Origin of the sequence: Pantoea sp. MT58, from assembly GCF_014495885.1 — a bacterium.
Lineage (GTDB): Bacteria > Pseudomonadota > Gammaproteobacteria > Enterobacterales > Enterobacteriaceae > Pantoea > Pantoea eucalypti.
The window spans coordinates 976921-1033352 of sequence record NZ_CP061083.1 but is presented as its reverse complement, the minus strand read 5'-3'; the positions used below and the strand labels follow the sequence as shown (position 1 = coordinate 1033352).

The 56432-nt window shown below is 51.2% G+C and carries 57 protein-coding genes, 1 other RNA gene and 2 pseudogenes (2 of these 60 only partly in view); 32 read left to right on the top strand and 28 right to left on the bottom strand.

What is annotated here, in order from left to right:
• A protein-coding gene (gene purL, locus IAI47_RS04930) for a phosphoribosylformylglycinamidine synthase (RefSeq protein WP_033743456.1) crosses the window boundary here: on the bottom strand, positions 1-1472 show its 5' end (the start). It extends 2416 nt beyond the left edge of the window; 1472 of the gene's 3888 nt are visible here — the first part of the coding sequence; it begins with the start codon at positions 1470-1472; its stop codon lies beyond the left edge, outside the window.
• 266 nt (positions 1473-1738) lie between these two features.
• Between purL and mltF the strand changes: the two genes are divergently transcribed.
• Entirely contained in the window at positions 1739-3196 is a 1458-nt protein-coding gene (mltF, locus tag IAI47_RS04925; RefSeq protein ID WP_008926714.1) for a membrane-bound lytic murein transglycosylase MltF, read from the top strand.
• On the opposite strand, the gene tadA is transcribed toward mltF, so the two are convergent.
• Both tadA and yfhb read right to left on the bottom strand, forming a co-directional pair.
• Positions 3193-3660 carry a tRNA adenosine(34) deaminase TadA gene (tadA, locus tag IAI47_RS04920; RefSeq protein WP_003848621.1) on the bottom strand — a complete coding sequence of 156 codons (468 nt, stop codon included), beginning with the start codon at positions 3658-3660 and terminating at the stop codon, positions 3193-3195. The two genes, mltF and tadA, sit on opposite strands and share 4 nt — an antisense overlap.
• 87 nt (positions 3661-3747) lie before the next feature.
• Positions 3748-4386: a phosphatidylglycerophosphatase C gene (yfhb, locus tag IAI47_RS04915; protein WP_008926715.1), complete on the bottom strand. Its 639-nt coding sequence runs from the start codon at positions 4384-4386 to the stop codon at positions 3748-3750.
• A 155-nt stretch (positions 4387-4541) separates the two neighbouring features.
• On the opposite strand from yfhb, the gene IAI47_RS04910 reads away from it, so the two are divergent.
• Both IAI47_RS04910 and IAI47_RS04905 read left to right on the top strand, forming a co-directional pair.
• Positions 4542-5381: a MurR/RpiR family transcriptional regulator gene (locus tag IAI47_RS04910; RefSeq protein WP_003848617.1), complete on the top strand. Its 840-nt coding sequence runs from the start codon at positions 4542-4544 to the stop codon at positions 5379-5381.
• Between the two features lie 55 nt (positions 5382-5436).
• Positions 5437-5685, top strand: coding sequence for a YfhL family 4Fe-4S dicluster ferredoxin (locus tag IAI47_RS04905; protein WP_003848615.1), 249 nt, complete (start codon positions 5437-5439; stop codon positions 5683-5685).
• On the opposite strand, the gene acpS is transcribed toward IAI47_RS04905, so the two are convergent.
• The 11 genes from acpS to rpoE all read right to left on the bottom strand — a co-directional run bounded on the left by acpS (position 5682) and on the right by rpoE (position 15140).
• Entirely contained in the window at positions 5682-6062 is a 381-nt protein-coding gene (gene acpS / locus IAI47_RS04900; protein WP_008926716.1) for a holo-ACP synthase, read from the bottom strand. The two genes, IAI47_RS04905 and acpS, sit on opposite strands and share 4 nt — an antisense overlap.
• On the bottom strand, positions 6062-6793 hold the full coding sequence (pdxJ, locus tag IAI47_RS04895; protein ID WP_003848612.1) for a pyridoxine 5'-phosphate synthase: 732 nt from the start codon (positions 6791-6793) through the stop codon (positions 6062-6064). The genes acpS and pdxJ overlap by 1 nt, the downstream gene beginning before the upstream one ends.
• A gap of 72 nt (positions 6794-6865) precedes the next feature.
• Positions 6866-7594 carry a DNA repair protein RecO gene (gene recO, locus IAI47_RS04890; RefSeq protein WP_003848609.1) on the bottom strand — a complete coding sequence of 243 codons (729 nt, stop codon included), beginning with the start codon at positions 7592-7594 and terminating at the stop codon, positions 6866-6868.
• A 4-nt stretch (positions 7595-7598) separates the two neighbouring features.
• A complete protein-coding gene (era, locus tag IAI47_RS04885; protein WP_003848607.1) occupies positions 7599-8504 on the bottom strand; it encodes a GTPase Era in 906 nt (301 codons plus the stop codon).
• A 145-nt stretch (positions 8505-8649) separates the two neighbouring features.
• A complete protein-coding gene (gene rnc / locus IAI47_RS04880; protein WP_003848606.1) occupies positions 8650-9330 on the bottom strand; it encodes a ribonuclease III in 681 nt (226 codons plus the stop codon).
• Positions 9331-9461: 131 nt separating this feature from the next.
• A complete protein-coding gene (lepB, locus tag IAI47_RS04875; RefSeq protein WP_003848604.1) occupies positions 9462-10436 on the bottom strand; it encodes a signal peptidase I in 975 nt (324 codons plus the stop codon).
• 9 nt (positions 10437-10445) lie between these two features.
• On the bottom strand, positions 10446-12245 hold the full coding sequence (gene lepA, locus IAI47_RS04870) for a translation elongation factor 4 (protein ID WP_003848603.1): 1800 nt from the start codon (positions 12243-12245) through the stop codon (positions 10446-10448).
• Between the two features lie 218 nt (positions 12246-12463).
• A complete protein-coding gene (rseC, locus tag IAI47_RS04865; protein WP_008926717.1) occupies positions 12464-12928 on the bottom strand; it encodes a SoxR-reducing system protein RseC in 465 nt (154 codons plus the stop codon).
• Entirely contained in the window at positions 12925-13881 is a 957-nt protein-coding gene (rseB, locus tag IAI47_RS04860; RefSeq protein ID WP_003848599.1) for a sigma-E factor regulatory protein RseB, read from the bottom strand. Before rseB ends, rseC begins: the two co-directional genes overlap by 4 nt.
• Positions 13881-14534 carry an anti-sigma-E factor RseA gene (gene rseA / locus IAI47_RS04855; protein ID WP_003848597.1) on the bottom strand — a complete coding sequence of 218 codons (654 nt, stop codon included), beginning with the start codon at positions 14532-14534 and terminating at the stop codon, positions 13881-13883. The genes rseB and rseA overlap by 1 nt, the downstream gene beginning before the upstream one ends.
• Before the next feature lie 30 nt (positions 14535-14564).
• A complete protein-coding gene (rpoE, locus tag IAI47_RS04850) occupies positions 14565-15140 on the bottom strand; it encodes an RNA polymerase sigma factor RpoE (protein WP_003848595.1) in 576 nt (191 codons plus the stop codon).
• Between the two features lie 412 nt (positions 15141-15552).
• Here rpoE and nadB point away from each other — a divergent pair, with 412 nt between their 5' ends.
• A complete protein-coding gene (nadB, locus tag IAI47_RS04845; RefSeq protein ID WP_033743477.1) occupies positions 15553-17172 on the top strand; it encodes an L-aspartate oxidase in 1620 nt (539 codons plus the stop codon).
• On the opposite strand, the gene IAI47_RS04840 is transcribed toward nadB, so the two are convergent.
• Positions 17157-17906: a tRNA1(Val) (adenine(37)-N6)-methyltransferase gene (locus IAI47_RS04840; protein ID WP_008926719.1), complete on the bottom strand. Its 750-nt coding sequence runs from the start codon at positions 17904-17906 to the stop codon at positions 17157-17159. The genes nadB and IAI47_RS04840 overlap by 16 nt on opposite strands.
• A 164-nt stretch (positions 17907-18070) precedes the next feature.
• On the opposite strand from IAI47_RS04840, the gene srmB reads away from it, so the two are divergent.
• On the top strand, positions 18071-19399 hold the full coding sequence (gene srmB / locus IAI47_RS04835) for an ATP-dependent RNA helicase SrmB (protein ID WP_003848590.1): 1329 nt from the start codon (positions 18071-18073) through the stop codon (positions 19397-19399).
• Positions 19400-19615: 216 nt separating this feature from the next.
• Here the strand turns inward: srmB and grcA are convergent, their stop codons facing one another.
• Positions 19616-19999 carry an autonomous glycyl radical cofactor GrcA gene (gene grcA / locus IAI47_RS04830; protein WP_008926720.1) on the bottom strand — a complete coding sequence of 128 codons (384 nt, stop codon included), beginning with the start codon at positions 19997-19999 and terminating at the stop codon, positions 19616-19618.
• 242 nt (positions 20000-20241) lie between these two features.
• Here grcA and ung point away from each other — a divergent pair, with 242 nt between their 5' ends.
• Positions 20242-20922, top strand: coding sequence for a uracil-DNA glycosylase (ung, locus tag IAI47_RS04825; RefSeq protein ID WP_003848587.1), 681 nt, complete (start codon positions 20242-20244; stop codon positions 20920-20922).
• 59 nt (positions 20923-20981) lie between these two features.
• On the opposite strand, the gene grpE is transcribed toward ung, so the two are convergent.
• A complete protein-coding gene (grpE, locus tag IAI47_RS04820) occupies positions 20982-21563 on the bottom strand; it encodes a nucleotide exchange factor GrpE (RefSeq protein ID WP_003848585.1) in 582 nt (193 codons plus the stop codon).
• A gap of 122 nt (positions 21564-21685) precedes the next feature.
• Between grpE and nadK the strand changes: the two genes are divergently transcribed.
• From nadK to bamE, 3 genes are all read left to right on the top strand, one after another.
• Positions 21686-22564, top strand: a complete 879-nt coding sequence (gene nadK / locus IAI47_RS04815) for an NAD(+) kinase (RefSeq protein ID WP_008926721.1) — start codon at positions 21686-21688, stop codon at positions 22562-22564.
• A gap of 84 nt (positions 22565-22648) precedes the next feature.
• Positions 22649-24310 (top strand): DNA repair protein RecN, encoded by a 1662-nt coding sequence (recN, locus tag IAI47_RS04810; RefSeq protein ID WP_008926722.1) that lies wholly within the window; start codon positions 22649-22651, stop codon positions 24308-24310.
• Between the two features lie 186 nt (positions 24311-24496).
• The gene (gene bamE / locus IAI47_RS04805; protein WP_003848578.1) at positions 24497-24844 is read left to right on the top strand and encodes an outer membrane protein assembly factor BamE; all 348 of its coding nucleotides are present in this window, start codon (positions 24497-24499) and stop codon (positions 24842-24844) included.
• Between the two features lie 95 nt (positions 24845-24939).
• Here the strand turns inward: bamE and IAI47_RS04800 are convergent, their stop codons facing one another.
• Positions 24940-25233, bottom strand: coding sequence for an RnfH family protein (locus IAI47_RS04800; protein WP_008926723.1), 294 nt, complete (start codon positions 25231-25233; stop codon positions 24940-24942).
• A complete protein-coding gene (locus tag IAI47_RS04795) occupies positions 25226-25660 on the bottom strand; it encodes a type II toxin-antitoxin system RatA family toxin (protein WP_008926724.1) in 435 nt (144 codons plus the stop codon). Before IAI47_RS04795 ends, IAI47_RS04800 begins: the two co-directional genes overlap by 8 nt.
• A 158-nt stretch (positions 25661-25818) precedes the next feature.
• Here IAI47_RS04795 and smpB point away from each other — a divergent pair, with 158 nt between their 5' ends.
• The 5 genes from smpB to IAI47_RS04770 all read left to right on the top strand — a co-directional run bounded on the left by smpB (position 25819) and on the right by IAI47_RS04770 (position 30982).
• On the top strand, positions 25819-26301 hold the full coding sequence (gene smpB / locus IAI47_RS04790) for an SsrA-binding protein SmpB (protein ID WP_003848573.1): 483 nt from the start codon (positions 25819-25821) through the stop codon (positions 26299-26301).
• Between the two features lie 43 nt (positions 26302-26344).
• Positions 26345-26706: a transfer-messenger RNA gene (gene ssrA / locus IAI47_RS04785) on the top strand.
• A 192-nt stretch (positions 26707-26898) separates the two neighbouring features.
• The gene (locus tag IAI47_RS04780; protein ID WP_008926725.1) at positions 26899-28101 is read left to right on the top strand and encodes an integrase domain-containing protein; all 1203 of its coding nucleotides are present in this window, start codon (positions 26899-26901) and stop codon (positions 28099-28101) included.
• A complete protein-coding gene (locus IAI47_RS04775) occupies positions 28101-29222 on the top strand; it encodes an SIR2 family protein (protein ID WP_008926726.1) in 1122 nt (373 codons plus the stop codon). The genes IAI47_RS04780 and IAI47_RS04775 overlap by 1 nt, the downstream gene beginning before the upstream one ends.
• Positions 29210-30982, top strand: a complete 1773-nt coding sequence (locus IAI47_RS04770; protein WP_008926727.1) for an ATP-binding protein — start codon at positions 29210-29212, stop codon at positions 30980-30982. The genes IAI47_RS04775 and IAI47_RS04770 overlap by 13 nt, the downstream gene beginning before the upstream one ends.
• A gap of 246 nt (positions 30983-31228) precedes the next feature.
• Here IAI47_RS04770 and IAI47_RS04765 read toward each other — a convergent pair whose 3' ends face one another.
• A complete protein-coding gene (locus IAI47_RS04765; protein WP_008926728.1) occupies positions 31229-31480 on the bottom strand; it encodes an ogr/Delta-like zinc finger family protein in 252 nt (83 codons plus the stop codon).
• A complete protein-coding gene (locus IAI47_RS04760) occupies positions 31477-32193 on the bottom strand; it encodes a hypothetical protein (protein ID WP_008926729.1) in 717 nt (238 codons plus the stop codon). Before IAI47_RS04760 ends, IAI47_RS04765 begins: the two co-directional genes overlap by 4 nt.
• Before the next feature lie 521 nt (positions 32194-32714).
• Between IAI47_RS04760 and IAI47_RS04755 the strand changes: the two genes are divergently transcribed.
• From IAI47_RS04755 to IAI47_RS04730, 6 genes are read left to right on the top strand one after another with little or no spacing between them, the layout of a single operon-like run.
• Entirely contained in the window at positions 32715-32972 is a 258-nt protein-coding gene (locus IAI47_RS04755) for an AlpA family transcriptional regulator (RefSeq protein ID WP_008926730.1), read from the top strand.
• On the top strand, positions 32969-33211 hold the full coding sequence (locus IAI47_RS04750) for a hypothetical protein (protein ID WP_008926731.1): 243 nt from the start codon (positions 32969-32971) through the stop codon (positions 33209-33211). The genes IAI47_RS04755 and IAI47_RS04750 overlap by 4 nt, the downstream gene beginning before the upstream one ends.
• 13 nt (positions 33212-33224) lie before the next feature.
• Positions 33225-33773: a host cell division inhibitor Icd-like protein gene (locus IAI47_RS04745; RefSeq protein WP_187961176.1), complete on the top strand. Its 549-nt coding sequence runs from the start codon at positions 33225-33227 to the stop codon at positions 33771-33773.
• Positions 33749-34015, top strand: a complete 267-nt coding sequence (locus tag IAI47_RS04740; RefSeq protein WP_008926733.1) for a hypothetical protein — start codon at positions 33749-33751, stop codon at positions 34013-34015. Before IAI47_RS04745 ends, IAI47_RS04740 begins: the two co-directional genes overlap by 25 nt.
• Complete coding sequence (locus IAI47_RS04735) at positions 34002-34343, top strand: DUF5375 family protein (protein WP_008926734.1); 342 nt, start codon at positions 34002-34004, stop codon at positions 34341-34343. The genes IAI47_RS04740 and IAI47_RS04735 overlap by 14 nt, the downstream gene beginning before the upstream one ends.
• A 14-nt stretch (positions 34344-34357) precedes the next feature.
• The gene (locus IAI47_RS04730) at positions 34358-36673 is read left to right on the top strand and encodes a primase-helicase zinc-binding domain-containing protein (RefSeq protein WP_008926735.1); all 2316 of its coding nucleotides are present in this window, start codon (positions 34358-34360) and stop codon (positions 36671-36673) included.
• 200 nt (positions 36674-36873) lie between these two features.
• Here the strand turns inward: IAI47_RS04730 and IAI47_RS04725 are convergent, their stop codons facing one another.
• Both IAI47_RS04725 and IAI47_RS04720 read right to left on the bottom strand, forming a co-directional pair.
• On the bottom strand, positions 36874-37338 hold the full coding sequence (locus IAI47_RS04725; RefSeq protein WP_008926736.1) for a hypothetical protein: 465 nt from the start codon (positions 37336-37338) through the stop codon (positions 36874-36876).
• A complete protein-coding gene (locus tag IAI47_RS04720; RefSeq protein WP_187961175.1) occupies positions 37325-38245 on the bottom strand; it encodes an endonuclease/exonuclease/phosphatase family protein in 921 nt (306 codons plus the stop codon). The genes IAI47_RS04725 and IAI47_RS04720 overlap by 14 nt, the downstream gene beginning before the upstream one ends.
• A gap of 780 nt (positions 38246-39025) precedes the next feature.
• Between IAI47_RS04720 and IAI47_RS04715 the strand changes: the two are divergent.
• Positions 39026-39709, top strand: a pseudogene (locus IAI47_RS04715) (integrase arm-type DNA-binding domain-containing protein); the annotation flags it as partial.
• A 168-nt stretch (positions 39710-39877) separates the two neighbouring features.
• Positions 39878-40204, top strand: coding sequence for a hypothetical protein (locus IAI47_RS04710; protein ID WP_008926739.1), 327 nt, complete (start codon positions 39878-39880; stop codon positions 40202-40204).
• Between the two features lie 22 nt (positions 40205-40226).
• Here IAI47_RS04710 and IAI47_RS04705 read toward each other — a convergent pair whose 3' ends face one another.
• Positions 40227-40499 carry a hypothetical protein gene (locus IAI47_RS04705; RefSeq protein ID WP_008926740.1) on the bottom strand — a complete coding sequence of 91 codons (273 nt, stop codon included), beginning with the start codon at positions 40497-40499 and terminating at the stop codon, positions 40227-40229.
• A 381-nt stretch (positions 40500-40880) separates the two neighbouring features.
• Positions 40881-41438, bottom strand: coding sequence for a hypothetical protein (locus tag IAI47_RS21970; RefSeq protein WP_255527145.1), 558 nt, complete (start codon positions 41436-41438; stop codon positions 40881-40883).
• A gap of 327 nt (positions 41439-41765) precedes the next feature.
• On the opposite strand from IAI47_RS21970, the pseudogene IAI47_RS21965 reads away from it, so the two are divergent.
• Together IAI47_RS21965 and IAI47_RS04695 are read left to right on the top strand one after the other, a co-directional pair.
• Positions 41766-42195, top strand: a pseudogene (locus tag IAI47_RS21965) (hypothetical protein); the annotation flags it as partial.
• A 412-nt stretch (positions 42196-42607) separates the two neighbouring features.
• The gene (locus IAI47_RS04695; protein WP_008926743.1) at positions 42608-43072 is read left to right on the top strand and encodes a hypothetical protein; all 465 of its coding nucleotides are present in this window, start codon (positions 42608-42610) and stop codon (positions 43070-43072) included.
• A 715-nt stretch (positions 43073-43787) separates the two neighbouring features.
• On the opposite strand, the gene IAI47_RS04690 is transcribed toward IAI47_RS04695, so the two are convergent.
• Complete coding sequence (locus IAI47_RS04690; protein ID WP_008926745.1) at positions 43788-44282, bottom strand: hypothetical protein; 495 nt, start codon at positions 44280-44282, stop codon at positions 43788-43790.
• A 478-nt stretch (positions 44283-44760) separates the two neighbouring features.
• Here IAI47_RS04690 and IAI47_RS04685 point away from each other — a divergent pair, with 478 nt between their 5' ends.
• From IAI47_RS04685 to oxlT, 3 genes are all read left to right on the top strand, one after another.
• Entirely contained in the window at positions 44761-44913 is a 153-nt protein-coding gene (locus tag IAI47_RS04685; protein WP_187961282.1) for a hypothetical protein, read from the top strand.
• Entirely contained in the window at positions 44855-45409 is a 555-nt protein-coding gene (locus IAI47_RS04680; RefSeq protein WP_187961174.1) for a contact-dependent growth inhibition system immunity protein, read from the top strand. The genes IAI47_RS04685 and IAI47_RS04680 overlap by 59 nt, the downstream gene beginning before the upstream one ends.
• A gap of 504 nt (positions 45410-45913) precedes the next feature.
• On the top strand, positions 45914-47188 hold the full coding sequence (oxlT, locus tag IAI47_RS04675; RefSeq protein WP_003850320.1) for an oxalate/formate MFS antiporter: 1275 nt from the start codon (positions 45914-45916) through the stop codon (positions 47186-47188).
• Between the two features lie 174 nt (positions 47189-47362).
• Here the strand turns inward: oxlT and cirA are convergent, their stop codons facing one another.
• Together cirA and IAI47_RS04665 are read right to left on the bottom strand one after the other, a co-directional pair.
• Entirely contained in the window at positions 47363-49336 is a 1974-nt protein-coding gene (cirA, locus tag IAI47_RS04670) for a catecholate siderophore receptor CirA (protein ID WP_008926747.1), read from the bottom strand.
• A gap of 50 nt (positions 49337-49386) precedes the next feature.
• On the bottom strand, positions 49387-50538 hold the full coding sequence (locus tag IAI47_RS04665) for an ABC transporter substrate-binding protein (RefSeq protein WP_008926748.1): 1152 nt from the start codon (positions 50536-50538) through the stop codon (positions 49387-49389).
• A gap of 623 nt (positions 50539-51161) precedes the next feature.
• Between IAI47_RS04665 and IAI47_RS04660 the strand changes: the two genes are divergently transcribed.
• The 5 genes in view from IAI47_RS04660 to IAI47_RS04640 are tightly spaced (at most 15 nt apart) and all read left to right on the top strand, a layout consistent with a single transcriptional unit that may run on beyond the window.
• Positions 51162-51992 (top strand): DeoR/GlpR family DNA-binding transcription regulator, encoded by an 831-nt coding sequence (locus tag IAI47_RS04660; RefSeq protein WP_008926749.1) that lies wholly within the window; start codon positions 51162-51164, stop codon positions 51990-51992.
• A gap of 12 nt (positions 51993-52004) precedes the next feature.
• A complete protein-coding gene (locus tag IAI47_RS04655) occupies positions 52005-52988 on the top strand; it encodes a substrate-binding domain-containing protein (RefSeq protein ID WP_008926750.1) in 984 nt (327 codons plus the stop codon).
• A gap of 1 nt (position 52989) precedes the next feature.
• Complete coding sequence (locus tag IAI47_RS04650; RefSeq protein WP_003850329.1) at positions 52990-54495, top strand: sugar ABC transporter ATP-binding protein; 1506 nt, start codon at positions 52990-52992, stop codon at positions 54493-54495.
• Positions 54488-55477: an ABC transporter permease gene (locus tag IAI47_RS04645; protein ID WP_008926751.1), complete on the top strand. Its 990-nt coding sequence runs from the start codon at positions 54488-54490 to the stop codon at positions 55475-55477. Before IAI47_RS04650 ends, IAI47_RS04645 begins: the two co-directional genes overlap by 8 nt.
• Positions 55478-55492: 15 nt before the next feature.
• Positions 55493-56432, top strand: partial view of an ABC transporter permease gene (locus IAI47_RS04640; protein WP_033743482.1) — the 5' portion only. Its footprint extends 110 nt past the window's final position; the window shows 940 of its 1050 coding nt (coding positions 1-940); it begins with the start codon at positions 55493-55495; its stop codon lies off the right edge, out of view.

Here is a 56432-nt window from a genome sequence, read left to right as displayed (position 1 = left end):
CCCAGCTGCCAGCAGCGGTCGATCACCTCCTGACAACGGCGCTCCATCTCCGGGTTATCACGCTGTACAGAGGCGAAGTCGAGATCGGCATCAGACTGACCCGAGGCCATGGATGAGGCCGCGCCGCCGCCCAGGCCGATGTTCATGGCCGGACCGCCCAGCACCACCAGCTTCGCGCCTACGGTGATTTCGCCTTTCTGCACGTGATCGGCACGGATGTTACCGATGCCGCCCGCCAGCATAATCGGCTTATGATAGCCGCGCAGCTCAGTGCCGTTGTGGCTGGTGACCTGCTCTTCATAAGTACGGAAGTAGCCATTCAGAGCCGGACGACCAAATTCATTGTTGAAGGCAGCGCCGCCCAGAGGTCCGTCGGTCATGATCTCCAGTGCGCTGACAATGCGGGCTGGTTTACCGAAGTCCTCTTCCCACGGCTGTTCAAAGCCAGGAATACGCAGGTTAGAGACCGAGAATCCGACCAGGCCCGCTTTTGGCTTGGAGCCGCGACCGGTTGCGCCTTCATCACGGATTTCACCACCAGAACCGGTGGCCGCGCCTGGCCACGGCGAAATCGCCGTTGGGTGGTTGTGCGTTTCCACCTTCATCAGAATGTGCGCAGCTTCCTGATGCCAGCGGTACTCGCTCTCTCCGGCGTCAGCAAAGAAGCGGCCAACCTCTGATCCTTCCATCACGGCGGCGTTATCTTTATAGGCAGAGAGCACGAAGTCCGGCGTCTTCTCCATCGTATTTTTGATCATTTTAAACAGCGACTTTGGCTGTTTCTCGCCGTCGATAATCCAGTCAGCGTTGAAAATCTTGTGACGACAGTGCTCAGAGTTCGCCTGCGCAAACATATAGAGTTCAATGTCGTTGGGGTTACGACCCAGTGAGGTAAACGCCGCCACCAGGTAGTCAATTTCATCGTCTGCCAGCGCCAGACCCAGGGAGATATTGGCCTGCACCAGCGCCTGACGGCCCTCACCCAGCAGATCGACACTTTTCACCGGCTGCGGCGTGTGGTGCGCGAACAACTGCTCAGCCTGCGCCAGGTCACTGAAGACCGTTTCCATCATCCGATCGTGCAGCAGTGTGCCCAGCGTTTGCCACTGCGCTTCGGTCATCTGGGGAGCCTGTACATAGAAAGCCAGACCACGTTCCAGACGACGGACCTGTGGCAGGCCGCAGTTGTGGGCGATATCGGTTGCTTTGGATGACCAGGGCGAAATGGTACCAGGACGCGGTGTCACCAGCAGCAGACGACCCTGTGGAGCATGTTCAGCAAGAGAGGGACCATATTTCAGCAGACGTTGCAGACGGCTCTGTTCGTCAGCGCTTAAGGGCGTACTGACATCAGCAAAATGGATGTACTCAGCGTAAATATCACTCACCGGCAGATGAGCGTCCTGAAAGCGGGTCAGCAGTTTGTTTACACGAAATGCCGACAGGGCGGGCGAACCACGCAGAATTTCCATTAATAAGTCTCTCGTCAGGGCGCCGGGCGACGCAAATTGGGCGCAACAGGGAAAACGGGGCGTATTATAGAGAAAGCGACCTCGCGACGAAACCGTTTGCGCACAATTTTTGGCGACCCGGATTTGCCTGAAATTTGCGCAAAAGCTGCTATAAAAGTTGCTCAGCGTGATTTTGTTGCGCAAAATGCCCCTCGCTCTGGGAGTTCAAAGAAGATAAATACTGCCTTTAAAAGACAGAGGCCTTAGAGCCAGCGAGAGATAACTATTTGAAACGCCTAAAATTTAATTATCTGTTTATCGGTCTGGTTGCCGTGCTGTTAGCGTTAGCGCTATGGCCATCCATTCCCTGGTATGGGGGTGGGCAGGACCAGATTTCACAGATTAAATCGCGGGGAGTGCTGCGTGTCAGTACCATCAACTCCCCATTGACTTACTACACAGTTAACCAATTACCGGCCGGTATGGACTATGAGCTGGCAAAACGTTTCGCCGATTATCTGGGCGTCAAACTTAAGGTGACGGTTCGTCCTAACCTGAGCGATCTGTTTGATGACCTTGACGATGGCAAAGCCGATGTGCTGGGCGCCGGGCTGAACTATAACAATGAACGCCTGACGCGTTATCAGACCGGGCCAGGTTACTACAATGTTTCGCAGCAGCTGGTCTATCGCGTGGATAAGCCGCGCCCTAAAAACCTCGGTGACTTAAAGGGGCGGCTAACGGTTGCGGCGGGATCGGCTTACCTGTCAACGCTGAAGAGCGCGCGTTCTAATCAGTTTCCCGATCTGGACTGGGCGATCTCCACCGATCAGAGCCCTAAAGCCCTGCTGGAAGCGGTAGCTGATGGCAAGCTCGACTACACGATTGGCGACTCCGTCACCATCGCCCTGTTACAGCGCATTTATCCGCAGCTGGCGGTCGCGTTCGACGTCACCGATGAAGAGCCGGTGACCTGGTATGTGCGGCACAGTGATGATGACAGCCTGAATGCGGCGATGCTCGACTTCTTTAACGGGATGGGAGAAGAAGGCGCGATGGCGCGGCTGGAGGAGAAATATCTCGGCCACGTTGGCACCTTTGATTATGTCGATACCCGCACTTTCCTGCGGGCCATCGACAATACGCTGCCCGACATCAAGCCGCTGTTTGAGAAGTACGCCACCAGCATTGACTGGCGACTGCTGGCAGCGATCTCCTATCAGGAGTCGCACTGGAATCCGCAGGCCACCTCCCCTACCGGCGTACGCGGCATGATGATGCTGACGCGTAACACCGCGGAGAGTCTGGATGTGGGTGATCGTACCGATCCCGAACAGAGCATTCGCGGCGGCAGTCAGTATCTGCAGGATATGATGGCGAAGGTGCCACAGAGCATCCCGGAAGATGAACGTATCTGGTTTGCGCTAGCGGCTTACAACATGGGCTATGCCCATATGCTCGACGTCCGCAAGCTGACGGCACGCCAGGGTGGCGATCCGGACAGCTGGGCGGATGTAAAGCTGCGTCTGCCGATGCTGAGTCAGAAGCGTTACTACACACAGACGACGTATGGCTACGCCCGTGGGCATGAAGCTTATAACTACGTGGAGAATATCCGCAAGTATCAGCTAAGTCTGGTGGGTTATCTGCAGGAGCAGGAGAAGCGTCTGAAGCAGCAGGCGGAAGCCCAGGCCGAACTGGCGAAGGGCTATCCGGCGGTTGAACCAAAGATCGCGATGAACTAACCCTGGCGCTGCGCCTGACGCAGCGCTTTTTTCTGCTCGCGACGCATACGGAAAAAATCGCTCAGCATGGCGGCGCACTCTTCAGCCAGCACGCCACTGTGCAATTCAATCTGATGATTCATGCCAGGGTGGCCCAGCACATCCAGCAGCGATCCCGCCGCGCCACTTTTAACATCGTGCGCACCATAAACCAGACGCGTTATGCGGCTGTGAACCATAGCACCGGCACACATGACGCACGGCTCCAGCGTCACGTAAAGCGTGGTATCCAGCAGACGATAATTTTCCAGCACTTTACCGCCCTGGCGCAGAGCCATTATTTCGGCGTGCGCCGTCGGGTCGTGCTGACCAATGGGCCGGTTCCAGCCTTCGCCAATCACCTGGTCGTTCTGAACCAGCACCGCGCCCACCGGCACTTCGCTCTGCTCCCACGCCCGTCGCGCCAGACCAAGCGCATGGCGCATCCAGTACTCATCTTGTTGTTTCACGCTGACCACCCCGGGCGACTAAAAAGCGGCGCATTATAGCGGTCTCATCGATCCTTTAAAAACTTATTCCAGCTGTTGCAGTTCACCCGCCGGGGTCACGCGCCAGCGATGCTGACAGAAAAACAGCAGCGGGTTGTCCTGTTTGCTGTCGCTGTAGCCGCTGTAAAGCTGCAGCGGCGTACCGATTTTCTCTTCCAGCTGCGCCACTTTCTCATGGCCAAGACAGCGCATCGCCAGCACCCGCCCACCCCAGCCGCGCTGCATCTGGCTCGCAATCATCTTCACGCGTGGCAGAAACGCGGAGTCGTAATAGACCTGCTCCACCAGCGACTGTGGCGATCCGGTAATCAGCCAGACGTCAGCATCATCACTGCTGAGATAATCCGTCAGACGCTGCTGCACCACCGGGAACGCTTTCACGCGCAGCCGGAACCACTGCGCAAACTCCGCTTCGAGGCGCAGTAATGTCTGCTCAGAGCGTCCAAAAGTAATTGACCAGAGCAGCAGGCTCATGGGCCAGCGAGCCGCGCGGCCTTTAAACAGCAGGCCGATACCGACCACCGGCAATACCGGCACCACCAGCAGCAGATTAAGCGGGCGGCGACGCAGCAGATAGCGCATAAACGTGCCGAACATGTCCTGCTGGTGCAAAGTGCCATCCAGGTCAAAAAATACGATGCGACGTTGTGTTCCCCTGGTCAAACAACTCTCCTTTATGGCTGGTTCTGGAATGATAAAGAGTAGTGTAGCCATCATCAGGCGGTACGGCGATGACTGTCATTTTTAATTCCGATGACTACAATGCCCGATGAATAGTTTATTCTTCATTGATTATCCCTGAATGACGAGGATTGGGCATGAGTTCTTTGCTGCGCATTCGCCAGCTTTATCCACGACTGGCGTTGAACGAACGTCGGCTCGCGGATTTTTTACTGTCGCAACCCGATCGGGCGCGTCACCTGAGTTCACAAAAACTGGCGGAAGAGTCCGGCGTCAGTCAGTCGAGCGTAGTGAAGTTTGCTCAGAAGCTGGGCTATAAAGGTTTTCCGGCGCTTAAGCTGGCCCTGAGTGAGTCACTGGCGGACAAGGATGCCATTACCGTGCATAACCATATTCTGAGCGACGACCCGCTTAAAATGGTGGGTGAAAAGCTGCTGACAGAAAAGCTTTCAGCGATCCGCGCCACCCTGGATATTAATAGCGAAGAGAAGCTCAACGACGTGTTACAGCTGCTGAAAAATGCCCGCCGTATTTTACTGGTGGGCATCGGCGCCTCGGGCCTGGTGGCGAAAGATTTCTCCTGGAAGCTGATGAAGATCGGCATTAATGCGGTGGCGGAACAGGATATGCACGCCCTGCTGGCCAGCGTGCAGGCGATGGGGCCAGGCGATGTGCTGCTCGCCATCTCTTACACCGGTGAACGGCGAGAGATCAATCTGGCCGCGCAGGAAGCGGTTCAGGTGGGCGCAGATGTGGTGGCGTTCACGGGTTTTACGCCGAATACCCTGCAGCAGAGTGCCGGTTACTGTCTTTATACGGTGGCGGAAGAGCAGAGTACCCGCAGCGCGGCGATCTCCTCAACCACGGCACAGCTTGCTCTGACCGATCTGCTCTTTATGGCGCTGGTGCAAAACGATCCAGAGCGCGCGTCCAGCCATATTCGTCACAGTGAAGCGCTGGTGAAAAAGCTGGTCTGATCAGCGTCAGCACGTATAATACCCGCGCTTTTTCTGTTGGTATCAGGTGGGTAAAATGGCGCTGTTGATTACGTCCAGATGCATTAACTGCGATATGTGTGAACCGGAGTGCCCGAATCAGGCGATTTCACTGGGCGATGCGATCTATGAGATTGATGTCAGCCGCTGCACGGAATGTGTCGGGCACTATGAGCGGCCAACCTGTCAGCAGGTCTGCCCCATCGACAACACGATTATCATAGACCCACAGCACACCGAATCTCGCGATGCGCTGTGGGAGAAGTTCGTGCTGCTGCACGGCTAGCTTTCAATGATTACCGTGGCGCAGGCGTAGTGACGCTCATCGGCCAGCGTCACGTGAACGTGCTTAACGCCCAGCCTCTCTGCCACGTCAGCGGCATGCTGAAAGAAGCGTAACCCCGGTTTTCCCAGCGCATCGTTGTAAACTTCAAACTGATTAAACGCCAGACCACCGCGAATGCCGGTGCCAAAGGCTTTTGCTGCCGCCTCTTTAACCGCAAAACGTTTGGAGAGAAAGCGCACCGGCTGCTTGTGCGCCTGATACTGGTGCCATTCGGCTTCACTCAGCACCCGACGCGCCAGCCGATCGCCGGAGCGCGCTATCACCCCGGCGATGCGTTCAATCTCAACGATGTCCGTACCTAATCCGAGAATAGCCATTAGCGACGGGCTTCACGCAGCAGTTGCTTCATCTCTTTAACTGCATCCGGCAGGCCACTCATTACTGCACGCCCGATAATCGCATGGCCGATGTTCAGCTCATGCATTTCCGGCAGCGCGGCAATCGGCAGCACATTGTGGTAGGTCAGACCATGACCGGCGTTAACTTTGAGCCCCAGGCTGGCAGCAAAGGTCGCGGCATGGCGAATGCGAGCCAGCTCAGCGTCACGCGCCAGTCCCTCTGGTGCCTCGGCGTAAGCGCCAGTATGGATTTCGATGTAAGGCGCACCCGTGGCAACGGCGGCTTCGATCTGGCGGTGATCGGCATCAATAAACAGCGAAACCAGAATGCCAGCATCCTTCAGCAGTCGCACGGCCGCGTTCATCTTCTCCTGCTGTCCCGCCACATCCAGTCCGCCTTCCGTTGTCACTTCCTGACGCTTTTCCGGCACCAGGCAGCAGAAATGGGGCTGAATGTCACAGGCGATGCCGATCATCTCATCGGTGACCGCCATCTCCAGATTCATGCGCGTCTGAATCGTGTCACGCAGAATTCGCACGTCGCGATCGGTGATGTGACGGCGATCTTCACGCAGGTGCACGGTAATGCCGTCTGCGCCTGCCTGCTCGGCGATAAACGCCGCCTGTACCGGATCGGGATAGTTTGTCCCACGCGCGTTACGCACCGTGGCAATGTGATCGATATTGACGCCTAACAGCAACTCAGCCATGACCATCCTCACTTCTTTTCCATCGTGATGTTGAGTGTACCGCGCAAATATAAACAGGCGGTACGACCAGCGCTATTCTTCTGCCTGTTCGGGCTTTTTCTTCGGGATAAACTGGCGGAACAGCTCCTGACTTTTCAGCGGCTTGCCACCAAGATAAGGCTTCAGGGCGATGCGCGTAAAGCGCTTCGCGGCACGCAGGGTGTCGGCATCCGGAAACTCTCGCTCGCACAGGGCGTGCAGCTCCCGTCCGGTAAAGCTGCGATTGTTCACCACCAGGCTGGCGATAAAACCCCGCTCTTCGCGATAGCTGTAGGTCATATCGTCGCTGACCGGCTCGCCGCTGCCGGCGCAGTGCAGGAAGTCGACGCCGTAACCCAGGTGACCGAGCAGCGCCAGTTCAAATCGTCGCAGTGCCGGTTCGGGCTTACCGTGTGTTGAGGCTAACGCCTGAAGACAGTTGAGATAGTCGAAGAAGAGTTCCGGGAAGGGAGATTCCTGCTGCAATACGCGTGAGACCAGCTCATTGACGTAGAGACCGCAGTAAAGCGTGATGCCGCTGAGCGGTAAAGCCAGCGACACCGCTTCGGCATTGCGCAGGGTTTTAACTTCCCCGCGCCCGCTCCAGCGAACCAGCAGCGGGGTAAAAGGCTGTAACGCGCCTTTCAGGTTGGAACGCCGGGAACGCGCGCCCTTGGCCAGTACCCGAACCCGTCCTTCACTTTCGCTGAACAGGTCGAGCAGCAGGCTGGTTTCGCTGAAGGGACGACTATGCAGCACAAAGGCGCGTTGCCAGCCTTCCATTGAATCAGAGATCGTCTGTATAACCCAGGCTGCGCAGTGCACGTTCGTCATCTGCCCAGCCGGATTTCACTTTCACCCACAGTTCGAGATGCACTTTCGCTTCGAACATCTCTTCCATGTCCCTGCGCGCTTCGGTTCCGATGACTTTGATTTTGGCGCCTTTGTTGCCAATCACCATCTTCTTCTGCCCTTCACGCTCAACCAGGATCAGACCATGGATATCGTAACCGCCGCGTTCGTTGGTAACGAAGCGCTCAATCTCAACCGTGACAGAGTAAGGCAGTTCAGCGCCCAGAAAGCGCATCAGTTTTTCACGGATCATCTCTGACGCCATGAAGCGCTGTGAACGGTCAGTGATGTAATCTTCCGGGAAGTGATGATCGGCCTGTGGCAGATGCTTGCGGGTAATCGCCGCAATGGTATCGACGTTTTTGCCACTCTCAGCAGAGATAGGCACGATATCGAGGAAGTTCATCTGCTGGCTCAGGAACTGCAGATGCGGCAGCAGAATGCTTTTATCCTGGATATTATCGACCTTGTTGATCGCCAGCACGACCGGCACTTTGTTGTCGCGCAGTTTGTTTAAGACCATCTCGTCATCTGGCGTCCAGCGGGTGCCTTCAACCACGAAGATCACCAGCTCTACGTCACCAATCGAACTGCTGGCTGCGCGGTTCATCAGACGGTTAATGGCACGCTTCTCTTCCATGTGCAGACCCGGAGTATCGACGTAGATCGCCTGATATTCGCCCTCGGTGTGAATGCCCATGATGCGGTGGCGCGTGGTTTGCGGCTTACGCGAGGTGATCGACACCTTCTGCCCCAGTAACTGGTTCAGTAAGGTGGATTTACCGACGTTTGGTCGGCCAACAATCGCGACAAAGCCGCAATAAGTAACGTTTTCGCTCATTCGAATCCTGAGTTGTTCAGCGCCTGATACGGCGCTGAAAAAGTGCTATTTGAATCGTGTGTCATTCAGCGTCTTCTGACGCCGGGACAGAACTGCCAAAGGGTGATTCACTGTGTGCCGCTCCGGCACGGTCACCCCGACAGACCTATTCGAGACCTAATTTTATCAGCGCCTGTTCAGCTGCTGCCTGCTCAGCTTTACGACGGCTGGAGCCGACGCCGACGACCGGCTCGGCCATGCCACTCACCTGACAGTGAATGGTGAATTCCTGATCATGGGCTTCGCCACGCACCTGCACGACCAGATAACTTGGCAGTGGCAGATGACGTCCCTGCAGATACTCCTGCAGACGCGTTTTCGGATCTTTTTGTTTGTCGCCAGGACTGATTTCGTCCAGACGGCTCTGATACCAGTCAAGGATCAGCTGTTCTACCCGCTCAATACCGCTGTCGAGGAAAATGCCGCCAATCAGCGCCTCGACCGTATCTGCAAGAATAGATTCACGACGGAAGCCGCCGCTTTTCAGCTCACCCGGTCCCAGACGCAGGCACTCGCCAAGATCAAATTCGCGGGCCATTTCAGCCAGCGTGTTGCCACGCACCAGTGTGGCGCGCATGCGGCTCATGTCACCTTCATCAACCCGCGGGAAGCGGTGATAAAGGGCATTAGCGATCACATAGCTAAGAATTGAATCGCCAAGAAATTCCAGGCGTTCGTTATGCTTACTGCTGGCGCTGCGGTGAGTCAGGGCCTGCTGTAACAGTTCCGAATGAGTAAAAGTGTAGCCCAGTTTGCGCTGAAGCTTGTTAATCAGGATGGGGTTCATGCGATTCCAGTTCTTTGTTGCGTCTGTGACTCTGCATACCAAACGGGGCTGGCAATCCAACACGTTCCGTTTGGTGTGCAGTGGCCTCCCTGAGGAGGCCACCCGAATTGCCTGTTAATCAGACAATGTTGTTAGTGGATACCGCCGATGCGACTGAATCGCACGCCGGTAGGCCACTGGCCTTCTTGTTTCTCAAAGCTCATCCAGATAGCGACCGCTTTACCGACCAGATTACGCTCCGGGACAAAGCCCCAGTAACGGCTGTCGGCGCTGTTATCACGGTTGTCGCCCATCATGAAGTATTGTCCTTTCGGCACGACCCAGCTCGACTGCGGCTGACCCGGCTGCTGATAATACATGCCTGCCTGACTCTGCGCTTCGTTTACCAGCAGAATGTCATGCGTCACGTTACCAATCGTCTCTTTGCGGGTGGCCAGGCGCAGACCTCCGCGCATAGTATCGCCCTGCGGCACCTGATAAAAACCGTTGCCGGTTTCGTTGCCATCAAAACCGCTAAAGGTCTGAATAAAGTTGCTTGGCTCAATATCGGTGTACGTTACCGCCAGCGCTGTGTCACAGGCTTTGTCGTCGCTGCAGGTCGGTTTTACCGTCAGGGTTTTGCTGTAAGGATCATAGATGACTTTGTCGCCCGGCAGGCCGATAACGCGCTTAATATAATCCAGGCTCGGATCTTTCGGGTATTTAAATACCGCGATATCGCCGCGCTTCGGCTGACCGGTTGGGATCAGCGTCGTCTGGGTAATCGGATCTTTAATACCGTAAGCGAATTTCTCCACCAGGATAAAGTCACCAATCAGCAGCGTTGGCATCATCGAGCCAGAGGGAATCTGGAACGGTTCGTAGATAAACGAACGCACGATGAACACCACCGCCAGCACCGGGAACACAGACGCGGTGGTCTCAACCCAGCCTGGCTTGGCAGCAACCTTCGCCAGCGTTTTGCTGTCGAGCGCGTTGCCGGTCTGGGCCTGAACCTCAGCCTGTTTAGCGCGACGCGCAGGTGCCCATTTAAAACGATCTATTACCCATACGATGCCAGTAATCAGCGTCGCTATCGCCAGAATCAGGGCGAACATATTAGCCATTGGAAATCCTTATTTGCTGTCCTTACCGACATGCAGAATGGCGAGGAACGCTTCCTGTGGCAGCTCAACGTTACCAACCTGCTTCATACGCTTCTTACCGTCTTTCTGTTTCTGCAGCAGTTTCTTCTTACGGCTCACGTCACCGCCATAACACTTGGCGAGTACGTTTTTACGCAGCTGTTTAACCGTTGAACGCGCGATAATGTGGTTGCCGATGGCAGCCTGAATCGCAATATCAAACTGCTGACGCGGGATGAGATCTTTCATTTTCTCAACCAGATCGCGTCCGCGATAAGGTGCGTTGTCGCGGTGAGTGATCAGCGCCAGCGCATCCACACGTTCAGAGTTAATCAGTACGTCAACGCGCACCATGTCTGAAGGCTGGAAACGTTTAAAGTTGTAATCCAGCGAGGCATAACCGCGCGAGGTTGATTTCAGACGGTCAAAGAAGTCGAGTACCACCTCTGCCATCGGAATTTCGTACGTCAGTGCCACCTGATTGCCGTGGTAAACCATGTTGGTCTGCACGCCACGCTTCTCAATACACAGCGTGATGACGTTGCCCAGATACTCCTGTGGCAGCAGCATGTGACATTCCGCAATCGGTTCACGCAGCTCTTCGATATTGTTCAGCGCAGGCAGCTTAGATGGGCTGTCAACATGAACGATCTCGCCACTGGTAGTCACGACTTCATACACCACCGTCGGCGCGGTGGTGATCAGATCGAGATCGTATTCGCGCTCCAGGCGCTCCTGGATGATCTCCATGTGCAGCAGGCCAAGGAAGCCGCAGCGGAAACCAAATCCCAGGGCAGTTGAGCTTTCTGGCTCATAGAACAGCGAGGCATCGTTCAGGCTCAGTTTGCCGAGCGCATCACGGAACGCTTCATAGTCGTCAGAGCTGATTGGGAACAGACCGGCATAAACCTGCGGCTTCACTTTTTTGAAGCCTGGCAGCGCTTTGTCTGCCGGGTTACGCGCGGTAGTCAGGGTATCGCCCACCGGCGCGCCAAGGATATCTTTGATGGCGCAGACCAGCCAGCCGACTTCACCGCAGTTCAGTTCATTACGATCGACACGCTTAGGGGTGAAAATTCCCAGACGGTCAGCGTTATAAACCTGGCCGGTGCTGAGCACTTTAATCTTGTCGCCTTTACGCATGGTGCCATTTTTCACACGCACCAGAGAAACAACGCCCAGATAGTTATCAAACCAGGAGTCGATAATCAGTGCCTGCAGCGGACCTTCCGGATCGCCTTCCGGCGGCGGAATGTCACGCACTAAGCGCTCCAGCACTTCGGGTACGCCGACGCCGGTTTTGGCTGAGCAGCGCACGGCATCCGTTGCATCGATGCCGACGATATCTTCAATTTCCTGCGCGGCACGATCGGGATCGGCAGCAGGCAGGTCAATTTTGTTCAGAACCGGCACCACTTCCAGATCCATCTCCATCGCGGTATAGCAGTTCGCCAGTGTCTGCGCTTCAACACCCTGACCGGCATCCACCACCAGCAGCGCGCCTTCACAGGCGGCCAGTGAGCGGGAAACTTCATAAGAGAAGTCTACGTGGCCTGGGGTATCGATGAAATTGAGCTGGTAAGTTTGGCCGTCCTTCGCGTGGTAATCGAGTGTCACGCTCTGGGCTTTGATGGTGATCCCACGCTCACGCTCCAGATCCATAGAGTCGAGAACCTGCGCAGCCATTTCACGAGCGGTGAGTCCGCCACAGATCTGAATCAGACGGTCAGAGAGCGTAGATTTACCATGGTCGATATGAGCGATGATGGAGAAATTTCTTATGTGCTTCATTTATTGGGATATCTTCGCTTAAAATTCAGTTGAAAACCTGAGCACAGACACATTCAGGAAGATCGCTCTTTACCCACAATCCTGTCAGCCTCATTAATGACGACGCATATTACACTGTTAACGCCGCGCATAAAAGAATGGAACGTGGTGGAAGCGAAACAGATATCTGCGCAAAGCAGAATGGACAAAGGCCGCGAGATGCGCGGCCTGGACGTACGTTACGCTTCGCTTTCAACACGCAGCGCATCAGGAGGCAAGGCAATGCTCAGAATGACCGGCTGAAAAGCTTCACGGTCGCCAAATTTCATTGAAACACCTTTAGCAACAATAAAACCGCCGATGCCACCCAGCAGCGCACCGCAGGCCGCAGCCAGATCGCTGTTAAACAGCGCCTGAAACAGCCCGGCCACCAGGAAAAGACCAGACAGCGGTGTCATATAGACCAGCAGTGCTGAACCAAGCAGGCTGCTCTCTTTGATGCCGAGCTCGATGCGTTGTCCAGGTTGCAGCGGCTTACTGCTGGCGATTTGCATCACATGGGCGTTTTTTGGACCGAGTTTATTCAGCATATGACTGCCACAGCCTTTACGCGCCTGGCAACTGTTGCAGGACGTTTTTGCTTCGGTATGCAGTGTGGCGATGCCATCCTGCCATGCCACTACGGTGGCCCATTCTCTCATCATTTTTGTGACCCCAGGTCAATACTGTCCGCAATACGTTTTGCGGTGGAGGGCGGCAATTCGCCAATCACTGCAATTTCGTTATTATTGCGCACAACGGTCTGGACCGTACGACGTCCCGTGCGCAATGTCTGCGTCAGACTGGTTTTATCGGCTGGCGTCACGTTGATTGCGAAACTAAACAGCCCATCGCTGTAGAGCTTCGACTCCATATTTTTGTTCAGCCCCGGCAGTGTACGGCGATTCTGCGACACCAGGGACATGCCGGCAGGTATCCAGCCAGGTTGCCAGGTAAGCGTAACCGCATCCCCTTTCGGCACGGATAGCGACGGAGGCAGATTCGCTTTCTCGAGTCCCTGCATCAGATTACGCACCCCTTCATCCACCGCAAAGCTGATCACGCGGAACTGCTCCAGCGTTTCGCCATCACGATCAAGCAGGTCGATTCGCAACGGCAGTTTGGTGTCCACATCCAGCCAGACCACATAGCTGTAACGGGTGCCATCACGGGAAACGATACGCAGCACATCACACATTTGATCGGCAATGCGGGAGCGCCCTACGGTAATAAAATCGTAGGCTGAGGCAAGTTTGGTGAAGTCAGCAAAAATTACCGAGGGCAAGGCATCGATAATATGATTACCGGGAAGCGAAAAGGGATCGAGGCCGGGTTCGAAGTAGCTGATATCGTTGCCACGCTGGATAACTTCCCGGCGAGGCCCGTCCATCTGTAACAACTGCGCGAATATCCGGTTATCGATCACAGCGTGACGATAACGCAGCGATTCAATGCCGATGCGCGAGACGTTGATATAGGCGAATTCGTAGTTGAGATTCTGACTTGCCTGCTCCATCTGCTGCAATAACGCCCCGGACGCGGTAGTTTGCGCCGGGGCGGCAGATGACCATAACAGACTGCCTGTCAGCAGGCTAACAGCATACCAAAGCGGCTTCATTACTGCTGCTGCTGTCCTAATGATTGGTTTCCGGGAACATCAACCTGCGCCTGTTTTGGCGCATTGGTTTCAATCTGCAGCTGGTCAGCATGCAGACGACGTTGCAGTTCATAGTCCTGCAGCATCGCATTTACGCGACGACGCTGGTCCTGAACCTGCTGGTTTGAGCTGTTTGTATCAAACGCATCTGACGGCACACCCAGGCTCACCGGCGACGCTTTCCCCATCATCGGCATGGTATTGAATACCGGAGAGTCAGAGGTTTGCGTGGCACTGCCTGCCGGCTGATTGTAGTGCTGAACACCCACGATCACGGCCAGTGAAACGCAGGCAGCCACACCCACCTGAGTCAGTTGCGCAGCCCATGGACGCGCTTTTTTCCAGAACGGCATTTTTTCCCAGCGGGAAGGCTCTGGCTGAGCTTCAGGGATCAGCGTAGTGACCGAACGTTTAGGTTCTTTTTCGATGGCAGCAGCGACGCGCGCAGAGATATCGAAATGCAGGACATCGCCTGTATCACCGCGCATTGTATCGCGGATGAGATGATAGCTCGCCCAGCTTTTCTGTAATTCTGCGTCCTTAGACAAGGCGGAAAACAGCTCGTTATCTAAGGTCTCACCATCCATTAAAGCGGAAAGTTTTTCTTTCTGCATGCCTATGTACCCTTCCAGTAGCCGTTATCACTAACGTTGGATAAGCGGTTGAACTTTGTTATCAATGGCCTCTCGCGCACGAAAGATACGTGATCGAACAGTGCCTACCGGGCAATCCATAATGACGGCGATCTCTTCATAACTCAGACCGTCCAGTTCCCTGAGGGTGATTGCCATACGCAAGTCCTCAGGTAGCGCCTCGATGGTACGAAAGACAATTTGTTTCAATTCGTCAGACAACATTAAGTTCTCAGGGTTCGAAATTTCTTTTAATGCACCCGCACTTTCGAAATTTTCTGCGTCAATCGCATCCACATCGCTGGATGGCGGACGTCGCCCCTGAGCAACCAGGTAATTTTTCGCTGTGTTAACCGCAATGCGGTACAGCCAGGTATAAAACGCGCTATCGCCCCGGAACGAGTCCAGTGCGCGATACGCTTTAATAAACGATTCCTGTACTACATCAGGGACGTCGCCCGAGGGAACATAGCGTGAAACCAGACTCGCCACTTTATGCTGGTAACGAATTACCAGTAAGTTGAACGATTTTTGATCTCCCTTCTGTACCCGCTCGACAAGGACCTGATCCGTTAACTGCTCGCTCATCCGAGGTAATGTCTCCCCAAATTTTTCATATGCAAAAGTAACTGCCAGCACATCTCATGTTCTGAGCAAGCATGCGCTTAGAGTTGTGATGTGGTGCGAAGTTCACTTCTCGCCCTGATATTTAACACGCCAATAGCCATTACACAGGTTGTTCGTTTTCGTTCAGTGTCAGGCGCGTAAATCGCAGGCAGAGTAACCTATGACAAGAGCTTTTTCATCATTAAATCCTTTAGGTTTAATAAGTTTGCTATAAAAAACCACCTCGTTAGCAGCCCGATTTTAACTTACTGATTATAGGTAACTTTGAGAAATTCACTGCCGAATAGCGTGAGCTGATGTTTAAAATACTTCACAGAAACCCCTATTGCGCTTATGCTCAGACGTATTCTTGTTTAGTAAATTAAACATTATGATGAATGTGACCCCGGATTATGAGTGCGATGTATTAATTGTTGGCAGCGGTGCCGCCGGTCTGTCGCTGGCGTTACGGCTGGCGAAGCATTGTCAGGTGACCGTACTCAGTAAAGCGCAGGTGAATGAGGGTTCAACGCTCTATGCCCAGGGCGGTATTGCTGCGGTGTTTGATGAGACGGATAGCATTGAGTCGCACATCGAAGATACGCTGATTGCCGGCGCAGGTTTATGCGACCGTGATGCTGTCTCGTTTATTGCCAGTAATGCGCGGCATTGCGTACAGTGGCTGATCGACAACGGCGTCGCGTTTGATCTTGACCCGCAGGCAGCGGGCGATATGCGCTATCACCTGACGCGCGAAGGCGGCCACAGTCATCGTCGCATCCTGCACAGCGCTGACGCCACCGGTCACGCGGTTGAAACCACGCTGGTGAGTCAGGCGCTCAGCCACCCCAATATCCGGATTCTCGAACGTACCAATGCGGTCGACCTGATTCTTTCAGATAAAATCGGCCTGCCGGGCACACGCCGGGTGGTCGGTGCATGGATCTGGAACCGTAATCGTGAGCGGGTCGAAACCTGTCGGGCGCGGGCCGTCGTGGTCGCCACCGGCGGTGCCGCCAAAGTCTATCAATACACCACCAACCCCGATATCGCCTCCGGTGATGGCATCGCCATGGCGTGGCGCGCGGGCTGTCGGGTCGCCAATCTGGAATTTAACCAGTTCCACCCAACCTGCCTGTTTCATCCGCAGGCGCAGAATTTCCTGTTAACCGAAGCGTTACGCGGTGAAGGTGCCTGGCTGCTGCGTCCCGATGGCAGTCGTTTCATGCCCGATTTTGATGAGCGTGCCGAACTGGCTCCGCGCGATATCGTCGCCCGGGCCATCGATCATGAAATGAAGCGGCTGGGTGTCGACTGTATGTATCTGGATATCAGCCACCAGCCTGAAGAGTTTGTTCGCGCGCACTTCCCGATGATCTATGAGAAGTTGCTGACCTTTGGCTTTGACCTGACCAAAGAGCCCATCCCGATTGTGCCTGCCGCGCATTACACCTGTGGCGGTGTCATGGTCGATCAGCATGGTCAGACTGACGTCAATGGGCTCTATGCCATCGGTGAGGTGAGTTACACCGGCCTGCACGGCGCTAATCGCATGGCTTCGAATTCACTGCTGGAGTGTCTGGTTTATGGCTGGTCCGCGGCAGAAGCGCTGATCAAAACGCTGCCCGCCATTGAAGCCGTTACTGCATTGCCTGCATGGGATGAAAGCCAGGTCGATGACGCTGATGAGCGCGTGGTAATCCAGCATAACTGGCACGAGCTGAGGCTATTTATGTGGGATTATGTCGGTATTGTCCGCACGACCCGGCGTCTGGAACGGGCGTTGCGCCGCATTAACCTGCTTCAGCAGGAGATCGATGAATATTATCGCCATTTCCGCCTCTCCAATAATCTGCTGGAGCTGCGCAACCTGGTGCAGGTCGCTGACCTGATGGTACGCTGCGCGCTGGAGCGGAAAGAGAGCCGTGGCCTGCACTTTATCCGCGACTACCCGGATTTACTGCCAGAGGCGCTGCCGACCATTCTGACACCACCGGGCTACATGAAGAGGTAAAACTCCCGCGTCAGGCTGCACCACTCATCGGAATAGCGGGTGTCCGGCGCGCGGATGGCCAGACGCTCCAGTAACGTTTCACCGGCCTGCGGTGAAAAAGCCAGCACAACGCGATGTGGTGGACGATGGGCATATTCCGCCACGTCCAGCCGGAAACGCAGATGCCAGCCATCCGCCTTAGCCAGATCGATAAACGCCTGGCCGGAAGCCGAGGGCAGCACGACACAGAACATCCCCTCCTCTTCAATCAGTAACGCGGCACTGCGTAAGAGCGTCTGATGGTCGAGCGAAGCCGTCGAGCGTGCGCTGTCCCGCGCCGCGGTAGAGCAGGCCACGCCCGGCGCGAAATACGGGGGATTGCTGACGATAAGCGAGTAACGTTTATCACACTGCTCAGCCCAGCCGGCGATATCCTGCTGATGCACCCGAATACGTTCGGGCCACGGCGACTGCTGCACATTCTCCTGCGCCTGCCCTGCGGCTTCCGGTTCTAACTCAACCGCATCGATTTCAACCGGCGACGGCGTGCGCTGTGCCAGCATCAGCGCGATAAGCCCGCTGCCGCTGCCAATATCCAGAATGCGCCTGACACCGGCAACGGGCGCCCAGGACCCGAGCAGAATGGCATCGGTGCCCACTTTCATCGCACAGCGATCGTGTGCGACAAAAAATTGTTTAAAGGTAAAACCGTTCTTGTTTAACTGTGGCCGTTCACGCGGCTTATCCTGCATCATTCGTCACTACCATCGTTTTTTCCTGCCGTACGGCAGCGCATGAGTGTAACGTGACAACAGAGGGAATTCACGCGACAGACACCCCCAGGCGCAGCCGAAACGGATTAACAGATGAAGATTCAGTCTGATCTGTCTATAATCAGCGCCTCAAACTGAGGTAGACCATGACAGTAACCACATTTTCCGAACTCGAACTCGACGAAAGCCTGCTACAAGCGTTGCAGGAAAAAGGCTTTACGCGCCCAACAGTGATCCAGGCTGCTGCAATTCCGCCCGCACTGGAGGGTCGTGACGTTCTGGGTTCGGCACCTACAGGGACCGGGAAAACCGCCGCGTATCTGTTACCGGCGTTGCAGCACCTGCTTGATTTTCCGCGCAAGAAATCCGGACCACCCCGCATCCTGATTGTGACCCCAACACGCGAACTGGCGATGCAGGTTGCCGATCATGCGCGTGAACTGGCGAAACATACCCATCTGGATATCGCCACGATCACGGGCGGCGTGGCTTACATGAACCATGCCGAAGTGTTCAGCGAAAACCAGGATATTGTCGTCGCCACCACCGGCCGACTGCTGCAGTACATCAAAGAAGAGAACTTTGACTGTCGCGCCGTAGAAACCCTGGTACTGGATGAAGCGGACCGCATGCTTGATATGGGCTTTGCCCAGGATATCGAAACCATCGCGGCTGAAACGCGCTGGCGTAAGCAGACCATGCTCTTTTCCGCCACGCTGGAAGGCGACAACATTCGCGACTTCGCCGAGCGTCTGCTGAACGATCCGGTAGAGCTGGAAGCGGACCCGAGCCGTCGTGAGCGCAAAAAAATTCAGCAGTGGTACTACCGCGCTGATGATCTGCAGCACAAGACAAAATTACTGATTCACCTGCTGAAACAGCCGGATGTGACGCGCTGCATCGTGTTCGTGCGTAAGCGTGAGCGTCTGCATGAGCTGGTGAGCTGGCTGCACGAAGCGGGGATTCGCAGCAGCTATCTTGAAGGCGAAATGGTGCAGGCGAAACGTAACGAAGCGATTAAGCGCCTGAGCGAAGGACGCGTTAACGTGCTGGTTGCTACCGATATCGCGGCACGTGGCATTGATGTTGAGGATGTCAGTCACGTCTTTAACTATGACATGCCGCGCACCGCAGATACTTACCTGCACCGCATTGGGCGTACCGGTCGTGCGGGCCGTAAAGGCATCGCCATCTCACTGGTTGAAGCGCACGATTTCGTCCTGCTGGGCAAAATCACCCGCTATGTTAACGAGCCTATCAAAGCGCGTGTGATTGATGAGCTGCGTCCGGAAACGCGTGCGCCAAGTGCCAAAACCACGGGAAAACCGTCGAAAAAGGTACTGGCCAAACGTGCAGAGAAGAAAGCCAGCGAAACTGAAAAACCGCGGGTGAAAAACCGTCATCGTGATGCCAAAAATGTCGGCAAACGCCGCAAGGCAAGCGGCAGTACGCCAGCTAACGAGAATGCGGAATAAATCATCGCCGTCATAAAAAAATCGCCTCAATTGAGGCGATTTTTTTATCTGATAATCAGTAATAACCTTTTCACACTGTTTTTCATGCCAGCGCGTTTTCTTTAAGGCGCGAGCATAACAATGCCGGACGTTAAACTTCTTATCTCGTTAATAATTAAGCTAAAGATTGCTGTGTGCGCTTTGCGCTTATTTTCATCACCTGATTAATCAGACTGCTTAAAGACTTTCAGTAAAGGTACGGGTGATGACGTCGCGCTGCTGCTCTGGTGTCAGTGAGTTAAAACGCACGGCATAGCCGGAAACACGAATGGTCAGCTGCGGATAGTTCTCAGGATGTTTAACCGCATCTTCCAGTGTTTCACGACGCAGAACGTTGACGTTCAGATGCTGTCCACCTTCAACCCGCACCTGAGGTTTAATTTCAACCGGCACTTCACGCCAGGCAAATTCGCCCAGTTCGCTGAGCGCGACAACCTGGTCTTCTTCATAGCCCGCTTTTGCACACAGGCAACGCGCCTGGGCTTTCTCTTCGTCCAGCAGCCAGAATGAGTTCAGTAACTGTGAGTTGTTTGATTGCGTGATCTGGATACCCGTGATCATCATTGCGTCTCCCGAATAAAACGTGAATACATCAAATTTGAGGCCCCGGTATAGCACTCTTTATTCCAGGCCTCTTTGACCTGTATCAATACGAATCAGGCATTCAGGCGGCTTTAACGCTAACCCGTTGATCTCAAACCCGCTGCCATTAAAAAATAATTTGTATTATTCAAATTATTTTTGCCTTCAGGTCGACAGCAGGAACAGCTAAGCTTACGGCACTAACGTTAAGGGAGTTGAACATGGCTGAAAAGCTGACCTGGCACGACGTGCTGGCTGAAGAGAAAGAGAAACCCTATTTTATTGAGACGCTGAAGCAGGTCGCCGATCGGCGCGCCGAGGGTGTAACCGTCTATCCGCCGCAGAAAGATGTGTTTAACGCCTTTCGCCTGACAGAACTGGGCGACGTCAACGTTGTGATCCTGGGTCAGGATCCCTATCACGGGCCGAATCAGGCGCATGGACTGGCTTTTTCGGTGCTGCCCGGCGTTCAGGTGCCGCCCTCACTGCAGAATATCTATAAAGAGCTGGCACAGGATATTCCCGGCTTTGAAAAGCCCAACCACGGCTTTCTTGAGAGCTGGGCAAAACAGGGCGTGATGTTACTCAACACAGTGTTAACGGTTGAAGCGGGTAAAGCCCATTCTCATGCCCGATTCGGCTGGGAGACCTTTACGGATAATGTGATTGAGGCGATTAACCAGCACTGTGAAGGGGTGATTTTTTTACTGTGGGGTTCGCATGCCCAGAAGAAAGGCAGCATTATTGATCGCAAGCGCCATCATGTGTTGCAGGCACCGCATCCCTCGCCGCTTTCCGCGCATCGTGGCTTTTTCGGCAGCAAACACTTTTCGACCACCAATGAACTGCTGAGCGCAGCCGGTAAAAAACCGGTGGACTGGACGCCGGTCTTACCGGATTAACGCCAGAAAGCACACGGCCGCGTCAGTGCGCGGCCGTGTGACAGGATTCAGGCGTTGAATCAGCTTTTAGCTTTAGAAACCGCCACCATCGCCGGACGCAGCAGGCGACCATTCAGCGTATAGCCACGCTGCATCACCAGCATGACATGGTTAGGCTCAAACTCTTCAGACTCCATCATCGACATTGCCTGATGCACTTCCGGGTTAAATGGCACGCCCGTTTCGCCTACCACTTCAACACCGAATTTACGCACGGCACCCAACAGGCCTTTCAGGGTCAGCTCAATCCCTTCGATCATGGATGCCAGCTGCGGGTCTTCTTTGTTTGCCACTTCCAGCGCACGTTCCAGGCTGTCGATGACTGGCAGCAGTTCGTTGGCAAACTTCTCCAGCGCAAATTTATGCGCCTTCTCAACGTCCATTTCGGCACGACGACGAATGTTCTCAACTTCAGCCTGCGCACGCAGCTGGGCATCGCGCACACCGGTTTGCGACTGCGCTAATTCAGCTTCGAGCTGAGCAATACGCTCATCACGCGGATCCACCTCTGCTGCTGTCTCCGCTTCCTGAGGTTGCTGCTGATCCTGCTGAATTTCGTCTGAGACTTGCTCGTTTGGGGTGTTCTGTTCTTTACTACTCATGAATTTCTCCGCGTTTTGCACATTCATTTCGCTGGTTGGCTTATTATGGGGATTGGTATGACGGATTCAAGGGAACCTATCACATTGCCTTGCCGTTTTGGCTTATAAGGAACACCGACCAGATGAACAAACACTTTAACTGCATTGGGATTGTGGGTCATCCGCGCCATCCTACTGCGTTAACCACGCATGAGATGCTCTGGCGCTGGCTGACGGCCAAAGGTTTTCAGGTGATCGTTGAGAAGCAGATTGCCCAGGAGCTGTCGCTTCACGACGTACAGACGGGCACGCTGGCGGAGATTGGTCAGCAGGCTGATTTAGCCGTCGTGGTGGGTGGTGACGGCAATATGCTGGGCGCAGCGCGGGTGCTGGCGCGTTATGACATCAAAGTGATCGGCATTAACCGCGGTAATCTCGGTTTTCTCACTGACCTCGATCCGGATAACGCACAGCAACAGCTGGATGAGGTGCTGCAGGGCAACTATTTCGTCGAGAGCCGCTTTCTGCTGGAAGCGCAGGTGTGCAAATCTGACTGCTCGCCCCGTATCGGCTCTGCCATCAATGAAGTGGTGCTGCACCCTGGCAAAGTGGCACACATGATCGAATTTGAAGTTTACATTGATGAAGTGTTCGCCTTTTCCCAACGCTCAGACGGGCTGATTATCTCCACGCCCACCGGCTCTACAGCCTACTCACTCTCGGCGGGCGGCCCTATTCTGACGCCGTCACTGGAGGCGATTGTGCTGGTGCCGATGTTCCCGCATACGCTTTCCGCGCGGCCACTGGTGATCAACAGCAGCAGTACCATCCGTTTACGCTTTTCTTCACGTCGCAGTGACCTGGAGATCAGCTGTGACAGCCAGATTGCGTTGCCCATCCAGGAGGGCGAGGATGTACTGATTCGCCGCAGTGCCGGTCATCTTGATTTGATCCATCCTAAAAACTACAGCTATTTCAATACGCTGAGTTCGAAACTGGGCTGGTCAAAAAAATTGTTCTGAAAACCGGCCTCGCCTCTTTACTGGATAAAAAACCAGTTTATACTGTATGAAAAACCATATGTGTTTATTCATACAGGTGAACCTATGCTGGCCCAACTGACCATCAGTAATTTCGCTATCGTTCGTGAGCTCGACATTGATTTCCAACGCGGCATGACAGCTATCACGGGTGAGACCGGTGCCGGCAAGTCTATCGCCATTGATGCGCTGGGATTGTGTCTGGGCGATCGTGCTGATGCCGACATGGTGCGTCAGGGTGCCAGCCGGGCTGACCTCTGTGCCCGCTTCCAGCTTAAGTCCTCCCCTTCTGCCCAGCGCTGGCTGGTCGATAATCATCTGGATGAGGGCAACGAGTGCCTGCTGCGCCGGGTGATCAGCGCTGACGGACGCTCCCGTGGCTTTATCAATGGCACAGCAGTGCCGCTCTCTCAGCTGCGCGACCTCGGCCAGTTACTGATCCAGATCCACGGTCAGCATGCCCATCAGCTTCTGCTTAAACCTGATCATCAGAAACATCTGCTGGATGCCTATGCCGGTCACGACGAGCTGCTGCAGCAAATGCGCGCCAGCTATCAGACCTGGAATCAGAGCTGCCGCACCCTGGCGCTGCATCAGCAGCAGGCGCAGGAACGCGAATCACGTCGCGAGCTGTTGCAGTATCAACTGAAAGAGCTGAACGACTTCGCACCGCAGCCGGGTGAATATGAGCAGATCGATGAAGAGTACAAGCGTCTGGCTAACAGCGGACAACTGCTGTCGACCAGCCAGCAGGCACTGCAGCTGTTAGCAGACAGCGATGACACGAATCTCAACAGCCTGCTCTACACGGCGCGTGAGATGATTTCTGAACTGACTTCACTGGATGAGAAGCTGAACGGCGTTCACAATCTGCTGGAAGAAGCCGCCATTCAGTTGACCGAAGCCAGCGATGAGCTGCGTCACTACTGTGACAGCCTTGATATGGACCCTAACCGCCTGTATGAGCTGGAAAAGCGTATCTCACGTCAGATCGCGCTGGCCCGTAAGCATCACGTTACGCCGGAAGGCCTGCCCGAACTGCATCAGCAATTGCTGGCAGAAGCGGAGCTGCTCTCACAGCATGAAAGCGATCAGGAGAGCCTGCAGTCACTGGTGGGTGAACATTATCAGGCTGCGCTGAAAAGCGCAGAGCAACTGCATCAGCAGCGCAGCCACTTTGCTGACGAACTGCAGCAGCTGATCACCCAGAGTATGCATCTGCTCTCTATGCCGCACGGCCAGTTCAAGATCGCGCTGACCTTTAATCCGGATCAGCTCACGGCAGACGGCGCGAGCCGCGTCGATTTCCAGGTCACCACTAACCCAGGCCAGCCACTGCAGCCTCTGGGCAAAGTGGCTTCCGGTGGTGAACTGTCGCGTATCGCGCTGGCAATTCAGGTGATTACTGCGAAGAAAATGGAAACACCGGCGATGATTTTCGATGAAGTGGATGTCGGCATCAGCGGCCCGACCGCTGCCGTGGTCGGTAAACTGCTGCGTCAGCTGGGTGAATCGACCCAGGTGATGTGTGTGACTCACCTGCCACAGGTGGCCGGTTGTGGTCATCAGCACTTCTACGTCAGCAAAGAGACCGATGGCGCAATGACTGAAACCCATATGCAGCCACTGGACAAGCGGGCGCGTCTGCAGGAACTGGCGCGACTGTTAGGCGGCAGCGAGGTCACACGCAATACCCTGGCCAACGCAAAAGAACTTTTAGCCGCATAGCAGCGCACTTTTTTAACCCTCCGTGGTCATATGCTTGCTCTGTAGAGGTTTCCAACAGCGAAAAGGTTTATTATCATCGGCACTTATGTCGCCAGAGTAATAAAGCCTGCCGCAGGCAGAGTTCAGATTTTGATGGCAAGAAAGCCGCCTTTAAAAGGCGTTTGGCCCCGGAAAAGGAATGTATAGATGCGCTGTAAAACGCTGACTGCCGCGGCAGTAGTAATGTTGATGATGACCGCCGGATGTTCCACCTTAGAGCGCGTGGTCTATCGTCCTGATATCAACCAGGGGAACTATCTGGTTGCCAACGATGTGGCCAAGATTCATACCGGTATGACACAGCAGCAGGTGGCTTACACGCTCGGTACGCCGATGATGAAAGATCCGTTTGGCAGCAACGTCTGGTATTACGTTTTCCGTCAGGAGCCAGGTCATGAGGGCGTAAAACAGCAGACGCTGACGCTGACCTTTGATGGTAATGGCGTTCTGACTAATATCGACAACAAGCAGAATCTGTCACAGAACAACGACTGATTGTCGTAAGACCGTCAGAAACAACAGACAGCAAAAAGGCGCACTGAGCGCCTTTTTTTATGCCGGGTATCCGCTGTATCTGATGGGATAAGGGCTTATTTTTTGCTTTCTGCCGCTCGTTCTGCGCGCTGCCGGCGTAACTCTTTAGGATCGGCAATCAGCGGACGATAGACTTCGATACGATCGCCCTCATTCACCACATCATCCAGCTTCACTGGCCGACTGTAGATGCCGACCTTGTTACTGGCGAGGTCAATCTCACGACGCAGTTCAAGTAGTCCTGATTTGAGGATGGCCTGTTCAATCGTGCTGCCCTGCTCCACTTTCACATAGAGCTGATACTGCTTTTCAGGCAAGGCATAGACCACCTCGACGGAGATATCAGGCACGGTAAACCTCTTTAGCGCGCTGTGTGAAAGCCTGCACCATGCTGTTGGCCAGCTCTTTGAAGATCCGCCCAAAGGCCATCTCTACCAGCATATTGGTAAATTCGAACTCCAGGCTTAACTCAACCTTGCAGGCGTCATCGCCCAGCGAGACGAACTTCCAGCCGCCAGTCAGCTTGCGGAACGGACCATCAACCAGTTGCATATGGATGCTCTGGTTATCCGTCAGGGTATTGCGGGTGGTAAACGTTTTGCTGATGCCCGCTTTCGACACATCCACGGACGCCGTCATCTGATTCTCAGACGCATCCAGCACGCGGCTTCCGGTGCAACCCGGCAGGAATTGCGGATAGGCATCCACATCATTTACAAGTTGGTACATCTGCCCGGCACTAAACGGGACCAGCGCCGAACGACTAATCTGAGCCATAATGGTTCCTGTTCATCACAAAACCGCTGAATAATAGCATTTTCAGCGATTAAACAAAAATGTCCCCGAGTGAGGGTGTGCTAGAATATCCCGTTTCCTGCCGCCCCGCTGGACTGGGGATGCGATAACCGACTAAGTGATGTAAAATACGCCGCACTATGACAAAGAAAAAAGCACACAAACCCGGTTCTGCCACTGTTGCCATGAACAAACGCGCCCGCCACGAGTACTTCATTGAAGAGGAGTATGAAGCGGGATTGTCGTTACAAGGATGGGAAGTTAAGTCACTTCGTGCCGGTAAAGCCAACATCAGCGACAGCTATATTCTGCTGCGCGATGGCGAAGCCTTTCTGTTCGGTTCAACCTTTCAACCCTTAGCCGTTGCCTCCAGCCATGTGGTCTGTGACCCGACGCGCAGCCGAAAGCTGCTGCTGAAGCAACGTGAACTTGATTCACTGTATGGCCGCGTTAACCGCGAAGGCTACACCATCGTGGCGCTGTCGCTGTACTGGAAAAACGCCTGGTGCAAACTGAAGATTGGTGTTGCACGCGGTAAGAAAGAGCACGACAAGCGCGACGATATCAAAGACCGTGAATGGAAACTGGATAAAGCACGTATCATGAAGAATTCAAAGCGTTAAGCACTGGATTTTGATTTGTTTTGTTGCTAGTATTTGAAGTTCTGGGGCTGATTCTGGACTCGACGGGATTGTGAAGCCTTAGGAGCATGCCGAGGGGCGGTTTGCCTCGTAAAAAGCCGCAAAAAAATAGTCGCAAACGACGAAAACTACGCTTTAGCAGCTTAATAACCTGCTTTTAGCCTTCTCTCCCTAGCTTCCGCTCTTAAGACGGGGATCAAGAGAAGTCAAACCCAAAAGAGATCGCGTGGATGCCTTGCCTGGGGTTGAAGCGTTAAATCCAATCAGGATAGTCTGTTAGTGGCGTGTCTGTTCGCAGCTAACCGGCGAATGTAAAAACTGACTAAGCATGTAGTGCCGACGGTGTAGTAATTTCGGACGCGGGTTCAACTCCCGCCAGCTCCACCAAAATTCTTCAAAGATGGTTCCAGTGCCATCCGCAGAAGTCCTGAAAGCCCGCACGGCACAAGCCCTGCGGGCTTTTTTGTGTCTGTAATCTTCCGAGGCGATCCGCCTGAATCCAGAGATAATTGGTACACGAATTGGTACACGTTATAATGTGTACTAAAAACGTGTACCAATTATGGACGGAAACCAGTCATGGCGCGGATGACACGCCCACTCACCAATAACGAAATCCTCAAAGCTAAGCCTCAAGAGAAAGACTTCACACTGCATGATGGCGATGGACTTTTCCTGCTCGTCAAAACATCAGGTAAGAAGCTGTGGCGTTTTCGCTACCAGCGACCAAATAGTAGTAGCCGCACAAATCTGAGCCTAGGCTCTTACCCTGCCCTGACGCTCGCTGTAGCACGCCAGATGCGTGACCAGTATCTGTCGCTACTTGCGCAAGGGATCGACCCGCAAAAACAGCAAGAGGAAGTATCAGAGCAACGACAAATTGAGCTGGATAGCATTTTTTCAGTTGTGGCCGGAAGGTGGTTCCAGCTTAAGAGCAAAAGCGTTACCGAAGATTATGCGAAGGATATTTGGCGATCGCTGGAGAAAGATATCTTCCCTTCCATTGGTGAGATTCCTGTTCAAGCACTCAAGGCCAGAACGATCGTTGAGGCATTGGAGCCGATAAAAGCTCGCGGGGCGCTTGAAACAGTCCGTCGCTTGGTTCAGCGTATCAACGAAATCATGATTTATGCGGTAAACACTGGCCTGATTGATGCTAATCCAGCATCAGGAGTTGGCATGGCCTTTGAAAAACCAAAAAAGCAAAACATGCCGACACTGCGGCCAGAAGAATTACCCAAGTTAATGCGTTCTTTGGTAATGTCGAATCTGTCCGTTACGACTCGCTGCCTTATTGAATGGCAACTCCTGACTCTGGTACGCCCTTCTGAGGCCTCTGGTGCTCTGTGGGCAGAGATTGATCGCGATGCAAAGATTTGGACAATTCCGGCAAAACGAATGAAGGCCAAACGTGAGCACATCATACCTTTATCGCCTCAGGCATTGGAAATTCTGGATGTGATGGAACCTATCAGTGCTCACCGTGAACATATCTTTCCGAGCAGGAATGATCCAAAAAGAGCTATGAATAGCCAGACAGCTAATGCTGCTTTAAAACGTATTGGGTTTGGAGGTAAGCTCGTAGCTCATGGATTAAGGTCAATCGCAAGTACAGCAATGAATGAGGCTGGCTTAAATCCTGACGTAATAGAATCAGCATTAGCTCACACTGATAAAAATGAAGTTCGTAGGGCTTATAATCGATCAATTTATCTAGATCAGAGGATTGATTTAATGAATTGGTGGGGTAAACAAGTGAGTAAGCATAAGGAGTTAAGCTAATGGATAAAGAGTTCCCTTGCAAAGCTTCAAATATTTATGACAAAAACATAAATTTTTTGTTCGGTTCAGGAGCCTCTGCTGCATACATACCTACTTTATGGCTAGATGATGACACAACATATGAAACCTTACTCTCACACGATGATGTTAAAGGTAAAACTGATGTAGAAAACTACATATTAAGCGCCTATTACAACAGCATTATTCATAAAACATTTTGCATTGAGCCAGAACCGATATCCAAGAAGTTCTCTAAAACCTTACAAGATTACAATAGATTTTTGTACGAACTGGTTTCTCTATTGGAAAGAAAAGGCTCGAATCAAATTAAAAGAGGAAACATCTTCACTACAAACTATGATCTCTTTTTTGAAACAGCAGCTGACATCGCGCTCAACAAAAAAAGCTTTTATTTTAATGATGGTGCTCTGGGGTTTAGAGAGCGAAGCCTAAATATTAGTAACTTCCATTTATCGCACTGGCACCAAGGAACTCACGATTTATATAAACAAGAGGTTCCAACAGTCAACATAATCAAAATGCATGGGTCGGTATCTTGGAATAAAAATAATGAGCAAAAAATTAACATCGCTTACCCCAAGATGGCGCCAGAAAAAACAAATTTAGAGTGCAATATAACCATAAAGGACTTTACCAAGAGTTTTAACAATACAGATGAAGACCTTTCTGATTACTTGGATCTTAGTCAAAAAGATATTGAAACCCTTTCTGAATTTAGAGTTCAATATAACAGGTTAGCAATAGTTAGCCCTACAAAAGAAAAGTTTTCTGAGACTGTTTTTCAGCAACATTATTATCAAAGCCTTAGACTTTTAAGTTATGAACTTGAAAAACCACAAACTGTTTTAATCTGCTTTGGTTTTTCATTTCAAGACGAGCATATTTTAGAAATAATCAAGCGTTCTCTCAGCAATCCAACATTGAAAGTTTTTGTATTTTGCTACAGTAAAGATAGTCGACGCTCCATAAATGAAACAATTAATGATTCGAGAATATCATATATTTACCCTAAAAATGATGCGCATAACATTTCTTTCGATGCTTTCATAGATAGAATTTTTACATCTGACAATGGAGATTGGATTTCATGGACGGATTGAATGTTGGCTATGTTACTCAAGTAAAAGGGACGATGGTTGTCGCGAAAGTTGATCATGCTTTGTATCAATCAACATACTTTCATCATGGTAGAATCCTTCGAGGTATAACTATCAACGAGTTCGTCCTAATTCGCAAGGGTTATCAGGATATAGTCGGAAAAATAATCGGTGAAGAAATCATTGAGAACTTTAATGTTCGACAAGATGAGATAGAACAAAAAAAATATGACAGATTCATTGAGCTAAGCATACTAGGTTATTTTTTTGAAGACCGGTTCTATTCTGGCATTAAATTCCTTCCAATGATAAATGACCAGCTTTATTTGATATCAGATGAAAAAATCTCTGAAATTTACAACTTCAGGAAAGGAAAAAACACACCTCTAATTAATATAGGGAAGTCTATTCTTGAAGAGTTGCCAATTAGCATTCCTATCAATGGTGTATTTAACTCGCACATAGGTATTTTTGGTAATACTGGCAGTGGGAAATCAAATACTTTGGCAAAACTATATCATTCACTTTTAACTCTCATTAAGGACAATGACGACTTTAAGCGAAAATCAAAAATTGCAGTCATTGACTTCAATGGCGAGTATGGAACTTTAGCTAAAACCTTTCCAAACATTACCAGCACATTAGAATTGAATACTAAAAACCCTCAAGATAAGTTACATTTTTCCGAAGGTGAATTTTGGGACGATGAGTTGTTATCGGTTTTATTTTCAGCAACTGAAAAAACTCAAAAGCCATTCCTCACCCATCTTGTGAGAAACAAGAGTAATTACGATAACGACCTTGAAACTTATCTAAAAAGAACTATATCCCTCATGTTTGGAACTAATCAACACAGGGAAACCATTAACTTACTCAAAGGCTTAATTCCTTATTTCAGCGAAGGGGAACAAAAGCGAATCGCCGATGAATTGGCTCTTTTTTCTTGGCATTCAAACGCTAATAAATACGAGCATCCAAATGGATTCATCAACAAACACTCTGATGCATTGCCCCAATTGACTTGCACCTATAATACCTCGATAGCAGTAAGCAATGTTTTTGATGAAATATTCATACGTTCAACTTTACAACTAATAAACTCCGTATCTAAAAACTACGTTCAATATGAACACATATCACCACTAATAAACAAGATCACAGCAACAGGCCCATCCTTATCAAAGGTGATTGAAGTAACAACGCAAGAAAAAAAAAGGCTTCCACTTTCCATTATATCGTTAAAGAATTGCAATCAATCTACAAAAAAAACAATCCCCATGATGATTGCCAAGTGTTCTTTTTTAGAACATAAATCAACAGACAATGATTGTGAAAGCTTCCATTTAATTATTGACGAAGCTCATAACATTTTATCAGAAAGTTCAACAAGAGAGGCTGAAAGCTGGAAAGATTACAGACTGGAATTATTTGAAGAAATAATCAAAGAGGGTAGGAAATTTGGTTATTTTGTAACTATTTCCAGTCAGCGCCCTTTTGATATATCACCTACAATCATATCTCAATTACATAATTATTTCATACATAGATTAGTAAATGAGAATGATCTCTTTCTGTTGAAAAATACGTTAAGTACTCTTGATGCAGCATCGAGATCATTAATTCCTACACTTCCTCCCGGAGCCTGCATAGTCTCAGGAACAGCCTTTCACACTCCATTGATTGTTCAAATGGAAAGGCTTACTGAAGACACAGCTCCGCAGAGTGATACATTAAGTCTTGAAAATTTGTGGGGACTTTCTTAGACGCGCGCAATGCTATCCCCGCCACGCCTGCCCGCTTTATGCATCGTTTTTCATGCAGATGCATGATGCGGTTAGAGCCGCGCCCGGTATGGCCTGAACGGGGAAAAGCGGTGCATGATTTTGCATGCAGATCCATGCAAGCTATGCATGCATCACTCCTTACAAAGCGGCTGGCCAGAAAAAGGGCTTCAGAAAGACAAACGACAGACACAAAAAAACCGCTGGTCTGGCAGCGGCTGTACGGGATTAATGAACCTGGCGGAATGCAGAACCATAACGGCCCAGCGTCTGCCGTTCCCTGGCCGGTTCGGGTGGCGCTTCTGGTACTTTTTCCGGCTGTGGCGGTGCGGTGATCACCTTTGTAATGCTCTCATTCGTCTTGAAAGTACAGGAGCAGTCCAGGTTAGTGCACTGGTGATAACGCTCTTTCACCTGTTCGGACATATAGCGGCTCGATTTGGTATGTGCCGCACTTTTGCAGTAAGGGCAGTGCATCATTTCTGGTTGCCCTCCTGAAACTTTGCACGCTGCGCCCGGATTGATTCAGCCAGCTTCTGGCGACGCATAGGATGGCGGTAAAGCTCCATATCAATACCCGTCAGCGGCGGGCGATTCAGACCAATATCCTCCAGCAGCGGAGCCTCATTTAGTATGCTGTCTGGCAGAGCAGCAGCCGCCCGCGTCAGCGCTTCACCGATCAGATAAGCTACGTCCTTAATACTATCCCGGTCGTCTCCGGCAAACGTCGGGGAAAGCTCTTCGCGACGGAGACGCAGCTTAATGGCCCACAGCAGCGACGGACTTACGTTACGCAGGGCTGACTGCCAGTGCGCATCCGCGAACCCGGTAAAAGCCTCCCGGTGCGATTCAACATACTCTTTACCACTGCCGCAGCATTTCAGCATCGCCTCCTGCTTATCCAGCGCCAACTCCTTAAGCAGCCCGCCGAACTCATCGGCCAGTTCACGGCTGGCGATGCGCTGAGAATGTTCGGTGCGCAGCTCGTCAGTAAGATTGCCTCGCAGGTTGCGAAAGCGCGTGCGCCAGTTGCTCTCGGCTTCTTTCCCTGCCTCGATGGCTGCCTGCTGTTCTTTTTCACAGCGGGCTATATCGGCGCAGATGCCGTTATAGGCTTTCATCCTTTCGGTATGTTCAGCGCGGGCTTTCTCGAAGCGTTCCAGTGATGCAGGTTTCTGTTCCGGGGTGGTCATGACTGTCTCTCATCGTCTGTAAAGGATGAGGCCATTCTGTCGTCTACCACAGGACAGCGCATTTCATTGCTTTCCGCCTGTCGATGAGCAGACAAGGGCACAACCGGTACGGGATGGCCCCTTAACTGATGATATTTCTCATATAACTGTTCACTGGTATTCACTGAAATAAAAAAGGTAATAAATACAACACTTAAAACAGTGAACACTTTAAAATTAAGTCTTCACTGAGTATTCACTTGTGTTCACAAAACCTCAGATAACAGCTTTTTTCTGGCGAGCCTTTTTCAGATTTTAATTCTATTAATAAAAGCTTTTTAATCGCTGAAAGCTCTTAAAAGGCAAACGCTGGCAAACGTTGGCAAACAAAGGCAAACAGGAGGTAAGAGAAGTGCTTTTTGCTCATTTTTTAGCAATCAGGGGGTTGTTTACTTCACCAGAAATATAACCAGAATAGGGGGTTACCTGAAGACACCACCGGAACCGGACAGCACCGGCCGGACTCATAATGAGGTAACACCATGCACGCAGCTTCACCCGTACCAGCCCCTGCCATTCCCGTAATCCGCGATGCCATTTATCCGCGCGACCGCTTTATGCGCCTGCCGGAAGTCATCAGCACCTGCGGTCTGTCACGTTCGACCATTTACGATTTAATCAGCCGGGAGCAGTTCCCGTCGCAGATTTCCCTCGGCGGTAAAAACGTCGCCTGGCTGGCGTCAGAAATTGACGGCTGGATGCAGGCCCGCATCGCACAGCGCGCCGGAGGTACAGCATGATTACGCTGAATGCCGGCACGAAAACCTGTCCGCTCACCCGTGAAAAAACCGCCTTTGTCGCAGAAAGCCTGACGGCAGCCGTCAGCCCAGTTACCGCACCGGCCTCTACCAGCGGAATGCACGGTCACATCTCCGTTATGGGTAAAAAAGCGAAGCCTGCCAGGCAGCGGGCAAAGAAAGAGAGCGGGGAATTCCGATCAAATCCGCCGCAATCCGATCACGTCCTGACCGATTGCTGAGGAAAACGCCCCGATGTGTGAAAAAAGGCTTTTCTCTGGCGAGCGGCCGTTATACAGTTTTTGTGCTGCCGCAAAATCGGCAGCCGGGCGTAGGAACCCGTGCTTAATCTTGGCGACACAACACGCGCCATGCGTGTTTTTTTGTGTCTTCGCCTCAGTGCACCCATTATCCGGGCAATGGTTCTTGAGCCATTGCGCCGTCTGCGTAATGGTGGCCCGGGCGGGGCAGCCTTCGGGCTGGCCGGTTTCCAAGGTTGCCGGTATTCCTACCCCCGTCCGGGCTACCACCCATGAGCGTAGGAACTCCGGTGGTAGCTTTATAAAGCTAACCCTGGAGATTGCCTTTATGGCTACGGTTCTTACTGCCGCTCACCCCGAATTCACCTTTATTTTTGCCGCTGTGCGCCGCACCGATGCCGCCGCACGCCCCTGTATGCTGCGTACCGTGGCAGGCGATGAGCGAAGCGCCCGCGCCAGCCTCGCCCGCGATTACGTTCTGTCCTTTGCCGGTCGTCTGCCGGTCAGGGCGGTGGCGGCATTAATACCCTTTCCCGGCAACTGAATAACCATGACACCTACCCCATTCCCCACGCTGACTACCTGCGCCTGCTGCACGCGCACACGGTCGGCGTGACCGTGCTCGATATGTTCGACTCGGTGAACTGCCTGAGCGCGCGCGGCTGCGTGCCGGACGGCGCGGCGCTGGCCTCGGTCGTCGCCCTGCTTACCGACCAGCTCGGTAAAGTCGTTGAAACCTGTGAATCCCGGATGTTAGCCACGGAGGCCCGCCATGATGACCGCTAATCACTCCTGCCTGCCCGTTGAGGTACGCACCGCCGTTTACCGCCGCGCGCTGGCGCAGGGCTACCTGAATGCCTGCAAAAGCCTCGGCGTCACCGTTTCCGCCACGCTCGATGAGCTTCAGATGACCATTGCCCTTGAGCTGGAGGGCTTCTATGTCCGCCGTCACGGCACCGATGCGGGTATGGAGATGGCCTGCACCATGCTGGGCGATATGGTCGAGCCGGACCTGCTGACCGCGCCGCCGCGCCTGACGCAGCTCGGCGTCACCATGATGGATGAGCTTTTCCGCAGCCAGCTTGCGGCCGCCAGCCGCATCACGCTGCACTGAGGGAGGACGCGAATATGAAACATATCGTCTCTGACACCGTAAAGGCGGCCACCGGATTCTGGCCGCAGCTTCTGCCCGCCCTCGGCATCAGCGTGCACGCCGGGGGGCGACACGGCGCCTGCCCGGCGTGCGGCGGCAAAGACCGCTTCCGCTTCGACAATCAGGACGGGCGCGGAACATGGCTCTGTAACCAGTGCGGGGCCGGTGACGGCCTCAACCTGGTGGAAAAGGCGCTCAGTATCAGCGCTAAAGAGGCCGCCATAAAGGTGGCCGGAATGCTCGGTAAGCTGCCGGAGTCAGCCCCGGTTATGCATGATGACACCGCAGACAAAAGCCGCGCGCAGTCAGACGCCGCCGCACGGGCGCAGGCGCTTATCGCCGCCGCCTTCAGCCGCACGGACAACGCCTACCTTTCAGCGAAAGGGCTGCACGGCACGCAGGCGCTCACACTTGGGGAGGCGCTGCGCTGTGGTGGTGTCAGCTTTGCCGCCGGGGATGTGCTTATCCCGCTGACCGGCGAAGACGGCACGGCTGTTAACGTGCAGCTCATCAGCGCCGCAGGCGACAAACGCACCCTGCCCGGCGGACAGGTGAAAGGCACATACTGGCTGGCAGGCGAGCCGGATGGCAAAACGCTGTGGCTCACTGAAGGATACGCTACCGGCCTGACCGTGCACCGCCTGACCGGGCAGGCGGTTTACGTGGCGCTGAGCGCCAACAACCTGCCCTCACTGGCAAAGCGGCTGCGTGAGTCATACCCCGGCGCGCTGATGCTGATTGCCGCCGACCATGACGACAACGGCACCGGCCAGCTAAAGGCAGAGGAAGCGGCCAGAGCCTGTAGCGGCAAAGCCGCACTGCCGCCGGTTACGGGTGACTGGAACGACGTGTGGCAGGCGCAGGGCGATATCGCCACGCTGGCGCAGCTCACCGCCTTTACGCAGCCGCAGCCACTCAGCCCGTTTGAATCCGTCAGCGAGGCAGACCTGAAGGCCATGAGCGCCAGCCAGAAAGCGGAGCTGCTGGTCGCCCACTACGGGGAGGCGCTGGCCGTGCCGCCGGTCGGGGAGGAAATCTGCCGCTATGAGAACGGCGCATGGCAGGTGATGGAGGCGAAGACGCTGCGCCGGGAAATCGCCGCGCTGTTTCAGAAGGTACGCGCCCCGTTCTCGGCCGCCGGTATCGGCAGCGTGCTCGATACGCTCAAGCTGATGGTGCCGCAGATGGGGGAACCGTCCCGCCGCCTGATTGGTTTCCGTAACGGCGTGTATGACACCACAACAGGCACCTTCGGCCCGCATCGCCGCGAAAACTGGCTGCGCACGGTCAACAGCGTGGACTACTCCGCGCCGCGTCCCGGCGAAAATCTCGCAGACCACGCACCGTACTTTTACCGCTGGTTAACGCGGGCTGCCGGACACAATCACGACAAGCAGGAGCGTATTCTCGCGGCGTTATTTATGGTGCTGGCAAACCGCTATGACTGGCAGATGTTTCTCGAAGTCACCGGCCCCGGCGGCAGCGGTAAAAGTGTCATGGCCTCGATAGCCACTCTGCTGGCCGGAAAAGACAACACCACGTCAGCCACCATCGACACGCTGGAATCCTCCCGCGAGCGCGCCAGCGTGGTGGGTTTCTCGCTGATTATTCTTCCTGACCAGGAGAAATGGAGCGGCGACGGCGCGGGCATCAAGGCGATAACCGGCGGCGATGCGGTGGCAATCGACCCGAAATATCGCGATGCCTACTCCACACACATCCCGGCGGTGATTCTGGCAGTGAATAACAACCCAATGCGCTTCAGCGATCGCAGCGGCGGCGTGTCGCGCCGTCGGGTAATCCTGACGTTCCCGGAAGTGATACCGGCAAAGGAGCGTGACCCGCAGTTGCTGGACAAAGTCAGCACCGAGTTGGCCGTCATCGTTCGTCACCTGATGCAGCGCTTTGCTTCACCTGACGAAGCGCGCGAGTTGTTGCAAGCGCAGCAATCATCCGGCGAAGCGCTGGAGATTAAGCGACAGGCCGATCCGCTGGTCGATTTCTGTGGCTACCTGATGCCGCTCAGCACGCCGAATGGACTGTTTATCGGTAACGCCAACATTCGCCCGATAAACCCAAAGCGCTATCTCTATCATGCGTATCTATCATTTATGGAATCGCGGGGGCATCAGCACCCGCTCAGCCTGACGGCTTTTGGGCAGGCAGTGCCGCAGACCCTTAAAGAATATGAGCGCGTACTGCTTAAGCGCCGAACAAATAACGGTATCCAGACCAACCTTACGCTGCATGAGGACAGTGAGGCAGATTGGCTGCCAGCTTGCTCTAAGTAGATTATTCAACCCCCCAACCGGCTTAGGCCGGTTTTTGCATTTGATGCAATTATTAATGTCAGCCAAGGTTCGCTAAGATCGAATGTACTAAGGTGTATGTTCGCAATCTCGAACAGCTAGTAATCTCTCCGTAGGGTTGCCTAGACCACATTTGCTCTGAAGGCTGTATAACATATGGGCTGATGGATTTAAATAAAAAATCAGTCTTCTTTAGGTAGAACTTTATTAAAACCCTCCAGCGTTTTCAATATTGCCTTTCCTGTTCTAACATGACTTAATAAATTTGCTATTTCATTTTCTAACTCATTTTTGTCAGAACAAAATGACTCTCTGCCATCTATAGTTATTTTGCATGGATAACCACTCTCTGACATATACCAGTCTGCCAGAGGTATAGGATTTTTATTTTCATGATCGCTTATTGTCAGACCTTGATAACTTTCCCTTTCCAAACTAAGCTGACCTAGAGCAGCTCCAATTATATTGTTGGTTTTTGGCTTTATCGCTCTATTTAAGTCCCATATGCCGAAGTGTACTTTAGATTCATAAATTTCACCAAGTTGCTTATCCACTTCATTTATAACATCATAAATTTCTTGTTTGTTTGATGCTGCGGTTTTAGCGGCATCAACACCTGCCAATAAAAATCTTTTAAAGTCGTTCACGATCAATCCTCTCAATCACTGAAATTATTGGTAAATGATCAAATTTTGAGCTTGAGTTGTTTATGTACTGAAGAAATTCAGGATCACTAAAAACAACTGTTTCGCCCTCGTTTAAGTGCCACGTTTTACCTAATATGAAATCAGATGAAAACATCATTTGGTCGAATGTTTTCCACTTACTAAAGTTATCATTTTTATAATAGTAGGTGCCACCATGCACCCCAGAAGCATCTGAATTAGGGTGCATTTTTGAATAAATCATATGCCGCCAAAAAGGATTGTAAAGTAGGCCAGGTCTCCTTTTTACTAAGGCTATGTCTCGGGTCGCGGCTAGATGATAGGTGATACTTTCATTAAAAGGTTCTTCATTAAAATCTCCTAAAACGATCACTTTACTATTTGCCGCTTGTTCGAAGCAATCTGAGACAGCTGTTCTTAATAGCATGCCAAGTTCAGCTTTCTTTGGCGAGTCTTCATAATCGTATAGCCGGCTAGACCAATGAACCAAAAATAACGTTAGCAGCTCTTGAGTTTCATTTATTACAAACTCAACCTTTTGCCCAGCATAAATTCTATTACCCGTTGGGTGTGGCTTACTGATAACAGTCGAGTCAGCCAACTGAAAGACTTCAGATCTAAAAACTATGCATATATCAAACTTCTTCTTGCCTTCGCGATATACACCATCATATACACTAAAGCCACCTCCAACAACTTCGCTTATAAATTCAACATCGAGTTGCGACACTTCACATAAACATATAGCATCAAGTTTTCTTTCATTTAATAATCTTATTATTATAAGCGCTACGTATTGCTTATGTTCTTCGGTAGATTTATTTTCTTTCGAATGTGGCGAAAGACTTGTATTCCACCAACCTATAGCTATTTTGCCAAGACTTTTCATGGGTTTTTTCGGTGGAGTTTATAGGTACACTCATAATAATTCTCATAGTGTCGCTTAGTCAATATGAACAGAGTAGCAACTGTAGCCGAGTGTTGGCCGGCTCCCCAGCGTTATCTCTCGCCAACTTTTGATATTGCCAAGAGCTGCATCAGTCTTCTACAGGAAGCATGTAAATCATGACTTGCTGCCCATTGGCTAAGAAAAACTGCTGTAACAATTTCCGCTTTTGGCACACTGCCGACCATTAACAATAGCAGCGCATAGTAACTTCACATTAAACGTAGTGGCCCAGGTCGCTTTTTGTCATCTTGAATAAGGTGATCACCAAAAGTGCACACTAGTAAGCATCACGCCTCAAACCATTCACTATCTAAATAACTGAAATATAATCATAAAAAAATAAATATGAACAGTGTGAACACTTTTACTTAAAATCATTTTATTTTGGATTTAGTGCCGAGAATTCATTACTCTTGATGAGCCATTCCGGAGTATGAGATCAAATAATTGGTACACGCTTAGGTACACGGAACAAAGCTGAATTAGATAAAACCCCCCTAAAAACAATAGTTTATTGTTTTTATTCAGATTCCGCCAGCCCACCAAAATTCTTGGATGATGGTTACCAGAACCATCATCGAAGTCCTGAAAGCCCGCAAGGTGAAAGCTTTGCGGGTTTTTTTGTGTCCATAGCAGTCCACTGAGAGTGGCTAGAATCCACGCCAAATGACACCCTGTTTTCGCCCCAGCCCCATGGGTCCAAAATCTGAGGGGCCGAACATGCCGAAAATCGTCACTAAACTCAATAATAATCAAATCAAAAACACTAAGCCTGCCGAGAAGGAAGTGAACCTCTTTGATGATGACAGCTTGTTTTTGCGCATATCGCCGATCATGAAAGGTGTCATGAAAACTGGTACTTCAGGTATGCGGCTCCTGTGACTAAGAAACGAACGAAAATGAGTTTGGGTACTTACCCTTACCTTATATTCGCGCAAGATAGCTCTCTCAGAGATCAGTACCTTGCCCTACTCGCACAGCAGATTGATCCGCAAACGCATAAGACCGACAAAGCGAATGCATTAAAAGCGTCCACTGAACACACCTTGTAGGTGGTGGCAAGAAAGTGGCTGGAAGAGAAGAAAAGAACGTCAGTGATTTTAGAAGATCATGTAGCTGATATCTGGCGTAGCCTTGAACGTAACGTCTTCCCTGGATTGAATAATGTTCCGATTAAAGAGATTCGGCCCAAACTCTTGAAGCATCAGCTTGATCCAATCGAACAGCGCGGGGGGTCTTGAAACCTTAAGGCGCATTATTTCGCGACTAAATGAAATTTTTCGTTCAATAGCTACCAAGGAACTGATTGAGTTCAATCCCGTTGATATCTTTGCAGAGCGCCTTCGAAAATCTAAAAAGCAAAATATGCCAGCACTACCTCCCTCAGAATTACCAGGCTTTTTGGCTACATGTAATTTTAAAAGCACATATTTAATGCGGAAATGTTAGCATTAGAGAACTATTGCTAAAAATTAAAAAACCAGAAGCCTTACCAATACCGGTCCGTTTTGTATAGAGCTTGGGTTATGAGTTACAATCAGACTATCGTAAGACAAATAAATAACATTCATTATGAATAAAAAGCAAATCGAAGAAATGCTTTTAAAAGAGGGGTTTACACCAAAAGAAGTCTCTGTGATACGCCAGCATGCTGATAAAAACGGTTATCCTTATCCCTGGCTCCTTTCACAGTTAAAGAAAAGATTCATAGCTGCAATGATATTAATAGCTATCCTTCTCGCAGGACTCATTTATACCATTCGCAGCGGTACACAAGAAAACCTTGTATCTTATTTGATAACACTGTTAGCAGGCTTCACAATTCTGTATATTTTTATCCCGCTGAAGCCCGCATACAAAGCATTTAAATTTTCGCGAAAACACTCTCATATTTTATAAAGTCGATAATGAACATTTTGATTTATTTATTTAATCGAAGAGTCGCACTGCCTCTTCCCCCTACTGCAATACATTCACCACTAGAGACATCTATATAATATTTAACTGGATTAGGCATACTTTCCATCATCCATGGAAGATCTTCAGAAAATTTTAAATCTGAGGTTGAAATAACCCAAACAGATTTGCCATCAAAAGACGCTCTCACAGCCTCATGAAAACGTTCGTCCCAACCATGACCTGTTTCCCTTGCATATTCTTTGGCAATTTCAACAGCTTTATTTTGCGATATCATTGCTGAACTCCATACCAAACATTATACATCAACCCTCCAACCACTACTGGACCCAAAAGAATACCTGCGGTTTCATGCCGCAATAATGTATAGGTAATTTCGTAAGTATTTCCAAGAGGGAACTTGAAGCCTTCAATGATATATTCCCTACTCATCCTCTGGCTCTTAATAAGCCAATAGTTTCAGCAAGTGACTCTTCCAGGTATCGTAATATATATGATTTATTATATGCGCTTTGTCTCATGAAAACCCTAAGTTCTCTAAATAAATAGAACTTAGGCGCAATTGCCATGTGTACCTGTTCATGATAAAGAGTTGAAAGCATCTGCAAATATGCGTCATCTTTCGACATTGCGCCAGGATAGTAGTTGCGTCCTACTTCTACGTCCCCCAGGGTTTTGTGCGTCCCTGAACGACGTCACTATGCTTTGTGATTTTTATCTTAGGAGCATAACGCCAGCCTCCATTGCGAGGCAGGTTCATTTTCCTTCCAATATCGCTGCTGTATCTGGGCATTTTTACTCCCCTGAAAGGAGTCTTAAATGTATCACCAGGCTTCTTCTTCAAAAGAAGTGCGAGGACAGTATTAACGCCTATCAGAGTGATCGCGTCTGCTAAATCCTTAGCAGCAACGTCAAGATCTCCTTCGCTACGAGCTGCGTTAGTCTTCGTGGCAAAATCAAACAACTTCTTAGCCGCTTCAAGCGCTACGCCCCCTACTGCTACCCAGCCTACAACGAGAAGCACTAAATCAGCGATTTCACCAATCCCAAAAAAGTGCGCACCAGCCCAAACCACGATGACCCCCGCCATAGTTGCTAATGCTGATGGGGTGACCATAGCAAGAAGCTGTTGACCTACGTCAGAGGGTAAGAGCACTGCCGCTTTAGAAATGGCTAGCTGTAGCCTTGACTGTATATCGCCAGGGATAACTTCCATTCTCTATCCTCAGTTATATGTTAAGCTGCCTGCAGAATAACTCTTGAATACTGCATTATCCAGTAGTTTTGCTTATCATCTTTGTTTGACCTGATCGAAGAAAAGATATCCACTTATCATTTAGCTTTTAAAAAATTCATTAAAAATGACAGAACTAAAATAGTCATTTAAATTAACAATCCAACCTAACCCTCAATAATAAAAACGTTAAAAACCGAAAAAAATATAATGATAGTTGATATTAAATTTGAGAAAGCAAACAAAAGGCAATCACGATAATTCTATATTACTAACTGAAGGTTGTATCTGATACTGGGAGTAGATCAAAATCTACCCAGTCGCTCCCTGGTACATGAATGGTCTACAGTGGGGCTGGCATGATATTCAAGTTATGCAGGCAATGCAGCAAAAGCGGCAAAGTTCTTGAAATCAGGTGGTTACATAGGAATGGGGTTTGCCTTTGCTGGACCACGAATGACGTACTCAATGCCTGCGTTAAAGGACGTGAGAGCGAATGTAAAAGAACCGCATTCAAAGAGTATGGTAAGTTTGGTGCTTCGACCTTAACGGGTGTGGGAGCTGGCGCAGCCGGTTCTTTCGCAGGTGTAGGTGTATGCGCAGCAATAGGGATCGCCACAGCAGGAACCGGCGCGGTAGTCTGCGCTTCTGTTGGCTCAATAGCTGCGGGCTATGATATGTAGGTGCTAAAGCGAGTGATTCTGTAATGGATACTATCTATGAATACATGGGAATTTGAGAAATGAAATCGGTCCTGATGGTCTTGATTATGCTTCCTTTAGTTTGCTTAGTAGTAAGTGTTATTTTGTATCTGATTAACAGGTCTCGCTACAAGGAATTGATCTCAGACTTCCAACAAAAGCATACACTTCCCCCCCCTTACTTGTTGCACTGCAATATGGGATATATAGGTTCACCTCTAATGGCCTATTTTTTCATGCGATTAAAACAAAACAAAAAAATCTTATTTTTAAACAGGAGCGATAATGCTTATAATTTTGCACATGAAAGTCAAAATATAAAAAAGATAAATACTCTCAAACCGCTTTACTATACTTTTGCATTTGGTTTTTCATGCTGTTTGCTACCTGGACTTATTGTGATTTTTATCCAACTTCATATTATTTAATTTTTCCAGTATGGAGATAGTCATGGAACAAACTCTCTCGGTAAAGCTTATTGAGAAAAGTAAAGCGACTGCTTTTCAGCAGGCCGTTTCTGAAGTATTGATCGATAACAAACCGACGGGTATTACTATAAAAGGACAGGTACTCGAAGCCTCCGTTAAAGTCGACAATGACAGCTATATTCTTTTCACAACGGATGATGTGATCTTTGAAGAGTTTCTTACTGTTACTCTCATCAGCCTGAGTCAGGGTATTGTTGAAAGTTTGCAGGTTGGCAATGAGTATTCGTCAGGCTCTTTCGAGGTGCTGTCTGTCAATCACAAAACCATTGAGTTCAATTTCATTGGCGGGTCAGTCTGGACAATTAAAGTGAACGACACCCCAAAGCCCCGTGTCCCTTTCTTTTCGGATCCGCGTGGCGTAAAACGCTCTTCAGGTCTGAAAGCGTATCTGACGATAGATGCAAAGCCATCGCCCTCACCTGCATAAAAAACCATTTAACAGAAGCAATTGGTATATGTTTATATATACCAATAATTTTATGATTAATAATTTTCATTTAAATTCATAAAGATAAAAAATCCATTCAGATTCCACCAGCAAAAAATTAAAGGGTTACGTTCCAGCGCAACCCTTTTTCTTTTTCTGTTGCGGCAAATCGACGACAGCGAAAGTCATCCGCCACCAATGGTTTGATAATTGTTATGATGCCTGTGCTCTTGCTACTTTTCCCAGTGTGAGTAAGGTGCCTGGTATGCTTCATAACGATCCGAAAACGTTTATATACCACAAACAACCCTTCAGGTTTGCTGTGCTCTACTTCTTTTTAACCTTACATTCCAGTATTCACCACACAGCCAGATCACATAGTGGTTAAAGGATCACCAGCAATTACTCCATAGAGCACATCCTTGAGATATGCTGGTTTTGATAAGAGAAAGTACGCAATAAAAAAGGCCATGATTAGTATCATGGCTTTAGCGTTTAATATCATAACTTACAGATTATGTGACATAATAATCATGCTTCACCTTTTAGCTTATCCATTAGATAAGCGATAAACCAGGCCAGTATGAAAAAACCAAAAAAACCAACAATCTTTAATGGCCAGCCTCCAAATATAAACAACGAGAAAAATGCTGCGAAGGAGCAGATCCCCGTGGAAAAAGCTTCAACCACATTAGTAGTTTGTATACCTATGAACTTACCGAATTTTAGTAGAAATGATTTTGCAGAGTTCATTCTGTATACCTTTACACATTAATGTATGGCTGTTGATGTACATCAGATAGGGTTCAAGTGGCTTCTCAACAAGAAAATAGACCATATCCAAATTCAGTCGGGAAACCTTAGAATAAGTCTTTAGGAATCTGCTTTGCATCCGTCTTGATGCGAGTGAAGCCTCTTCGATTAACCCTTGAATCATGAGAAGGTTCAACGATAGCGACGAACCAACTCTCACAAACCGCTTAAAGGTCTCAGCAATAACAATACGAGTTAAAATTTTTTTAGCTATAAACTGGGCCAGAATAAATTGTGAACCTACCCTTCCCCCTAGCCTGCCAGCACCATAACCCAGCTTACCATCAATAGCTTGCTTACTCTCATTATCGAGCTTTGCATAAAAATCGAAAATCAAAATAGTAACCAGTTGTCGGATTGGTTCATGCCTGTCTTTAGTGGCCTTAACCAACCGCATAAATCGTTCTGTTTCCCTTCGATTCCGGTTCTTAAGATCGCTCCCGGCAAGGCCGCAACCCTGCTACGTTCTTATAACCCCCTGATATATGCCCGAAGGAATCGATGACATACCATCTACAATTCCATAAGCAATTTGCTTTGCGTCCATACTCTTCCTTATAAGCAAATTATGTCCAGGGTTGAGAATATCTAATCTGACGCAGGATTTCCATTGGAACTATATTCCAGCGCCACCACTAATTAGACCCCATGTTAAAAATTGATTTATATGGTTATTTAACGATTATAATTATAAACATGTTATCTAAAAGACGATCCATTTAAATATACATAAACAGAATTATTTTAAGCTATAAAAATAAGTTATGTTTTTCTTTAGCTCCTTTTGGAGATCCTATTACTAAAAATTCCTGAAATTCTTTTCACTCTTTTCAATTGTCGAACTTTGGCAGAAACTCAGCACCGGATGGCTTGTTGTGCGGTTTCGCGGCGTCCAGGTGATTGTCGTGGTGCCGCTGTTCAGCTGCACCTTTGTGACGCGCTGGCCGTTCACCTCCACGCCCGGACGCAGTGACTGGATCACAGGTACGGTCAGCAGAAGAAGCTATATCGAAAGCGCTTTTCGCTAACCGTGACGTAATAAAATCGGTGTTGGGCGGAGCCAGGCTGACTATTCGCAATGCATCTGGCAAAGCGATCGGCTATGGTTTCCGGCGCGGAGGTAGCCAGCTAATAGTCATGAAAAATGTGAGATTTGTTATCGAGTTTCAGCAATATAACGGCAACCCTAATACATTCTCACAGCATTCCCGGATTTATAGGTACAAAATGCAAAAATTCCACTTTCTTGACCAACTGATTTTCGGTTATTTCAATCAGGACGCAGACATCATCAATGATGGCGAGGATACAATCGAAGGCATAGTGCGGCTGTTCAAAAAGTCAGCACCAGACTGGATGCTCAACGATCTTGTCGAAGAAGTTGACGATTTTATCTCAGCCTATGATGGCAATGTCGAAAAGGAATTCAGGAAACGATATGGGTTTGATTTTGCACCTGAACTTTGGGAAACCACGGCTCATGAATTCCTGATGACTGTTCGTCAGATCTCTTCAGAGAAATAAGGCTTTCAGGAGTAGATTTTTCTGGTTGATGATTACCCCATCCATCATCAAACTCCCTAAAGTCCCGAAGTTGAAAACCCTTCGGGTTATTTGTGTTTCTAATTTTTCATACAGTCTGAATCTACCCATTCCATACCCAATCTTTCAGCCACCAGTTAAAGCTCTTTACGACAGCCCCTCTCAGCACATCGCCCCAAAAACCAAAACCCCCAGATGCTTTTATGACCACCAGCGGTTTCCCACGCACCATCTCAGCGCACTAAATCTTTGCACTCCATCACACTAACTCTCTAAGCCATCTTATTACCTGTTGATATTACTGATTATTTTTATTGGCACATTTTCTGCTTAATTCTCTTCTTACACCTATGTACCGGCATATCGGTCTCAGTAATCTGGCATTAGCAGCAGGCAAAGGTTTGGATCTGCGCAATGCCAGAACAGTGTGTAAACAGAGCAGACTGATTTCAGCTGTGTAGCAGAGCGTAATGTGGAGACATAATAATGACCTCGATAAGCGAACCGGTGGTAATAGCGAAACACAGCAAATGGGTGCAGCTTCTGCTTGGACTGATTTGCATGGCAGCTATTTCCAGCCCGCAGTACGTCTGGACGCTGTTAACCAAACCGATGATTGCCAAACTCGGCGTCGGGCTGGCGGAACTGCAGGTCACGTTCTCGCTGCTGATTATTCTGCAGACTTTTTTTTCACCCTTCCAGGGCCGGCTGGTTGAGCGCTTTGGTCCACGTTTGCTGATCTCCATCGGTACGCTGATGGCGGGCTTCAGCTGGGTAATCGCGGCCCGGGTCGATAGCCTGACTGCTCTCTATCTGGTCTATGGCTGCCTGGGCGGACTGGGGACGGGGATTGTGTATATCGGCGTAGTGGGACTGGTGATGAAGTGGTTTCCACAGCAACGCGGTTTTGCCGCCGGAACCGTTGCGGCGGGCTATGGCATGGGCGCAATTTTTACCACCTTCCCGATTTCCATTTCTCTTAATAGCTACGGGCTGGAACAGACGATGACGACATTTGGTCTCATCTTCGCCGCTGTGGGACTTCTCGCCAGCCAGAACCTGAGGCTGCCTGAAAGCAGCGCGATGATGCCGGTCAGCAACACATCGTCACCCGTACGAGGCCAGCGCCAGTTTAAATCCAGAGAAATGCTGCGCCAGCCGCTGTTCTGGCTGATGTTCATGATGATGACCATGATGTCGACCTCAGGACTGATGGTCACTTCGCAGATGGCAATTTTTGCTGAAGACTTTGGCATCAGCAAAGCAGTCGTTTTCGGTATGGCCGCCCTGCCCCTGGCGCTGACCATTGACCGTTTCACCAATGGTTTAACGCGTCCCCTGTTTGGTTTTATTTCCGACCGCTACGGCCGCGAAAATACCATGTTTATTGCCTTCGCACTGGAAGGTGTCGCGATGACGTTGTGGCTCGCCTGCCGTGAAGATCCCGTGCTGTTCGTACTGCTTTCAGGCGTCGTGTTCTTCGGGTGGGGTGAAATATTCTCGCTGTTCCCCTCCACACTCACAGACACTTTTGGCAGTGAAAATGCCTCCACAAACTATGGCTGGCTCTATATGTCTCAGGGAATTGGCTCGATCTTTGGTGGCCCGCTGGCGGCGCTGATGTATCAGCACACCCATAACTGGCACCTGGTCTTTGGCTGCGCAATTACCTTCGACTTTATCACGGCCGGTCTGGCGTTGTGGGTGCTCAAGCCCTGGCGTGCACGCTTTATGCACGCGCAAAATAATCGTGCACATTAATTGTCGGTGAGTGACATCGCTGAATGAGATCAGAACTGAACAGGCATCTTCTGCGTTCTTACAATGCATCGTCAGGACGCATTGATTCTGATGTCAGGCTCTGAGGAAACCCGTAGTAACCACTTAAAGCGCAAAAACAGCCGGGACTGCTGATGTCCCGGCCGGCGCTGACGATCAGAAACTGTAATCAACAGCCGCGAAATATCTGCGGCCATCTTCGTTATAGCTGTAGTCGTCGCGGTTGAGATCTTTATCGGTCAGGTTCAGAACGCCAGCACGGATTTTCACCGCTTTGTTCACCTGATATGACCCGCCGGTATTCCAGGTGGTATATCCGCCTGGTGTTGCATTGCCATCGGTCACCGTGCGGCTCTTGCCTTTGTAATTCGCGGAAAGATAGAAGCTCCAGTCCTCCAGCGGTTTCCAGTCAAGCGTCGCATTTGTCGTGTGGAACGGCAGTTCAGACAGCGGTTTGTTGCCGCCGTTACTCAGATCGCGGGCGTCATTGTAGGTGTAATTCAGCCGGAGATTCAGCTTGTCGGCGACCGGCAGACCGAGCTCCGTTTCCAGCCCGCGGATCCGTGCTTTATTCACGTTGTAATAGCGGAAAATCGGATTGCCGCTGGCATCAAATCCGGCAAAGTTTGGATAGGATGGCGCCAGACTGCGGTTGGCGGTGCGGATAACCGTAATCATGTCGTCAATGTCGTTCTGAAACACCGTCGCGCTGGCGGTAACATCTTCAAGCCACCCTCTCTGACCGGCGTAATAGAGTCCGAACTCCATGCTTTCGCTGGTTTCTGCTTTCAGATCCTTATTGCCCACCACATTGCAGCTCCCGCGGCATGAACCACTGAGCCAGTCCGGGCTCAGCTGAAGCAGAGAAGGCGCTTTGAAAGCGGATGCCCAGCCGCCTTTCAACGTGACCGTATCGGTGGCGTTGTAGACCAGATAGGCACGCGGGCTCCAGTTGACGCCGTAGTTCTCGTGGTCATCCATGCGTACGCCGCCAGTCAGCGTCAGGTTTTCGAAGATGTGCCATTCATCTTCCAGGAACAGCGCATACTGATTAGCCTGCACGCTGCCGCCATTTTTCATGTTTACCGCATCTTCCAGCTTATCGTTGCGGTATTCACCGCCGAACGTCAGGAATTGAGTGTAATCACCCAGCGGGATCACGACTTTGCCGTCGAGAGAATTGTTTTTCGAGGTAATGGTTTTGGCGTTTTTATTTTCGATTTTTTCACCGTAAAAACGCAGTTCGGTATTCGCCACTCCCCAGCGGCCAGCGTGGCCGAGCGAGTAGTTTTCGCGCTCGATACGGTTTTTATCCAGGGTGTCGGAATCCCGATCCTGACGATCCATCCCGTAACCGAACGTGATGTCCTGATCTTTATCCGGCGTCAGTGAGAATTCCACATTAGCATTACGCGATGTGTAACCTTCAATGCGCGGCTGACCAGTGCTGCCACTGGCGGAACTGGCCTGATCTTTATTGCGTTTACCCAGCGCACCATAAACTTTCACGCCCAGTAAATCGTCAACCAGCGGGCCGCTGGCAAAGAAATTGCCGTTGCCGCTGTCACCGCGATCGCGATGTTCCTGAACGGTGGTGTCTGCGCTCAGCGTGCCATGCCACTGGGTGCCGACTTTACGGGTGATGATGTTGACCACACCGCCCAGCGCATCGGACCCATATAAAGAGGACATTGGCCCGCGCACCACTTCAATACGTTCGATCGATTCTGCCGGGATCCAGCTCAGATCAAAATCGTTATGGCGGAAGACGGCGTTGCGGGAATTCACGCGTTTGCCGTCGACCAGGATCAGCGTGTAGCTGCTGCCCAGTCCGCGAATGCTGACACCCTGTCGGTTATCGCTTTCATTGGTGAGCTGTACGCCGGGAACGTCTTTCAGCACCTCTTTGAGGTTTTGTACCGGTTTTCTCTGCAGATCTTCGCGAGTGATTACGCTGATACTGGCGGGGGCATCTTTGAGATTTTGTTCGACAGAGGAGGCTGTAACCACCATCTGATCTTCATTTTCTTTTACCTCGCTGGCCTCTTCCGCCATCACCGGCATCGTGGCAGTAATCAGTTGTGCAAACAGCCCCGCTTTAACGGCAGGTGTAAAGTTAGTCTTAACCATTTCTTCTCTCCGAGAGGTAAAACGCCCCGGCAGCCGGGGCAAAGTTCCTTTTACTCTGTCCAGTAAGTGCCGGTCGGTTCGACAGCGAGGAACTGTTTATAAAGTTGTTTTTGTGTTTTCTGCGGATCGAGCCCGGCAAACTTTTGCGGATAAAATGCTTTGGCAAAGTACTGAACGGCCAGCACGTTATAGGGAGAGTTGTAATAGTTATGCCAGATGCCAAAACTGCGCCCCTCTTGCACGGCTTTCAGCGTGCTGATGCCTTTACGCGCCAGCAGCGGCTTCAGGCTGGCGCTTGCCTGTTCTGGTGTGGTCTGCGCGCCCAGCACTAAACTGACCGGCTGCGGATCACCCGCTTTCGGTGGTCTGGCACCGCCACTGACCAGATAGACATCCGGCTGCGCGGCAATGACTTTTTCCAGATTCACCTGACCGAGCGCGCCCGGCAGCAGAGGTTTGGCGATATTCACGCCACCCGCCAGATCGATAAAATCACCCATGTTGCCGTTACCGGCTGAGCGGCAACATTCATCTGCTGTGGAGGCCCGCAGTTCGATAAAGACTTTCGGTTTATCCTGCATCGGGATATCGCGGGTGACATCGGTGACGCGTTTAATATTCTCCTGATAGAAGCGGATGTACTCCTGCGCCTGTTTCTCGCGGTTCAGTACTTTCCCCAGCAGTTCCATACTCGGCAGAGTGTTTTTGAGCGGAGAAGTGCGGAAGTCCACAAACACCACGGGCACACCGGCGTTTTGCAGCTGTTTCACCAGCTCACTACCTTTGCCGGGACCGTGCCCCGACAGACCGAAAATCGCCAGCTGCGGATTCAGTGTCAGCACTTTTTCAGGGCTGATGGTGTCGGCACTGGTCGTGCCGATCAACGGAATGTTGTCGATTTGCGGGAACTTCGCCCGATAGGTGGCGTAGGTTTGCGGGTCAAGTTTACGGAAATCGCCCTGCCAGCCGACGATTCGGTCAAACGGTTTCTGGCCCTCAAGCAGCGAAAGAGCGAAGAACAAGCGGCCTTCTCCGAGTACCACACGCTGAACATCATCCGGCACGGTAACCGTGCGTCCCGCAACGTCTGTGACGGTGACCGCCTGTGCCGTTACACTAAGCAAACCGAACGTGAGGCCTGCGAATCCGGCAGCTACCTGCTTGCCAGAAAGCACTTTTACTAATTTCTGAGGATAATTCATCTTCTTCCGATTCCTTTGCGTTTCCCTGAAGAAGAACGAACAATAATGTAAACGATAACTATTATCAATTACATTTACATTTGTACGCAGCCCGGTGATTGAGCGCACTAAAGCGCCCATAAACAGCGGTCAGAGAGTCACAAAACTGAAAGATGAAAAGCGTGAACGAGGCTGCGCATTCCATTACGGCAGTCTCGTGATCATAAAAGCAGAAACCGCTCAGCGGAAGAACCATTGCCGGAACAGCTTGATTTTCGTCTGAATCACCAGGACTGAGTCTGTTATTTTTTCTCTTTCCATCACCCTCAGGTGACTTAACAGGAACGCTGAGAAAGTCAGGTGTGGATTTAAACGGTCAAACCCACACAAACGGTCATAAACAGTCACGCCATAGCAACAATGTCTATATAGTTTATTAACCCTTTTGGTGATTGCTACCTGCCGTATAAGGCTAATTATGTGAGCAAAATCACTAAATAATGTAATGAGCCGCAATATTTTTCATGAAATATTTCGACTTCATCACCTTATAAACGCCAGCGAAATTTACCCACGTGGACTCCTGCCCAGTCCACATTTTCCCGTGTCTGCTTCCAGTACTTTATATCCATCGGAGGATAAGTATGTTGCCGATTGAAAGACAGCAAAGAATTATTAATGAGATTAATATAAATGGCCGGGTAATTGTCTCAGAACTGGTCACTCTGTGTCAGGTTTCACAGGAAACTATTCGGCGTGATTTAAGCCAGCTTGAAAAGCGCGGTTTATTACAACGCAGCCATGGCGGCGCCGTTCTGATAAAAAAACAGAACACTGGCACACAAGGAAATAGCAGAATCGCTAACCAAAGTGAATTAACTTTTCGGCAGCGAATTAATGAGCACGTTGATGAAAAAATGATTATTGCCAAACGCGCGCTCGACTTTATCAGCCCCGGCGACTGTATTTTACTGGATAGCAGTACCACCTGCTGGTATCTGGCGCGACAGTTGCCAGACATTGAATTAACGGTATTAACCAATTCGCTGCGCATCGTACAGACGCTTGCCGCTCGCGGCAGTATTCGCACTATCTGTCTGGGCGGGGAATATTCCGATCGTGATGAGGCTTTTCATGGGGTGGTGGCTGAGCAACCACTGCGGGAATTTCAGATTAATAAAATATTTTTTTCCTGTAGCAGTCTGGGTAACGACGGATATTTACGCGAAGGCAATGAGAATAATGCGCACCTGAAACAACAGATGCTGCTGGCCGCCGAAAAAAAACATCTTTTAATGGATGGCAGTAAATTTCTGCGGCCCTCGTTTGCCCGGATATGTCATTACCGCGATGTCGATTTTCTTATTACTGACCAATTAAAAGATAAAGAGCTTGAACAGGAACTGGCGTGGAATGGCGTTAATGTCATCGTCTGTTCACAGCGTTATCAATCCATGCAGCTAATTAAAAATTAACCCGGAGTCTGTATGAAAAAACATCTTATCGCCTGCTCTTTACTTGCTCTGTTTGCCGCCACGGGCGCGCAAGCTGCTGATAAATTGCGTATGGGTATTGTGGTCAAAATTGGCGGTATTCCCTGGTTCAATGCCATGGAAACCGGCATTAAAAGTGAAGCAGCGAAGCGCGGTATTGATGCGTGGATGGTCGGCCCTACTGCCGCTGACCCGGCACTTCAGGTGCGTGCCATTGAAGATTTGATTGCGCAGAAAGTCGATATCATCGGCGTGGTCCCCAACGATCCAAAAGTGCTGGAGCCGGTGCTGAAACGGGCACGCGATGCCGGTATCGAAGTCATTACCCATGAGTCTCCCGGTCAGCAGGGCGCCAACTGGGATTTTGAACTGGTCGATGCGACAACCCATGGCATCAATCATATGAAAGCACTGGCGAAGTGCATGCACGATGAAGGCAAATACGCCATGTATGTGGGCAGCCTGACGGTGCCGCTGCATCAGCAGTGGACTGACGCCGCACTCGCTTATCAGAAAGAGCACTACCCCAAAATGCAGCTGGTCACCGACAAATTTGGCGTTGGTGAATCACTGGATGACTCCATCCGTACCACGAATGAGCTGATGTCTAAATATCCGGATCTGAAAGGCATCCTGGCGTTTGGTTCGCAGGGGCCAATCGGTGCCGGACGTGCGGTCATGAACCGTAAAAAAATCGATCAGGTTTGTGTCCTTGGCTCTTTCAGTCCGGGACAGGGTGCCTCCCTGGTTCAGCGTAACGCCATCAAAGGCGGCTACATCTGGAATCCTGAGACCGCGGGCGAAGTCTTTGTGCGTATTGCCGACATGATGCAGAAGAAAGAGCCGATTACTGACGGCATGACGATTGAGGGGCTGGGCAAGGTAAAAGTGGATGAAAAGACCCACACCATTCTCGGTAACAACACAGAGAGTCTGGATAAAGAAAACCTGCCAAAACTGGTAAAAATGGGGCTTTGATATGCAAGAGGTCACTCCACAGACACTGATTGCGCTCGATAACCTGTCGAAAACATTTGGTGGTAACCGCGCGCTGAGCGATATCTCCCTGACCTTACTGGCAGGCGAAGTGCACTGTCTCGCTGGCACCAACGGCTGTGGCAAGAGCACTCTGATCAAAGTGATTTCCGGGGTGCACGCCCCGGACAGCGGCAGCCGCATCACCCTGGGCGACGGCGCGCCACTGCCGCGCCTTACTACCCGGCAGGCGCGCGACTTCGGTATCCAGGTGATTTATCAGGATCTGTCGCTGTTTCCCAACCTGAGCGTGGCAGAGAACATCGCCTTTGAGCATAACCTCAACGGCCTGCTGCGCTGGCACCACCGCGCGCGGCTGCAGGAAAGCGCGCGCAGCATTATTAATGAGTTGAAGTTCGACCTGAATCTGGATGAAAAGGTCGCAGCGCTCTCCATCGCGCAGCGTCAACAGGTGGCGATCTGCCGTGCCCTGGTCGCCGATGCGCGGCTGGTGATCATGGATGAACCCACCGCCTCCCTGACCCGCACCGAAGTAAATCAGCTGCTGCGAACCGTACGCTATCTGAAAGACAAAAATATCTGCGTGGTGTTTGTCAGCCACCGGCTTGATGAAGTGCTGGAGATTTCTGACCGCGTTACGGTAATCCGTGACGGGCGCAAAATGGGCTGCTGGCCCGCGCGGGAGATGACACCGCACCACCTGACAGAGCTGATGACCGGTCTGAAACTCGACTATCAGCTGAAAGCGCCGACACGCAACGACAATCGCGCCATTCTGGAGATAGAGGATTTAACCCGCGCCGGCCAGTATCACAACGTCAATTTTAAATTGTATGAAGGCGAGGTGCTTGGGCTGTGCGGCCTGCTCGGCTCCGGACGCACTGAACTGGCACTCTCACTATTCGGCATGACACGTCCCGACAGCGGTAAAATCTGGCTCGACAGTAAGCCGGTACGCTTTCGCGGCCATGAAGATGCAATCAAAGCGGGTATCGGCTATGTGTCGGAAGATCGCCTGACGCTGGGCCTGGTGCAGCAGCAGTCTGTGGCAGACAACATGGTGCTGCCGATCCTCGACAAACTCCAGAACCGGTTTCACCTGATTGATGAATACCGCAAGAACAAGCTGATCCTGCAGTGGATCCAGCAGCTTGGCGTGCGCGTGGCCGATCCGAACCTCGCCATTTCTACCCTCTCCGGCGGCAATCAGCAGAAAATTGTGCTGGCGAAATGGGTGCTGACCCAGCCGCGAATTCTGATCCTCGACTCGCCTACCGTTGGGGTAGATGTGGGTGCCAAGGCCAGTATTTACCAGTTGATCCATGAGCTGGCGAAAGAGGGCCTGTCGATCATTCTGATCTCCGATGAAGTGCCAGAGGTCTGGTACAACTGCGACCGCATCCTGCATTTCCGCGATGGCACGATCCATGCCGAATACCAACCTGATAGCGTCGAGCAGCAGCAGCTGGCGGAGGTGATCAATGCCTGACTTTTCCCGTTTTCGTCCGCACTCCAGTCAGGGCTGGCTCGCCTGGGTACTGCTGGCATTCATTCTGTTTTTCTCGGTTGCCAGCGATCAGTTTCTCACCATGCAGAATCTGCTGGATCTGGCAGAGAGCTATGCCGTCACCGGCATCTTTGCACTGGGTCTGTTTGTGGTGCTGGTCACCGGCGGTATCGACATCTCCTTTGCGGCTGTCGCCTCCGTGGTGCAGTACCTGCTTGCGTCACTCTTTGTGCAGTTCCAGTTCGATAATGCGCTGCTCAGCATTGTGCTGGCGGTGATGTGCGGCACGCTGTTCGGCGTAATCAATGCGCTCCTGATTACCACGCTGCGGGTGGTCTCCATCATCATCACCATCAGCATGCAATCGCTGCTGTTCGGACTGCTGATGTGGGTAACCGGTGGCCGCAGCCTCTATTCGCTGCCGGAGTGGTGGATCACGCTGCGCAACGTGCTGCCGTTCAGCTGGCAGGGAGAGAGCTTTCAGGTGGGCCTGCCCCTGGTCACGATGCTGCTGATTGCTGCAGTAACGGCCCTGCTGCTGAACAAAACCAATCTGGGCCGTCAGCTTTACGCCGTCGGAGGGGATGCGGAGTCAGCCCGTCGTATTGGTATTCGCGTTGGACTGATCCACGTTTTCGCCTATGGCTGGCTGGGCGCGATGGCGGCGATTGGCGGGCTGGTACAGGTCTATCGCATGGGCGAAGTGGTGCCGAATGCGCTGGTTGGCGGTGAGCTTGATGTCCTGGCGGCGACAGTGCTGGGCGGCGCCAGCCTGATGGGCGGCAAAGGCACAGTTAGCGGCACACTGATGGGGGTTTTCCTGATCGCCATTCTGAAGAACGGCCTCAATCTGGTGGGAGTATCGAACTACTTCATGAATATCGTGGTTGGCGGCGTCATCATGATTGCGATCGCCGTGACCCATTACAAAAAACGCAAAGAAACTGACGTCAGTTTCGTGTGACAGAGGGCACTGATGATGAAATCACTGATTGCACTGCGCCCGGACGGCACCAACATCGGCCTGATGCTGCTTATCGCGCTGGCGCTGGCCATCTTTACGGTGATGCTGCCGGGTCGCTTCCTGACCGACTCAACCTTTATGAGTATGGCATTTCAGCTGCCGGAGCTGGGCTTACTCACACTGGCGATGTTTATCGCCATCCTCAGCGGCGGCCTGAACCTTGCCATTATCGCGACCGCTAACCTGACGGCGCTGTTTATCGCCTGGACGCTGATGAGCGCCCTGCCCGCCGGAGCCGGCATGGCGCTGCAATTGCTCTGGCTGTTCATCGCCATCATTGGCGCCATGCTGATCGCCGCCGTAATCGGCGTGGTAACGGGTCTGATGGTAACGCGAATCGGCGCGCACCCGATTCTGGTCACACTCGCAACAATGATGACGCTGAACGGTATCGGTATCTGGCTGACCAAAGGGGCTGCCGTCAGCGGCATGCCGCCGGTGGTACAGGCGCTGGGTGCTGATACGCTGCTGGGTATGCCGCTGCCGCTCTGGGTATTCCTGATCGCCGCCGCGCTACTGGCACTGTTTCTCGGTAAAACCCGCGCGGGAAAATGCATTTACATGGGCGGCAGCAATATCAACGCCACCTGGTTCAGCGGCATCAATACCCATCGCATGGTGATGCTGGTCTATGTGATCTCCAGCCTGCTCTGCGTACTGGCAGGCCTGATTATGATGGCGCGCTTTAACTCCGCGCGCATGGGTTATGGCGATGCTTATCTGTTACTGACAGTACTGGCGATTATTCTTGGCGGCACCGATCCCAACGGCGGATTCGGTCGCGTCACCGGTGTGGTGCTGGCACTGATTGCGCTGCAGGTACTTTCAACCGGTTTCAATCTGATGAACATCAGTCAGCACGTCAGCCTGGCAATGTGGGGCGCAGTATTGATTG

What these genes read in the sequence shown, in the direction of transcription:
- grpE (WP_003848585.1), bottom strand. Translation starts at nt 21,563, where the DNA reads ATGAGTAGTAAAGAACAGAACACCCCAAACGAGCAAGTCTCAGACGAA.
- IAI47_RS04765 (WP_008926728.1), bottom strand. Translation starts at nt 31,480, where the DNA reads ATGATGCACTGCCCTTACTGCAAAAGTGCGGCACATACCAAATCGAGC.
- era (WP_003848607.1), bottom strand. Translation starts at nt 8,504, where the DNA reads ATGAGCGAAAACGTTACTTATTGCGGCTTTGTCGCGATTGTTGGCCGA.
- IAI47_RS04660 (WP_008926749.1), top strand. Translation starts at nt 51,162, where the DNA reads ATGTTGCCGATTGAAAGACAGCAAAGAATTATTAATGAGATTAATATA.
- IAI47_RS04655 (WP_008926750.1), top strand. Translation starts at nt 52,005, where the DNA reads ATGAAAAAACATCTTATCGCCTGCTCTTTACTTGCTCTGTTTGCCGCC.
- IAI47_RS04770 (WP_008926727.1), top strand. Translation starts at nt 29,210, where the DNA reads ATGGACGGATTGAATGTTGGCTATGTTACTCAAGTAAAAGGGACGATG.
- smpB (WP_003848573.1), top strand. Translation starts at nt 25,819, where the DNA reads ATGACAAAGAAAAAAGCACACAAACCCGGTTCTGCCACTGTTGCCATG.
- tadA (WP_003848621.1), bottom strand. Translation starts at nt 3,660, where the DNA reads ATGCGCCATGCGCTTGGTCTGGCGCGACGGGCGTGGGAGCAGAGCGAA.
- IAI47_RS04730 (WP_008926735.1), top strand. Translation starts at nt 34,358, where the DNA reads ATGAAACATATCGTCTCTGACACCGTAAAGGCGGCCACCGGATTCTGG.
- IAI47_RS04705 (WP_008926740.1), bottom strand. Translation starts at nt 40,499, where the DNA reads ATGATATCGCAAAATAAAGCTGTTGAAATTGCCAAAGAATATGCAAGG.
- IAI47_RS04665 (WP_008926748.1), bottom strand. Translation starts at nt 50,538, where the DNA reads ATGAATTATCCTCAGAAATTAGTAAAAGTGCTTTCTGGCAAGCAGGTA.
- nadK (WP_008926721.1), top strand. Translation starts at nt 21,686, where the DNA reads ATGAACAAACACTTTAACTGCATTGGGATTGTGGGTCATCCGCGCCAT.
- IAI47_RS04910 (WP_003848617.1), top strand. Translation starts at nt 4,542, where the DNA reads ATGAGTTCTTTGCTGCGCATTCGCCAGCTTTATCCACGACTGGCGTTG.
- rseA (WP_003848597.1), bottom strand. Translation starts at nt 14,534, where the DNA reads ATGCAGAAAGAAAAACTTTCCGCTTTAATGGATGGTGAGACCTTAGAT.
- IAI47_RS04645 (WP_008926751.1), top strand. Translation starts at nt 54,488, where the DNA reads ATGCCTGACTTTTCCCGTTTTCGTCCGCACTCCAGTCAGGGCTGGCTC.
- IAI47_RS04745 (WP_187961176.1), top strand. Translation starts at nt 33,225, where the DNA reads ATGTGTGAAAAAAGGCTTTTCTCTGGCGAGCGGCCGTTATACAGTTTT.
- rseC (WP_008926717.1), bottom strand. Translation starts at nt 12,928, where the DNA reads ATGATGAGAGAATGGGCCACCGTAGTGGCATGGCAGGATGGCATCGCC.
- IAI47_RS04720 (WP_187961175.1), bottom strand. Translation starts at nt 38,245, where the DNA reads ATGAAAAGTCTTGGCAAAATAGCTATAGGTTGGTGGAATACAAGTCTT.
- grcA (WP_008926720.1), bottom strand. Translation starts at nt 19,999, where the DNA reads ATGATCACGGGTATCCAGATCACGCAATCAAACAACTCACAGTTACTG.
- IAI47_RS04695 (WP_008926743.1), top strand. Translation starts at nt 42,608, where the DNA reads ATGGAACAAACTCTCTCGGTAAAGCTTATTGAGAAAAGTAAAGCGACT.
- IAI47_RS04840 (WP_008926719.1), bottom strand. Translation starts at nt 17,906, where the DNA reads ATGATGCAGGATAAGCCGCGTGAACGGCCACAGTTAAACAAGAACGGT.
- oxlT (WP_003850320.1), top strand. Translation starts at nt 45,914, where the DNA reads ATGACCTCGATAAGCGAACCGGTGGTAATAGCGAAACACAGCAAATGG.
- acpS (WP_008926716.1), bottom strand. Translation starts at nt 6,062, where the DNA reads ATGGCTATTCTCGGATTAGGTACGGACATCGTTGAGATTGAACGCATC.
- lepB (WP_003848604.1), bottom strand. Translation starts at nt 10,436, where the DNA reads ATGGCTAATATGTTCGCCCTGATTCTGGCGATAGCGACGCTGATTACT.
- ung (WP_003848587.1), top strand. Translation starts at nt 20,242, where the DNA reads ATGGCTGAAAAGCTGACCTGGCACGACGTGCTGGCTGAAGAGAAAGAG.
- pdxJ (WP_003848612.1), bottom strand. Translation starts at nt 6,793, where the DNA reads ATGGCTGAGTTGCTGTTAGGCGTCAATATCGATCACATTGCCACGGTG.
- IAI47_RS04755 (WP_008926730.1), top strand. Translation starts at nt 32,715, where the DNA reads ATGCACGCAGCTTCACCCGTACCAGCCCCTGCCATTCCCGTAATCCGC.
- IAI47_RS04735 (WP_008926734.1), top strand. Translation starts at nt 34,002, where the DNA reads ATGATGACCGCTAATCACTCCTGCCTGCCCGTTGAGGTACGCACCGCC.
- cirA (WP_008926747.1), bottom strand. Translation starts at nt 49,336, where the DNA reads ATGGTTAAGACTAACTTTACACCTGCCGTTAAAGCGGGGCTGTTTGCA.
- IAI47_RS04690 (WP_008926745.1), bottom strand. Translation starts at nt 44,282, where the DNA reads ATGCGGTTGGTTAAGGCCACTAAAGACAGGCATGAACCAATCCGACAA.
- rnc (WP_003848606.1), bottom strand. Translation starts at nt 9,330, where the DNA reads ATGAACCCCATCCTGATTAACAAGCTTCAGCGCAAACTGGGCTACACT.
- IAI47_RS04710 (WP_008926739.1), top strand. Translation starts at nt 39,878, where the DNA reads ATGAATAAAAAGCAAATCGAAGAAATGCTTTTAAAAGAGGGGTTTACA.
- IAI47_RS04775 (WP_008926726.1), top strand. Translation starts at nt 28,101, where the DNA reads ATGGATAAAGAGTTCCCTTGCAAAGCTTCAAATATTTATGACAAAAAC.
- bamE (WP_003848578.1), top strand. Translation starts at nt 24,497, where the DNA reads ATGCGCTGTAAAACGCTGACTGCCGCGGCAGTAGTAATGTTGATGATG.
- rseB (WP_003848599.1), bottom strand. Translation starts at nt 13,881, where the DNA reads ATGAAGCCGCTTTGGTATGCTGTTAGCCTGCTGACAGGCAGTCTGTTA.
- IAI47_RS21970 (WP_255527145.1), bottom strand. Translation starts at nt 41,438, where the DNA reads ATGGAAGTTATCCCTGGCGATATACAGTCAAGGCTACAGCTAGCCATT.
- lepA (WP_003848603.1), bottom strand. Translation starts at nt 12,245, where the DNA reads ATGAAGCACATAAGAAATTTCTCCATCATCGCTCATATCGACCATGGT.
- srmB (WP_003848590.1), top strand. Translation starts at nt 18,071, where the DNA reads ATGACAGTAACCACATTTTCCGAACTCGAACTCGACGAAAGCCTGCTA.
- nadB (WP_033743477.1), top strand. Translation starts at nt 15,553, where the DNA reads ATGAATGTGACCCCGGATTATGAGTGCGATGTATTAATTGTTGGCAGC.
- IAI47_RS04905 (WP_003848615.1), top strand. Translation starts at nt 5,437, where the DNA reads ATGGCGCTGTTGATTACGTCCAGATGCATTAACTGCGATATGTGTGAA.
- IAI47_RS04750 (WP_008926731.1), top strand. Translation starts at nt 32,969, where the DNA reads ATGATTACGCTGAATGCCGGCACGAAAACCTGTCCGCTCACCCGTGAA.
- rpoE (WP_003848595.1), bottom strand. Translation starts at nt 15,140, where the DNA reads ATGAGCGAGCAGTTAACGGATCAGGTCCTTGTCGAGCGGGTACAGAAG.
- recO (WP_003848609.1), bottom strand. Translation starts at nt 7,594, where the DNA reads ATGGAAGGCTGGCAACGCGCCTTTGTGCTGCATAGTCGTCCCTTCAGC.
- recN (WP_008926722.1), top strand. Translation starts at nt 22,649, where the DNA reads ATGCTGGCCCAACTGACCATCAGTAATTTCGCTATCGTTCGTGAGCTC.
- IAI47_RS04780 (WP_008926725.1), top strand. Translation starts at nt 26,899, where the DNA reads ATGGCGCGGATGACACGCCCACTCACCAATAACGAAATCCTCAAAGCT.
- IAI47_RS04760 (WP_008926729.1), bottom strand. Translation starts at nt 32,193, where the DNA reads ATGACCACCCCGGAACAGAAACCTGCATCACTGGAACGCTTCGAGAAA.
- IAI47_RS04795 (WP_008926724.1), bottom strand. Translation starts at nt 25,660, where the DNA reads ATGGCTCAGATTAGTCGTTCGGCGCTGGTCCCGTTTAGTGCCGGGCAG.
- IAI47_RS04650 (WP_003850329.1), top strand. Translation starts at nt 52,990, where the DNA reads ATGCAAGAGGTCACTCCACAGACACTGATTGCGCTCGATAACCTGTCG.